Source organism: Streptomyces sp. NPDC101166 (genome assembly GCF_044768125.1).
Classification (GTDB): Bacteria; Actinomycetota; Actinomycetes; order Streptomycetales; family Streptomycetaceae; genus Streptomyces.
In genome coordinates this window covers 222,821-265,752 of the sequence record NZ_JBIWPF010000013.1, presented here as the reverse complement: position 1 = coordinate 265,752, position 42,932 = coordinate 222,821, and the positions used below count along the sequence as shown (strand labels likewise).

Genomic DNA, 42,932 nt, shown 5'->3' with positions numbered 1-42,932 from the left:
CGGTTACATTTCGAACCCGGAAGCTAAGCCTCACAGCGCCGATGGTACTGCAGGGGGGACCCTGTGGGAGAGTAGGACGCCGCCGAACAATCATTGGGAAAACCCCCGCACCTCACGGTGCGGGGGTTTTCTGCGTTTAGGGTCTGTATATGCCCTACGAATTGGTGATCTTCGACAATGACGGTGTCCTGGTGGACAGTGAGCCGATCTCCAACCGGCTGCTGGCCGCTTATCTCACGGAGCTCGGGCATCCCACCTCGTACGAGGACTCCGTTCGTGACTACATGGGCTCCGCGATGCACCGGATCCACGACCTGGTCCTGGAGCGCACCGGCGAGAGACTGCCGGCGGAGTTCGACGACGTGTTCCACCGGCGGGTGTTCGAGGCGTTCGCGCGGGAACTGCGGCCGGTGGAGGGCGTCGTGGGCGTGCTGGAGAAGCTGACCGCCGGCGAGGCGCCCTACTGTGTGGCGTCCTCGGGGAGCCATGAGCGGATCCGGGTGGGGCATCGGACGACGGGGCTCGACCGGTGGTTCGAGGAGTCGCGGATCTTCAGTGCGCAGGACGTGGGGAAGGGGAAGCCGGCGCCCGACCTGTTCCTGCACGCCGCAGAGAGGATGGGCGTCGCGCCCGCCCGCTGCGTGGTCGTGGAGGACTCCCCGCTGGGCGTGCGGGCGGCTGTCGCGGCCGGGATGGACGTGTACGGGTTCACCCGGATGACACCCGCCGCCGACCTGGCGGACGCCACCCGACTCTTCTCCGACATGAGCGAGTTGACGGCGCTGCTCGACTGACATCTGTCATACGGAGCTCCGGACGATCGTCTCTGGTGGCCGGCCCCCGCCGGCGGCGAAGCTGAGGGCATGACGACGAACTCGGTTTCCCAGGGCCGGAACACGAAGCAGAACACGAAGAAGAACTTCGCGCCGCTGATCGTGGACGTGGCGATGCCGATCGGTTCGTACTACCTGTTCAAGGACGGCTTCGGGATGAGCACCTTCGCGGCGCTCGCGTGGAGCAGCGTCGGGCCGGCTCTGCGGACCGCGTGGAGCGCGGTCAAGGAGCGCAGGACCAACGCGCTGGCGGGGCTGATCCTCGTCGTGAACGTGGTGTCGCTGCTGCTGAGCTTCGTCTCCGGCGACCCGCGGCTGATGCTCGCCAAGGACAGCGCGGTCAGCAGCACCATCGCGGTCGGCATCCTCCTCTCCGTGGCGCTCGGGAAGCCGATGATGACCGCGGGGATGAAGCCCTTCCTGGTGAAGGCGGACGCGGCCAGGGAGGCCGCCTGGGAGCGGCTGGCCTCGGGCGGCTCGGTCCGCTCGGCGGACTTCCTGCGCCGGGAGCGGATGTTCTCCGTGGTCTGGGGTGTGGTGCTGTTCGCCGAGTGCGTGGTGCGGGTGGTCGGGGCCTACACCGTCCCCGTGGACACCATGGTGTGGCTCGGCGGGGTCGTCATGGCGGTCTCGATGGTGGGCGGGTTCCTCGTCAGCGGTGCTCTCGGCGCCGGACCGATGGGGGCGATCCTCGCCGCCGAGCTGAAGCACGCCGAGCTGAAGCACGCCGAGCTGAAGGACGCCGAGCTGAAGGACGCCGAGCTGAAGGACGCGGTGCCGGCCACCGCCGAGCCGACGGACCCGGGAGTGAAGAACGCGCCGGAGAACGCGGCCGAGATCCGAGAGCCCGAGCTCGCTCTCCAGGCCGCCCGGTAAACCTGAGGGAAACTCACCTTTGGCTGGATCTACCCACGATCACCTCGGGGCCCTACGCTCGCCGCCATGACAGACGTACTGCGGCGGGGCAGGGCCTCGTTGGCGTTCAGCTTCTTCGCACAGGGAGTGGCCTTCGCTCTCCTCGTGACGAGGATTCCGGCCGTCCAGGACCGGTACGGCGTCTCCGACGCCCTGCTGCCCGCCTTCCTCGCCGCGGTGCCCGTCCTGGCCGGCGTCGGCAGCGTGACCACGGAGCGATTGGTGCGGCGGATACCGCCCAGCCGGGTGCTGCGTTGGTCCCAGCCGGTCGTGCTGCTGGCGTTGCTCGGGGTCGGGCTGGGGGAGCGGATGGCCGAGCTGGGCATCGCGCTCGCGGTGTTCGGTCTCGCCGTGGGCGCCCTGGACGCCTCGATGAACATGCTCGGGGTGAGTCTCCAGCGGGCGTACGCGCGCAGCATCATGCTGAGTTTCCATGCCGCGTACAGCCTGGGCGGGATCGTCGGGGCCTCGCTGGCGTGGGCGGGGGCGCACTGGCATCTCACGCTGTGGGTGTCGTATCTGCCGGTGGTGGCGGTGCTGTTGCCGGGCGTGCTGGTGGGGAGTCGGTGGTACGTCGACGGGGACTCCCACGCCGGCTCCGCATCGGCGCCGGCGGAGGCCGGGCGGGGCGGCGAGGGGGGACTCGTCTTCCGGACGCTGTTGCCGCTGTGCCTGGTGATGACCTTCGCCTACATCGGGGACTCGACCGTCTCCAACTGGAGTGCCAAGTACCTCCAGGACGTGCTGGGGAGTTCGGAGCAGCTCGCGACCGTCCCGTACAACGTCTACATGGTGACCACGCTGCTGGGGCGGGCCATCGGGGACTTCGGGGTGCGGCGGTTCGGGGCCGTGGTGGTGGTGCGGCTGGGGGCGACGGTGGCGGCGCTGGGGTTCGGCGTGGTGGCCCTCGCTCCGGGGGCGTGGGCGGGGATGGGCGGGTTCACGCTGGTGGGCCTCGGACTGTGCGTGCTGGTGCCGCAGACGTTCGCCGCGGCGGGGCGGCTGTTCCCCGGGGCGTCGGACGCGGCGGTCGCGCGGCTCAACGTCTTCAACTATGTGGGTTTCCTGGTCGGCTCGCCGTTGGTGGGGGCGTTGGGGGACGCGTGGAGCTATCGCGGTGCGATGGCGGTGCCGATGGTGTTGGTGCTGGTGACGTCGGTGTACGCCCGGTCGTTCGCGCCTTCGCCGGACCGATACGGTGGCGGGCATGAGCGGCCGCGCACAGCTGATGTGGGACGAGGCAGTAACGGGCTATGACTTCGGTCCGGACCATCCGATGGATCCGGTCCGGCTGGCTCTGACGCGACGACTGGTCGACGCCCTCGGTCTCGACCGTGAGATGCGGATCGTGTCGGCCAGGCCGGCGGGGGATTCGACGCTGCGGCTCGTCCACCGGGAGGACTACATCGCGGCGGTGAAGGCGGCCTCGCTGGATCCGGGAGCCGCGGACACCTCCTACGGGCTGGGGACGATGGACGATCCGGCCTTCGCCGGGATGCACGAGGTGTCCTCGCTGATCGCGGGACTGTCGGTGGGGGCGGCGGAGGCGGTGTGGCGGGGGGAGGCGCTGCACGCGGTGAACTTCGCGGGCGGGCTGCACCACGCGATGCCGGGCGGCGCTTCGGGGTTCTGTGTCTACAACGACGCGTCGCTGGCCGTCGCGCGGCTGCTGGAGCTGGGCGCGGAGCGGGTCGCGTACGTGGACGTGGACGTGCATCACGGGGACGGTGTGCAGGCGGCGTTCTGGGAGGACCCGCGGGTGCTGACGATCTCGTTGCACGAGCATCCCCGCACGTTGTTCCCGCAGACCGGGTGGCCGGAGGAGACGGGCGCGGACTGTGCGCAGGGGTCGGCGGTGAACGTGGCGCTGCCGGCCGGGACGGGGGACGCGGGGTGGCTGCGGGCGTTCCACGCGGTGGTGCCCGAGCTGATCGCCGACTTCCGGCCGGACGTGCTGGTCACTCAGCACGGGGCGGACACGCACTTCGAGGATCCGCTGGCGCATCTGGCGGTGTCGTTGGACGCGCAGCGGGCGGTGCAGGTCGCGTGCCACGACCTGGCCCATGAGCATGCCGGGGGGAAGTGGGTCGCGCTGGGCGGGGGCGGTTACGCGGTGGTGGACGTGGTGCCGCGGTCCTGGGCGCATCTGGTGGGCGTGGCGGCGGGGGCGCCGGTGCCGCCGGAGACGGTGATCCCGGAGGGGTGGCGGCAGGAGGTCTTCGCCCGGACCCGGCAGTTGGGGCCGATGCGGATGACCGACGGGCGGTGGCCGGTGGAGTGGGCGGACTGGGAGGCGGGGTACGACCCGGCGGACCGGCTGGACCAGGCGGTGCTGGCCACCCGGCGGGCCGCCTTCCCGCTGCGTGGCTTGCTGGCGTAGCCGCGCCGGGCCGACCGGCCCCTGGGCGATTCCTTAAGGGCGGTCCCGTAATCCCGGGCGGGCGGGCGACGACAGCTACGGCACTTCGCCGTGTTGTCGGAACGTCCGCATACATCCGGTATGCGGACGTCCCTCCGCCTTGCGATGCACCGCATCCGACGCCGCACGCTGATCCGCCAGGGATTACGGGACAGCCCTTAGGCCGACCGTGTCCACTTGCCCTGTTTCCCGCGCTCGGCGCGGCCGGGTCCGTCAGCATCGCTGGCGTGTCGAGTTCCGGGGGTCTTCGGGCGCATCTGCTGGCTGCTCGGTTGGCGGGGGTGGTGGCCACCTCCCGGGAGGAGAGTCTGCGGAGCTATCGGTTGTTCGCGGCGCGCGATCCCCGGGTATTGATCGGACTCGATCCCGAACGGGCGTGGAGTCAGCGGGATGTGATCGAGTTGATGGCGGCCAAGTGTGGGGTTTCGGCCGATCCTCGACTGACGTCGGGGCATGATGTGATCGACCCCGGGCGGACGATCGCCGCCCTGGGCGTCTTCGCGGAGCGGCTCGCCTCGGTCGCCCAGCGTGGCGCTCCGGTGCTGCTGGGGACCGGCCACCCGCACCGGCTGCTCGGTTTCTACGCCGGGCTCGCGGACGCTTTGTCGGCGGCGGGATGTGCTGTCCTCACCCCGGCGCAGGGTCGCTGTGTCGACATAACGACCCGGTTCGGTCTACGCACGTACAACCTCGACTACGTACGCGGTGTCGGGTTGGTGCGGGAACCGGAGAGCGAGCGCCCCGGTGGTGCGACCGGCGCGCACACCCATTCCCCCCTCCCGGTTCGACTGGCGCTGGCGGCGGCCGCGGAGGGCGGCGGGCCGCTGCCGGAGTTGGTGATCGGTGACCATGGATGGGTCTGCGGGGCAGGTCAGCTGGGGTTCGAGGCGATGGGGCCGGCGGACACGGACGATCCCGCGCTGTTCGTCGGAGAGGCCGAGGGGTCGGTGTCCGTGGCCGTTCCACTTGACGACGCCGTGCGGTCTGGTCACTACCGGCCGCTGATCCGCTACGTACTCGATCGGGCGTCTCTGTCACAGTAGTCCGGCGGCGGGTGCACCTCTTCCCCACTCGCATCACCCGCCCCTACATTGGGGAGTGAGCACGCAGCGACGAAGAGTCACCGGAAGGGGAAGCCGGTGGCCGTCGAGTCGAGTGCGGAAGGTTCAGGTGTGTCATGGCTGCTGACCAGAGGCCTCTGAGCGAGGTTCAGTTCCTTACCGTGGCGGAAGTCGCCTCGGTGATGCGAGTGTCGAAGATGACCGTGTACCGGCTGGTGCACAGCGGTCATCTGCCCGCGATCCGGGTGGGGCGGTCGTTCCGTGTCCCCGAGAACGCGGTTCACGAGTACCTCCGCGAGAGCTACGTGGGGGTGGAACCCGTCTGACCGACGCGGTGGGGGAGCCGGCCCAGGGCACTTCGCCGGCCCCTCACGCCCTCGATTACGAGCTCAGCGCTCGGGCGGGTAGGCTAGCCCCTCGTAGGTCGTATGGGCCCATGTCGCCCAGCACCGAGTGATGAGAAGTGAGCGAGGGTAGTCGTGGGCTCTGTAATCAAGAAGCGGCGCAAGCGGATGGCCAAGAAGAAGCACCGCAAGCTGCTCAAGCGCACGCGCGTTCAGCGTCGCAACAAGAAGTAAGTTCGCGACGCGAACCGCGAGAGCGTGTGTGGCCCCCCATCCTTGACCGGTGGGGGGCCACACGTATAGCGCGACGTCCGCGGGGCGAGCGCGCGCCGGGAGGCCTGGCCGGTCTCGTCACTTCGTGCGTCGGGCGGTCGTCACAGCGCGACATCGACCCGATAGGTTGGCCCGCGGGCGGGGAACGCGGCAGGGTACGAGCAGTGCAGCAGTTCAGGCCGGACCGAAACGGAAGGAAGGCGCTGATCTTGGGCAAGGTCGTGCTCGTGACCGGAGTGGCCCGGCAGTTGGGGGGCCGGTTCGTACGCCGGATCCTGCGGGACCCCGGGGTCGAGCGGGTGATCGCCGTGGACGCCGTGCGGCCCGAGCACCATCTCGGCGGGGCCGACTTCATCCAGGCCGACATCCGCCAGCCCACCATCGCGCGGGTGCTCGCCGAGACCGGCGCCGACACCGTCGTCCACCTCGACGTGACGGCGACCGCGCTGGGCAGCGGGAGCCGGACGGTGGTCAAGGAGACCAACGTCATCGGGACGATGCAGCTGCTCGGCGCGTGCCAGAAGTCGCCCAGTGTGAAGCGGCTGGTGGTGAAGTCCAGCACCAACGTCTACGGCTCCGCGCCGCGTGATCCTGCCGTGTTCACCGAGACCAACCCGGCCAAGGCCCTGCCCAGCGGCGGGTTCGCGAAGGACACCGTCGAGGTCGAGGGGTATGTGCGCGGGTTCGCCCGGCGGCGGCCCGACGTCGCCGTGTGCGTGCTGCGGTTCGCCAACATCCTCGGGCCGACGGCCGAGACGCCGCTCGCCTCGTACTTCAAGCTGCCGGTGCTGCCCACCGTGCTCGGCTACGACCCGCGGCTGCAGTTCGTGCACGAGGACGACGTGATCGAGGTGCTGCGGATCGGCTCGCACGAGCCGGCGCGGGGCACGCTGAACAGCGGCACGTTCAACATCGCCGGGGACGGCGTGCTGCTGCTGTCGCAGTGCTCGCGGCGACTCGGGCGGCCCACGGTGCCGCTGCTGCTCCCCGCCGTCACCTGGGCGGGATCGCTGGTGCGTACGCTGGGTATGACGGACTTCTCGCCCGAGCAGATCCGGCTGCTCACGCACGGCCGGGTGGTGGCCACGGACCAGATGCGCGAGACGCTGGGATTCACACCGAGATACACCACCGCGGAGGCCTTCGCGGACTTCGCACGCAGCCAGGGGCCGGGTCTCCTGCCCCCCGAGGCCCTTGCGGGGGCCGTCGACCGGATCGCCGCGCTGCCCCTCACGGGCGGCGGCCACCCCCCGACTCAGAGCGCCAACTGAGGAGCGCATCAACGATGGCGGACGCCAAGGTCATTCCGTTCGACGACGACCGGTCCCGCGCGGGCGCCGCGCAGCGGCCGTCGCGGCGCCGGAGCGCGGGGAGCCGGCGCACGACCGGCGAGCCGGCGCCGGTCCTCGAGATCGGCGAGGCCGCTGCGGGGAGCACGGCGGGACCGGTCCAGCCGCTGCCCGGGGCGGACGCACAGGACGGCAGCCGGGCGGCCGGTGAGCCCCGGGAGGACGGCGGCGGCCTGGAGCGGCGCATCGCGGGCGGGCTGTCGTTCCTGCGCCGCCGGCTGACGGGCGACTACGAGGTCGACGACTTCGGTTACGACGAGGAGCTCACCGACCAGGTCCTGATGTCGCTGCTGCGGCCGGTGTACGAGAAGTACTTCCGGGTCGAGGTGAAGGGCGTCGAGAACATCCCGGCCGAGGGCGGCGCGCTGATCGTTGCCAACCATTCCGGGACGCTGCCGCTGGACGGCCTGATGATGCAGGTCGCCGTGCACGACCACCATCCGGCGAATCGTCACCTCAGGCTGCTGGCCGCGGATCTCGTGTTCGTGCTGCCGGTCGTCAACGAGCTGGCGCGCAAGCTGGGGCACACGCTCGCGTGCGCGGAGGACGCCGAGCGGCTGCTCGGGCAGGGCGAGTTGGTCGGGGTGATGCCTGAGGGCTTCAAGGGCATCGGCAAGCCCTTCAGCGAGCGGTACAAGCTCCAGCGGTTCGGCCGGGGCGGATTCGTGTCCACGGCGCTGCGCAAGGGCGCTCCGATCATCCCCTGCTCGATCGTCGGGGCGGAGGAGATCTACCCGATGATCGGCAACGCCAAGACCCTCGCACGGCTGCTGGGGTTCCCGTACTTCCCGCTGACGCCGACCTTCCCCTGGCTGGGGCCGTTGGGGGCGGTGCCGTTGCCGACGAAGTGGACGATTCAGTTCGGTGAGCCGATTCCGACGGACGGCTATCCGCCGGAGGCGGCGGAGGATCCGATGCTGATGTTCAACCTGACGGACCAGGTGCGCGAGCAGATCCAGCACACGCTGTACAAGCTGCTGGTGCAGCGGAGGTCGGTGTTCTTCTAGGGCCTGTCTGACAAATCCCCGTCGTCCGCCCGCAGAGCAGGCGGGGATTTGTCAGACAGGCCCTAGGGCGCTGACGGCTGTGGGGGCGCTCTTTCGGGAAGGGCGCCCCCACAGCCGTACAACGAGCTCGGGCCGGTCAGTCCGTGTCGTCGCCGTTGATGCCCAGGCCCGGGAGGAGGCCCGGGAGGAGGGGCGGGACGGTGACGTCGGGCTGGGTGGGCAGGCCGGCGGACGGCGGGCTGATGTCGGCGCTCTGGGGCGGGTCGAGCAGGCCGCCGGTGTTGCCGCCGAGCAGTCCGTCGTCCTCGGTGCCACTGGCGGACGGGTCGCCGGAACTGCCGCTGCCGCCGCTGGGGCGGTCCGCGCCGGGGGTGGTGTCGCCGGTGCTGGGGGCGGAGGAACGGTCGGCGCCCGAGGCGCCGGGGGACGCCGTGTCCGTACCCGTGCCGGTACCCGTGCGCTGCCGTCGGCCGTCCTGGGCGCCCCCCTGGGCGGGTGGCTGGGGGAGCAGGGACTGCAGCGGGGCGACCTCCTGGTCTATGGCGTCGAAGACCGACGACACCTGCTGACTGACGTCCCCGAGCTGCACGGGCAGCTTCTCGCGCAGGTCGCCCCAGACGTCGCGGTGCGAGCGCGAGAAGGCGGACAGGGCCTGGATGGGGCCCAGGGAGTCCGGGTCGCGCTGGTACGCCTCGTGCAGCAGCCGGTGGCCCTCGGAGGCGTCGTGCTGCATGCCGGACAGGGCACGCCGGATCTCGCCGAGGGACTCGTGGTCGAGCGGCGCGCCGCCGCGGCCGCGCTCCATCAGCCGGCGGGCCTCGCCGAGCCGGGTGGAGGCCTGGTCGAGGTAGGCCCGGCCGCGCTCGCCGTCGCCCTCGGCGAGATAGTTGAGCTTGAAGTCCTCGATGCCGCGCTTGAGCCCGTACAGGGAGTCGCCGGGCAGGGCGTCGGAGCTCGCGGCGGCGACGCCGCCGAACGCTCCGGCGGCCACGCCGACGCTGAGCCCGCCCGCGGTGAGGCCCTTGGCGAGCCGTGAACGCGGTCGGAGCTTGCTCAACGGGGTCGCCCGGTGCGATCCCCGCGCGCGGGACCGCTGTTCGGGTACCGATGCGTCCTCGCCCGCGGCGCCCGCCTTCAGCATGGCCTCCATCGCGGCGACCAACTGGGCGCGCTGGACGACCTTGACCTCGGGGTCGAACTCCGGCTGGGGCAGCTCGGCGAGACTCGTCGCAAGGGCCAGGAGGCGGCCCTGCTCGGTCTGGTCCGCAGCGGCCGGGGCCGGTGCCGATCCTTCGGACTGCTCGGCCGCCGTGCCCTGGTCGGACTGCTCCTCCAGGGCCTGGGCGAAGGCGTTCGCCCGCCGGTGCGCCGATACGTTCGCGATCACTGGCGGCACCTCCTCTCGTCATGACGGTCGGCTCCCCGGGGGTTCGGGGGGTTGCACGCCCGCGACCGCTTCCACACGATCAGGTGATCGGGGAGGGCCGGGACGTGACCACAGGGAGCCTGTATCCCGCACAACGACTGGCGTGGCACTTGGGTTACGGACTGCGGATGATCGGATGGGGAAGTCAACGGACTTTCACCGAACGTGAGTTGAGGTGGCCGACAGTAGGCGGAGGCGGCGGGGTCAGCGGACGTCGTCGGGGAGGAGCCGGGCGAGCGTACGCACGGCCCGGTACTGGAGCGTCTTGATGGCGCCCTCGTTCTTGCCCATCACACGGGCGGTCTCGGCGACGGACAGCCCCTGCAGGAAGCGCAGCGTGACGCATTCCTGCTGCTGGGGGTTGAGCCGGCGTACGGCGTCCAGCAGCGCGGCGTTGGAGAGGGACTCCAGCACGGAGTCCTCGGGGGAGCGCTCGACCTCGTTGGCGTCGAGCATCTCGCCGGTGGTCACCTCCAGCCGGAAGCGGCTGGACTTGAAGTGGTCGGCGACGAGGTTGCGGGCGATGGTGACGAGCCAGGCCCCAAAGTCGCGGCCCTGCCAGGTGAAGGTCCCGATCCGGCGCAGGGCGCGCAGGAACGTCTCACTGGTGAGGTCCTCGGCGGTCGCCTTGCCGCCCACCCGGTAGTAGATGTACCGGTACACGGTGTCGCTGTACTGGTCGTACAGCCTCCCGAAGGCTTCGGCCTCGCCGGCCTGGGCGCGCTCGACGAGGTCCATCATCCGGGCGCTGTCGCTGTCTGCGGCCGGCCGGCGGGCGGTGGCCGCGCCGGTCGCGCGTCCCCGGCGGCCGGCCGTGCGTCCGTCGCCCGACCGCCGCCCCTCGACGACGCTGCGCGCCGGCGCCTGCTCCAGGCCGTCGGCCAGTGCGTAGCACGGCCCGTTCGGAGCGGCGGCGAAGGCGGGGACGGCGTACGCGGTGGGGACGAAGCCGCGCAACAGGTCCTGGACCGTAGCGACCTTTGCGCGCAGCGTAGCCAGGCCCGAGGTGTCAACCCCGACGTGTGGGTACACGGGACTCCCAGAGGCAGAGCTTCCATCACGTGCAGTGCGGGACCTTTCACCCGTCGTAGCGACGGAGGGGTACCGGTTTGCGTCTGAGGAGAATAACGCTTCGTACAGGCGCTGCTACACCGAGTTGCTCAAAGTGTCGATTACATCGCCTCTGTAGCCGATTGTCGCTCGATCAAGTTGCGCGAAGTGACCGACTGTTGATCGGAACGGTTCGAGTTTCCGGTCGCTCCGGGGCGTGTTGTGGCGGTGCGCGGACAACGGCCGTCGTCCGCGCGCGCTTCGGGGCGGCACCGGCCGGACCGACGGCCTCCGGTCAGGGTGTGCTGGTCAGGGCCCTCCGGTCAGCGGGGCGGCTGGTTGACGCGCCGGTCGACCGCGCGTCAGCGGCGTCGGCGGTGCAGGGCGATCGCCGCCGCGGTGCCGCCCGCCACCGCTCCCACCCCGGCGGCCGCCGGGATGCCGACCTTGGCCGCCTTGCGGCCCGTGCGGTAGTCGCGCAGGCGCCAGTCCAGGTCCCGGGCGTGCCTGCGGAGCTTGGCGTCGGGGTTGATGGCGTAGGGGTGGCCGACGAGGGAGAGCATCGGGATGTCGTTGTGGGAGTCGCTGTAGGCGGCGCAGCGGGAGAGGTCGAGGCCCTCCGCCGAGGCCAGGGCGCGCACCGCCTCCGCCTTGGCCGGGCCGTGCAGCGGCTCGCCCACCAGCTTGCCCGTGTAGACGCCGTCCACCGACTCCGCGACCGTGCCCAGCGCGCCGGTCAGGCCGAGGCGGCGGGCGATCACCTGGGCGATCTCCACGGGCGCCGCCGTGACCAGCCACACCTTCTGTCCGGCGTCCAGGTGCGCCTGGGCCAGCGCCCGGGTGCCGGGCCAGATGCGCTCGGCCATGTACTCGTCGTAGATCTCCTCGCCGATCGACTGGAGTTCGCTGACGCGGTGGCCCTTGACGATGGAGAGCGCCGAGTCGCGGGCCTCCTGCATGTGTTCCGGGTCCTCGACGCCGGCCAGCCGGAACCACGCCTGCTGCCAGGCGAACCGGGCGAGCTCGCGGGTTTCGAAGAACTTCCGTTTGTACAGGCCACGGCCGAAGTGGAAGAGGGCGGCGCCCTGCATCACGGTGTTGTCCAGGTCGAAGAAGGCCGCGGCCTTCTCGTCGCCGTGGACGGGGAACGGTGTTTCGTCCTGGGTGTCCTGACTGGACTTGCGGGCGGCCTCCGCCGAGGCCTCGCCTGCCAACACGCTCCGCGCCGTGGCGGAGCGCCTACGGGGAGTGAGCCATCCGAGAGCGGCCATGGCGTGAGCATAGCCAGTTCATCCGGTGGTTCCGGAGTCACGAGGTTTGAACGCTGTGAACTCTCCACGACCGTGTCGTTAAAGAAGTGGGGTGGGGCCCGGGGAAAGCGGAATCGACAGCTACGGCGGCCGCCCGCGCGTCGCCGGGCGAGAATGGCTGACATGAGTCCCCTCTTCCGACGTAAGGGCCCCGCCCCGCAGGACCGGCTGGTGACGTTGATCGGCAAGCCGGGCTGTCATCTGTGCGATGACGCACAGCTCGTGATCGAGAAGGTGTGCGCCGAGCTCGGCGTGCCGTGGGAGAAGCGGGACATCACCGAGGACGCGCGGCTGCACGACCAGTACTGGGAGCAGATCCCGGTGGTCCTGGTCGACGGTGAGCAGCACACCTTCTGGCGGGTGAACGAGGAGCGGCTGCGCAGGGAGTTGACGGGCGGGTGACGGGCGGGCGACCGTCGAGGGGCCGGTGAGCGGCCGGTGGGCCGGCGCCTCCGCGTCGGCGGGCGGATGCCGGCGGTTCGGCGGGCCGGGCGGTCGATGATCGACAACTGACCGACCAGTCCAAGTGGTCGGCAAAGTCGCTTAGGATCGACGGTGACCAGGTCTCGGGGGCGGGATTCGTGAGGAGAGTGTGCGGTTTTGCCCCCGGTAGTAAAGGAGCGCGAGCGCGTCAGCGCCGCTTCTCCGTGCATACGCCGGGGGCGCGTGACCCCGGTCACGTTGGCCGGGCAAATCGGACACCATCTTTGTGCACGCGTTCACAAAGACATAGCCTGCTTTCGACGGGGCGGTCTGGGGACGTATGACCGCCTGCAGCCCCGCTCTACCCGCAGGAGCACCGTGGCAACTGGCCGAACTCACCGACCGGCGACCCGTAGCCGAGGGATTCCCGAGGCCACCGTCGCCCGGCTTCCGCTGTACCTCCGCGCGCTGACCGCGCTGTCGGAGCGCTCGGTCCCCACCGTCTCCTCCGAGGAGCTCGCGGCCGCGGCGGGGGTCAACTCCGCGAAGCTGCGCAAGGACTTCTCCTACCTGGGCTCCTACGGGACGCGCGGGGTGGGCTACGACGTCGAGTATCTCGTCTACCAGATCTCCCGTGAGCTCGGCCTCACCCAGGACTGGCCGGTAGTGATCGTCGGCATCGGCAACCTCGGCGCGGCGCTGGCCAACTACGGCGGGTTCGCCTCCCGCGGCTTCCGGGTCGCGGCCCTCATCGACGCCGACCCCGCGATGGCCGGGAAGCCGGTCGCCGGGATCCCGGTGCAGCACAGCGACGAGCTCGAGAAGATCATCAGCGACAACGGCGTGTCGATCGGCGTCATCGCGACCCCGGCGGGCGCCGCCCAGCAGGTGTGCGACCGGCTCGTGGCCGCCGGCGTCACCTCCATCCTGAACTTCGCGCCGACCGTGCTGTCCGTCCCCGACGGGGTCGACGTGCGCAAGGTCGACCTCTCCATCGAGCTGCAGATCCTCGCCTTCCACGAGCAGCGCAAGGCCGGCGAGGAGGCCGCGTCCGGCGACGGCGCGGGCCCCGCGCCCACGCCCCGGCGCGCGTCCGCCGACCAGGGCCCTGACGGGGACGTCCCCGCCGTGATGCCGGCATGAGTCTCCTCGTCGTGGGACTGAGCCACCGCACCGCTCCGGTCAGCGTGCTGGAGCGCGCCTCGCTCTGCGCGGACGCCCAGTCGAAGCTGCTCCAGGACACGCTCGCCGCGGAGCCGGCCGCCGAGGCCGCGGTGCTCGCCACCTGCAACCGCATCGAGCTCTACGCCGACGTGGACAAGTTCCACGCCGGTGTCGCCGAGCTGTCCACGCTGCTCGCCCAGCACAGCGGGGTCGGTCTGGAGGAGCTCACGCCGTACCTGTACGTGCACTACGAGGACCGCGCCGTCCACCACATGTTCTCGGTGGCCTGCGGTCTGGACTCGATGGTCGTCGGCGAGGGGCAGATCCTCGGCCAGATCAAGGACTCGCTGGCCCGAGCGCAGGAGCTGCACACCGCCGGACGGCTGCTGAACGACCTGTTCCAGCAGGCGCTCAGGGTCGGCAAGCGTGCCCACTCCGAGACCGGCATCGACCGCGCCGGCCAGTCCCTGGTCACCTTCGGCCTGGAACAGCTGGCCGCGGGCGGGGACGTGAGCGCGTGGGCCCGCGGCAAGCGCGCCCTCGTCATCGGCGCCGGCTCCATGTCCTCGCTGGCGGCGGCCACGCTCGCGCGGGTCGGCGTCACCGAGGTCGTCGTCGCCAACCGCACCTTCGACCGCGCCGAGCGCCTCGCGCACCTGCTCGAAGAGCAGTACGGGCCCAGCCTCGCCGAGGCGGGGGAGCCGGGCCTGACGGCCCGCGCCGTCCCGATGGAGGCGGTGCGGCATGAGCTGACACGTGCCGACGTCGCCGTCTCCTGCACGGGGGCGACGGGGCTCGTCCTCACGGCGGACACCGTCGCGTCGGCGGTCGAGGGCCGCACCGGAGCGCCCGTCGCCTTCACCGAGGACGTGCCCGCGCAGGATTCTGCGCGGGCCGGTGTGCGTCCGCTGCCGAGCGCGCCCGTGGGCGCCGCCGGCGCCGACGACAACTGCCCGCTCGACCTGCAGGCCGTGCAGCAGTCCGGCTTCTCCGTGATGGGGGAGGCCGCCGTGGCCGGCATGGACGCGGCGACGCTGGAGCAGCACGCCGCCTGGGTCGCCGGCGCGGGCGTGGACCGCAGGGAGGCCGCCCGCCGGCCCGAGGCCGACGCCGAGCTGATCGCCGCGCTCGCCGCGACCGCCGCCACGCTGGGCCGGGTCCCCGAGCGCCGCAGGCCCGAGCCGGCCGCCGCGCCCGTACGGCCGGAGCCGGTGCTGTTCGTGCTGGACCTCGCCATGCCGCGGGACGTCGACGCGGCCGCGCACCGGCTCGCCGGGGTGCGGCTGGTGGACATCGAGTCGCTCGCCGAGGTGTCCGCGGACGCTCCGATGGCCTCCGACGTCGACCAGGTCCGACGGATCGTCGCCGACGAGGTCGCCGCGTTCGGCGCGGCGCAGCGGGCCGCGCACATCACGCCGACCGTGGTCGCCCTGCGTACCATGGCCGCCGACGTCGTGGCCGGCGAGATCGCCCGGCTCGAGGGGCGGCTGCCCGGCCTGGACGACAAGCACCGCGCCGAGATCACGCAGACCGTGCGGCGGGTCGTCGACAAACTGCTGCACGCGCCGACCGTGCGGGTCAAGCAGCTCGCGGCCGAGCCCGGCGGCGCCGGGTACGCGGACGCGCTGCGGACCCTGTTCGACCTCGACCAGGAGGCGGTGGCCGCCGTCTCGCGGGCGCGGGAGGACACGGGGACGGACGGCGACCCCAGCAACGAGATCACCGAGAACCACGCCAAGAACCGAGGGCCGGCATGAGTACGAAGGCACTGAGGCTCGGGACCAGACGGAGCAAGCTCGCCATGGCCCAGTCAGGGCAGGTGGCGGACGCCGTACGCCGGGTGACCGGGCGGCCCGTCGAGCTCGTCGAGATCACCACCTACGGCGACACCTCCCGCGAGCACCTCGCGCAGATCGGCGGGACCGGAGTGTTCGTCACCGCGCTGCGCGACGCGCTGGCGCGGGGCGAGGTCGACTTCGCGGTCCACTCGCTGAAGGACCTGCCGACCACGCAGCCCGAGGAGCTGGTCCTGGCCGCCGTACCGGTGCGCGAGGACCCGCGCGACGTGATCGTCGCCCGGGACGCGCTGAAGTTCACCGACCTGCCGCGCGGGGCGCGCATAGGCACGGGTTCGCCGCGCCGGATGGCGCAGCTGAACGCGTACGCGCGCGCCCACGGGCTGGACATAGAGACGGTCCCGATCCGGGGCAACGTCGACACGCGGATCGGTTTCGTCCGGGACGGTGAGCTGGATGCCGTCGTCCTGGCCGCCGCCGGACTGAACCGGATCGGGCGTAGTGACGAAGTGACCGATTTCCTGTCGGTCGACACGGTTCTGCCCGCCCCCGGCCAGGGGGCACTGGCGATCGAGTGCAGGGCGGGCAACTCCGCCCAGGACGCAGCTCTGATCGCAGCGCTCGGCGAGCTCGACGACCCGCTCACCCGGGCCGCCGTGACCGCCGAACGGTCACTGCTCGCCGCCCTGGAGGCCGGTTGCAGCGCCCCAGTGGGTGCGCTGGCCGACAACCTGGCCGACGGGCAGATTGTCAAGGAAATGCGCCTGCGCGGCGTCGTCGGCACGACCGACGGTTCGCGCACGGTGCAGCTGTCCACCACCGGTCCCGTGCCCGACACGCACGACCGGGCAATGGCGCTCGGTCGCGAACTCGCCGCCGAGATGCTTGCCCAGGGCGCGGCCGGTCTGATGGGGGAGCGAGCACAGTGAGCCCCACCGCCCTTCCTGCCGCCGCCGTTCCTGAGCACGGGCACGTCACCTTCCTCGGTGCCGGACCCGGGGATCCGGGACTGCTGACCCTGCGCGCCGTGGAGGCCCTGGCCCACGCGGACGTCCTCGTCGCCGAGCACGAGGTGCTCGACGTCGTCCGGACGCACGCCCGGCCGGGTGTCACCGTCGTGAACGCGGAGACCGGCCCTTCGCCGGATCCGCTTCCGGGCACGGTCGCGCCACTCGCCGCGGTCGTTGACGGCGCGTCAACAACCGTTGCTGATCCCGCGGTGCGGGATGCCGCACATCTTGTCATGGAGGCCGCGCGCGGCGGCAGGCGGGTGGTGCGTGCGGTGTCCGGGGACCCCGGACTCGACACGTACGCGGCGGAGGAGATGCTCGCCTGCGCCGCGGCCGGCGTGCCCTTCGAGGTCGTTCCCGGCGTCGCCGCCGCGGTCGGCGTGCCCGCGTACGCGGGTGTGCCGCTGCGGGACGCGCAGGGCGCGGACGTCCGGTTCGTGGATGCCCGTACCGCCTCCGACCGGTGCTGGACCGAGGTCGGCGCGTCGGACGGCACGGTCGTGGTGTCGACGACCCTCGACTCGGTCGCCGCGGCGGCCGGCGAGCTGGTGTCCGCCGGCCGCAAGCCCGACACCCCGCTGACGGTCACCGTCGCCGGTACGACGACCCGGCAGCGCACCTGGTCGGCCACGCTCGGCACGATCGCGCAGACGCTGAAGCAGGCCAAGGTGCTGCCCTCGCCCGAGGGCGGCCGGCCGGTGATAGCCGTGGTCGGCGAGCGTTCCGCCCCCGCCCAGCGCGACCAGCTGGCGTGGTTCGAGTCCAAGCCGCTGTTCGGCTGGAAGGTGCTCGTGCCGCGCACGAAGGAGCAGGCGGCGTCGCTCTCCGACCAGCTGCGGTCCTACGGCGCCGTGCCGCACGAGGTGCCGACGATCGCCGTCGAGCCGCCGCGCACGCCCCAGCAGATGGAGCGGGCGGTGAAGGGCCTGGTCACGGGCCGCTACGAGTGGATCGCCTTCACCTCGGTGAACGCCGTCAAGGCGGTCCGGGAGAAGTTCGAGGAGTACGGCCTCGACGCGCGGGCCTTCGCCGGGATCAAGGTCGCCGCGGTGGGTGAGCAGACCGCCAAGGCGCTCATCGCCTTCGGCGTGAAGCCGGATCTGGTGCCCAGCGGTGAGCAGAGCGCCGCCGGTCTGCTGGAGGACTGGCCGCCGTACGACCCGGTGTTCGACCCGATCGACCGTGTGTTCCTGCCGCGGGCCGACATCGCCACCGAGACGCTGGTCGCCGGTCTCATCGAGCTCGGCTGGGAGGTCGACGACGTCACGGCCTACCGGACCGTTCGGGCCTCGCCGCCGCCGGCGGAGACGCGGGAGGCGATCAAGGGCGGTGGCTTCGACGCCGTGCTCTTCACGTCGTCCTCCACGGTCCGCAACCTGGTGGGCATCGCCGGCAAGCCGCACAACGTGACGGTGATCGCCTGCATCGGCCCGGCGACCGCGAAGACCGCCGAGGAACACGGTCTGCGCGTCGACGTCATGGCACCCGAGCCGTCCGCGCTGAAGCTGGCGGAGGCCTTGGCCGACTTCGGCGTCCGCCGCCGGACCGCGGCTCTGGAGGCGGGCGACCCGGTCACCCGCCCGAGCGAGCGCCGTCCGGGCGCCCGGCGCCGCCGGGCCACCTGAGGACAGGCCGTACGGCCCCGCCCCGAGTCGTCGGGTGCGGGGCCGTCCGCGTCTCCCGTGCGGTGGGCGGCGAAGCCGACCCGGCGTCGGTAAAGGGGCTGCCGGGGCGGGCGTAGCGTAGTGCGCATGACGAAGTACGGATCCTTTCCCGGTACGCGTCCCCGGCGGCTGCGCACCTCCTCCGTGATGCGGCGCATGGTCGCCGAGACCCGGTTGCATCCGGCCGACTTCATCCTGCCCGCGTTCGTGCGGGAGGGCGTGAGCGAGCCGGTGCCGATCCAGGCGATGCCCGGGGTCGTGCAGCACACCCGGGACAGTCTGAAGAAGGCGGCCGCCGAGGCGGTGGCGGCCGGGGTCTCCGGGATCATGCTGTTCGGGGTGCCGGAGGAGTCGAAGAAGGACGCGCTCGGGACGCCGGGGACCGATCCGGACGGGATCCTCCAGGTGGCGATCCGGGACGTGCGGGCCGAGGTCGGGGACGACCTGCTCGTCATGTCCGACCTGTGCCTGGACGAGACGACCGACCACGGGCACTGCGGCGTGCTGGACGCGGAAGGGCGCGTCGACAACGACGCCACCCTGGAGCGGTACGCCGAGATGGCCCAGGTCCAGGCCGACGCGGGCGCCCACGTGGTCGGCCCCAGCGGGATGATGGACGGGCAGATCGGCGTGGTCCGGGACGCCCTGGACCAGATCGGGCGGGAGGACGTCGCGATCCTCGCCTACACCGCCAAGTACTCCTCCGCCTTCTACGGGCCCTTCCGGGAGGCGGTCGGGTCCTCGCTCAAGGGGGACCGCAAGACCTACCAGCAGGACCCGGCCAACCTGCGGGAGTCGCTGCGCGAGCTCGCGCTGGACCTGGAGGAGGGGGCCGACATGGTGATGGTCAAGCCGGCCGGCCCCTACCTGGACATCCTCGCGCGCGTCGCCGACGCCGTGGACGTGCCCGTCGCCGCCTACCAGATCTCGGGCGAGTACTCGATGATCGAGGCCGCCGCCGAGAAGGGCTGGCTCGACCGCGACCGGGCCATTCTGGAGACGCTGACCGGCATCAAGCGGGCCGGGGCGCGGAACATCCTCACCTACTGGGCCACCGAGGCGGCCCAGAAGATCCGGTGAGGCGGGCGCTGCCTGCCGAGGGTCACCACTCGAGGGCGTCGGCCATGTCCTGCTGCCAGTACGTCACCTGCAGCGAGCTGTCGTAGTACACGCCGCCGGCAGGCAGGGAGGGCTTCGCCACCGCGCCGCCGTCGCTGTTCGGCGTGCGTCCCTGGAAGCCCACCGTCAGCTTCTTCGCCGTCATGCCGCCCTCGCCGCTGCCGTCGGCCGCCGCCAGCAGGACGCCCGCGTAACCCGACTCACCGGGGGAGAGGGTCGTCACCGCCTGCGGCCGGGTCTCCTCCGCGGCCTGCGGCGCCCACTGCATCTCCTCGAAGCGCAGCACGGGGTGGTAGGTGAGGTCGCAGACCTTGCTGCCGGTGTTGGTGACCGTGATCAGCATGTGGTTCAGGGGGCGCGGGACCGGCTTGGCGGTCACCTTGGTGTTCGAGCCGTTGCACAGGACGCGGTTCTCCGGGGCGTTCGGGTCCGTGTCCTTGCCCTTGCCCTGCGGGGCGGTGACGGAGGTCTGCTTTCCGGACGTGCCGCCGGCGGGCTTCGCGTGCGAACCGGTGCCGGAGCCCGTGTCGGTGACCGTGCTCGTGCCGGAGTCCGTCGTCGTGCCCGTGGCCGCAGCCCCCGTGTTCCCGGGCTGCGGGGTGACCGCCGACGACACCGGCGTCGACGCGCCCTCGGTCTTCGTGTCCGTGCCGTCCTGGCACGCCGTGAGGGACAGGGCCGCGACGGCGGCGATCGCAGGGGCGAAGAGGGGGTTGGTGCGGCGGATGCGCATGGTGAAGACCCGTTCTTGGAAAGGTGGTTGGCGCAGGCTGCTCGACCGGCCGGCGGGAGCTGCGTGCTTGGATGACCTCAGCATGTGGGGTGATCCGTCCCGGCCGCCACGTCCGGCGGGCGATCAGGGACGCTGGAACGGACACAACGCATCTGAGCTGGGAAAACAAACCATCCCTGGAACGCAGGGGTGGGACATGGGGGGTGGACGAACGGTGTCTGCGGCGGACTTCGCTGAGCTGTTGCGGGAGTTGAAGGACCGGTCCGGGCTCAGCTACGGAACGCTCGCGAGACGGCTCCACATGAGTACGTCGACCCTCCACCGCTACTGCAACGGGGACGCCGTCCCCACCGACTACGCTCCGGTGGAACGGCTCGCCCGGCTCTGCAAGGCGACGCCCGCGCAACTGGTCGAGCTGCACCGGCAGTGGGTGCTGGCCGACGCGGGGCGCGGCAGGAAGGGGAGCGAGGCGTCGGGCGGCGCGGGCGGTGCCGCCGCGCCGGCCGCCGGCGGTGGCGCGGTGAGCGGGACCACCGTGACCGCGGACGCGGTCGACGGGCACGGCGACGACGGGGCGGACGCGGCGACCGAGGTGCTCGACAGGCCGATGCGGGACCCGGGCGGTCCCGAGGGCGACGGCGGGGCGCACGACACCGGCGTACGGCGTCGCACACGCCTCCTCGCCGTCGTCGGCGCCGCCACCGCCCTCGGGGCCGTTGCCCTCGCCCTCTCCCTGAGCCTGCCGGGCGGCGACCGGGACGCCGGTGACGCGCGTCCGGCCGGCGCAGCGTCCGCGCCAGAGGCGGTGAGCGGCTCGCCGTCGGCCTCCGCCCCGTCCCTCTCCCCTTCCCCTTCCTCCGTCTCGCCCTCGCCCTCGGCTTCGACCGCGTCGCCGTCCGGCTCCCTGACGCCGTCGCGCCACGCCCGTGGAGGCGCCGCGGGGGCGGCCCCCGACCCCGGCGCGGCCGCGCCGCCCTTCACCGTCGACGTCCGTTCGCACGCCTGGATCGATCCCTGCTCCCAGCGGTACCTGATCGACAGGGAGCCGGACCGGGTCGCGCCGCCGCCGCTCGAACAGCATGCGCCCGCCTGGGTCGCCGCGCACGGTGCCGTGCCCTCGGGGCAGCAGATGGTGGCGGTGACCGTGCAGGGGGCGGGGGACGAGACCGTCGTCGTGAACAGCCTGAGGGTCCGCACGGTGGAGAAGCGTTCACCGCTCGCCTGGAACGACTACGCCATGGGGTACCCGGGTGTCGGCTGCGGCGGCGGCATGCCGAAGCGTCACTTCTCCGTCGCCCTCGACGCGGCGCGGCCGAGTCCGGTGCCGGACGCGGGGTCGGAGGACTTCCCGTTCACGGTGAGCGAGTCCGACCCGGAGATCTACTACATCAGCGCCGACGCCTCCGCGTACGACGTGAGCTGGGTGCTGGAGCTGTCCTGGTCCAGCGGGCCGCGGCGGGGGACGCTGATCGTCGACGACCACGGCAAGCCGTTCCGCACCAGCGGCAACAACGGGCGGCCCGCCTACGAGTTTCCGGTCGGCGGTTCCGCGTGGGGCCGGGCAGGGGCTTCCCCGACGCCGTAGGAGTCGCACGGCACGGGCCTTCGTCGCGCCGCCCTTCCAGGACCGTGAGGACGTCCCACGGCTCGCCTCACGTCCGGATCGTGGAAAGCAACGTGTAGACGGCATGCACTTCCCTAGGCTGCGGGACGCGAGGCGTGCGCCCCCGCAGCCGAAGGAGCCGTGCCATGACCGTCGTCCCAGCCGACACCCCAGCCCCCGCCGAGGCGGCGTCGACTGCCGGTCCCGCCGCGCCCGTTCCAGCTCTCGCCGCGCGCACCCTCGCCGTCGGCGGGTCGCCCGTGCGGGACATCCTGGCCGTCACCGCCCGGCCCGAGGTGATCAACTTCGCGGGCGGGCTGCCCGCGCCGGAACTGTTCGACCGGCAGGGCGTCGCCGACGCCTTCCGGCACGTGCTGGAGGAGACGCCCGGGAGGGCACTGCAGTACTCCACCACCGAGGGCGAACCGGCGCTGCGTGAACCGCTGGCGGCGCGCATGTCCGCGCGGGGGCTGCCGACCGATGCCGACGACCTCCTCGTCACCGCCGGTTCGCAGCAGGCGCTGTCCCTCCTGGCCGCCGCGCTCCTCGACCCGGGTGACACCGTCCTCGTCGAGGACCCCTGCTACCTCGCCGCCCTCCAGGTCTTCGGCCTCGCGGGCGCCCGGATCGTCCCGGTGCCCGGCGACGCGGACGGCCCCGACCCCGAGGCGCTGGCCGACCTGGTGGTCCGTGAACGCCCCAAACTGCTCTACACCGTCCCCACCTTCCAGAACCCCACCGGCCGCACCCTCCCCGCCGAGCGCCGTGCCGCCCTCGCGGCGGTCGCCGCCCGCCACGGCCTGTGGATCGTCGAGGACGACCCCTACGGCGAACTCCGCTACGAGGGCGAGCGCGTCCCCTGGATCGCCGCCCACCCCGACGCCCGCGACCGGACCGTGCTGCTCGGCTCCTTCTCCAAGGTCATGGCCCCCGGTCTGCGGCTGGGCTGGCTGCGCGCCCCGGCGCGGCTGCGGCGGGCCTGCGCGGTCGCCAAGCAGGCGGCAGACCTGCACACCCCGACCGTCAACCAGCTCGCCGCCGCCCGCTACCTGGCCGTCGCCGACCTCGACGCGCATGTGGCCCGCGTCGCCGGCGTCTACCGCGAGCGCCGGGACGCCATGCTCGCCGGACTGCCCGAGGCCCTCCCCGAGGGCTCGGTCTGGAACCGGCCCGAGGGCGGCATGTTCCTGTGGGCCCGGCTCCCCGACGGCCACGACACGGCCGCCCTGCTGCCCGCGGTGGTCGCGCACCACGTGGCCTACGTCCCCGGCGCGCCCTTCCACGCCGGTGAGCCCGACCCGTCGACGCTGCGGCTGTGCTTCGTGACGCAGACCCCCGAGGAGATCGCGGAGGGGCTCAGCCGGCTGGGCCGGGCGCTCGGCGCGTAGTGCCGGTCAGTCCCACCAGAACGTCCAGGAGCGTTCCCCCACGAGGTCCTTCGCGTACTCCCGCAGACTCCGGTCGGCGAAGTTGTCGGGGCAGAAGGCGTAGTGCTCCGCCGCCAGCGCCTCGGCGTCGTCGGGCGTGGTGGGCGGCGCGGCCACGGAGACGGTCAGCACGGCGAAGCCGAGGGCGACGACGCGTATCCGGAAGCGGTCCTCCCAGGACCGCAGGACCGCGCAGAGCCGGGCCACGTCGTTGTCATGGTTGAGCGGCCCGCACCAGCCGACGGCCGCCGGCACATCGGCGGAACGGCGGGCCGGGACGAGGGCCAGCCGGGGCTCCTCGATCCCGGGGCGGGAGCCGTCGCAGAGGGCGTCCGCGAGCCGCGCGGCGGCGACGGCCGGGTCGACGATGAGGGAGGGGGCGGGCGCGAGGCCGGGCCAGTCGGCGCCGTCGCCGTCGGTGACGTCGCCGGGCTCGCATTCCTCCCAGTACTCGGCTAGGACCTCCTCCGCGTCGTGATCACCGGGGTAGGAGGCCAGCCGCGGAGCCAACTCCCAGCCCTCGGGCCCGCCTTGAGGGCCGCCCACCTCGACGAGCACGGGCAGCAGTCCCGCGCGGGCCGCCGGCCCGCCCAGCGCCGCCCAGTTCCCGGCGGACGCCGGCTGCTGCGCGCACCACAGCAGCGGCTCGTGCCACGCCCCCGCGTCCGTCGTGTCGATCAGCCGGCCCGGCGGCAGCCGGAGACCGAGGGTGCGACCGCTCGGGTCGGAGGCCAGCCGGGGCAGCGGGTTGGGAAGAGTCGCCATGACGGGGACTGTAGGGGCCGCCACTGACAACCGGTCACCGGCCCGGCGGCGCCGTCAGAGCTTGTCCGGGGTGCGGATGCCCAGGAGGGCCATGCCCCGGTGGAGGGTGCGGGCCGTCAGGTCGACGAGGAACAGACGGTTCTCCTTCTGCTCCCCGGTCTCGGCCTTCAGCACCGGGCACTGGTCGTAGAACGTCGTCAGGTGCGAGGCCAGCTGGTAGAGGTACGAGGCGAGCTTGTGGGGCTCGTGCGCGGCCGCGACCTCCAGGACCGTCTCCCCGAACTGGTCCAGGTGCAGACCCAGCGCCCGCTCGGCGGCCGCGAGTTCCAGCTCCGGGTGGGGAGTGGGGGTCGCGCCCTCGGACTTGCGCAGGATCGACTGGATACGGGCGTACGCGTACTGGAGGTACACCGAGGTGTCGCCGTTGAGCGAGACCATCTGGTCCAGGTCGAACTTGTAGTCCCGGACCGCCGACGTCGACAGGTCGGCGTACTTCACCGCGCCGATCCCGACGTGCCGGCCGTTCTCCTCGATCTCCTGCTCGGTCAGGCCGACCTTCTCCGCCTTCTCCCGCACGACGGCCGTGGCCCGCTCCACCGCCTCGTCGAGGAGGTCGACCAGCTTCACCGTCTCGCCCTCACGGGTCTTGAACGGCTTGCCGTCCATGCCCAGCACCGTGCCGAAGGCCAGCTGGAAGGCCTTCACGTCGTCGTTGAGCCAGCCCGCCCTGCGCGCCGTCTCGAAGACCATCCTGAAGTGGAGGGACTGGCGGGCGTCCACGACGTAGAGGAGCGAGTCCGCCTTGAGGTTGAAGACGCGGTCGCGGATCGCGGAGAGGTCGGTCGCCGCGTAGCCGTAGCCGCCGTCCGACTTCTGCACGATCAGCGGGACCGGGTTGCCGTCCGGGCCCTTGACGTCCTCGAAGAAGACGCACAGCGCGCCCTCGGAGCGGACCGCCACGCCGGACTCCTCCAGGAGGCGGCAGGTCTCGGCCAGCATGTCGTTGTACCCGGACTCGCCGACGATGTCCGCGTCCCGGATCTCCATGTCCAGCTTCTCGAACACGGAGAAGAAGTAGATCTTCGACTCGTCGACGAACTTCTGCCACGCGGCGAGCGTGCGCGGCTCGCCGGCCTGGAGGTCGACCACCCGGCGACGCGCCCGCGTCTTGAACTCCTCGTCGGAGTCGAAGACCTTGCGCGCGGCCTTGTAGAGGCGGTCGAGGTTGGACATCGCCTCCTCGCCGCTCACCTCGGCGTCCTTGTGGTCCAACTCGTGCGGGTGCTCGTCCAGGTACTGGATGAGCATGCCGAACTGGGTTCCCCAGTCGCCGATGTGGTGCCGGCGCACCACCGTCTCGCCGGTGAACTCCAGGAGTTGGACCGCCGCGTCCCCGATGACGGCCGAACGCAGGTGGCCGACGTGCATCTCCTTGGCCACGTTCGGCTGGGCGTAGTCGATCACCGTCGTGCCCGGGTGCTCGGCGTACGGGACGCCGAGCCGGCCGGTGTCGTCGGCGTAGCGCGCGGCGAGGATCTCCGTGATCGCCCTGTCCGTCACGGTGATGTTCAGGAAGCCGGGGCCCGAGACCTCGACGTCCTTGATCACCTCACCGGTGACGATCTCGGAGACCACCTTCGTCGCCAGTTCCCGCGGGTTCGCCTTCGCCTTCTTGGCCAGCGCGAGGATGCCGTTGGCCTGGAAGTCGGCCCGGTCGCTTCGTCGCAGCAGCGGGTCCGCGCCGGCGGCCTCCGGCAGGGTGGCCGAGAGGGCGGACGCGAGGTGCTGCTGGACGGAGTCGCTGAGGGACGTGACCGAGGCCATAGGAGGGGTGCCGTTCTCCTCGTGGAATGGGTGGACCCCGTCAGTATCCCATGGGGGGCAAACCGGTTTTCTGGCTCACATGTGCCTGCCCCGCTCCCTGCGCCGGCCGCGGCTCAGCAGCACGACGGCGCCCCCCGTCAGGACCAGTGCCGTGGCGGTGGCGGCGGTCGCGGCGACCGGACCGCCGCCGGTCCGGGCGAGTTGCCCGCCGCCGCCCTGCGGGGAGGCCTGCGAACCGCCCGCCGGGGCGGTGGACGAGGGGGCGGACGACGCCGAGGGCGTCGGCGTGGCCGCGGGGGAGGACGCCGGCGGCTTGGACGGGGTGGGCTTCACCGTCGGTTTCGGGGAGGCGGGGGACCCCTTGGCGATGTCGAAGACGAGGACGGCCTTGTCGTTCGACGGATTCGAGTCGAGCGGGCTCAAGGCGTAGAAGGAGGCCGGCACCTCGTACCTCGTGCCTGCGGCCTTCTTCGGGAATTTCCAGGTGAAGGGGAAGGTGACGGTCTCGGCCGGGGCGAGCTCGCGGAAGACGTCGCAGATCAGCTCGCCCGGATCGGCCCAGCAGTTCTTGTCGTAGTCGGTCGCGGGCCAGTAGTCCCAGCCCAGGGAGAAGCGCACGGCCTCGAGCCGGACGGAGCCGGGACCGTGGTTGGTCACCACGAGCTCGGTCTTCACGCGCTCGCCGACCGGCGTCCTGCCCGAGGGCGCCTTCCACTTCATTCCGAGATCGGCGGGCTTGCAGACGGTGACCTTGCCCGTCGCGGTGTTGTTCTCCGGCTTGGCGTCGACCGTGTCGCCGAGGTCGGCGGTGGTGGTGAACCTGAGCTCCGTCCCCGGCGCGACGTCCGCGCCGACCTTGACGACCACCTGCGCCGAGACGTCCGACTTCCCGTCCTTCGCCGCGCACTTCACGCTCCGGCCGTCGGCGGAGGGCGTGCAGACGGCGTCGGCGGCGTCATGGCCGGTCCGGACGTAGGTGACGCCCTGAGGGAGCGTCAGGGTGAGCCCGAGCCGGGTCACCCGACCCGTCATGAGGTCGGCGATCGCCCGTACGTCGAAGGTCCCGCCGGGCGTGGTGACCTCGTGGTCGAAGTACTGCCTGGCCTCCACGTCGACCGGATCGGCGCCCGGCGCCGCGTGCGCCCCCGTCGACGTGGCGGTCAGCAGTGACAGCGTCGCCGCCGCCGCTCTGGCGGACAGGCGTCCCCATCGTGCGCGCGTGTGCAATGTTCCCCCTGATCGGTGTGGTTCGTGGTCGTCGGCGTCCGGCACGGACGCCCTGTTCAGTGCGAGTCGTCCTGCCGGCGGCGCATCCGCGCCCGTACCGCGAGCAGCGCGCCGCCCGCGAGGACGAGCACCGCCGCGCCGGCGGCGAGGGCGGGCATCGGCCCGGCGCCGGTGGCGGCGAGGTGCCCGCCGCCGCTCTGCGGGGTGACACCCGAGCCGCCCCCGGTGGCCGGCGCCGGCGAGGCGGTCGCCCCGGGGCCCGTCGGGGACGCCGTCGGCGTGGGTGTCGGCTTCGGGCCGGCCGTCGACGTCGGCGTCGGAGTGGGTTTCGGGGGCTTCGGGCCGGGCGGGGGCGTCTTGGCGACGTCCAGGACCAGTTCGGCGCGGTCGTTGTCCACGCACGGGTCGAGCGCGTCGGAGAACAAGGTCGTCAGCACCCGGTGCTTCCTGCCGCCCGACTCCTTCGGGAAGGTCCACCGCAGCTCGAACGTGTGGCTCTCGCCGGCCGCCAGCTCCGAGGGGGTCTCGCAGACCAGGACGTCCGGGTCCGCCCAGCAGCTCCTGGGCGCGGACGGCCAGGTCCGGAACGCCGTCGAGTCGATGTGCAGCTTCACGGCCTGGCCCGCGGCGACGGAGCCCGGCCCGTGGTTGGTGACGACCAGCTTCGTCACGACCGGCCGGCCGGGCCGCGCCGGCACGGTCGGCGGCTGCCAGGAGACGCCGACGTCGGTGCCGGTCACCGCCCTGACGGTCGCCGTCGCCGTGTTGTCCTCCGGCTTGCTGTCGACGACGTCGCCGATGTCGGTCGTCGCCGTGACCGTGAAGGCGGCGCCCGGGTTCACGCCCTTGTCGACGCGGATGCCGAGCTGCTCCCAGACGTGTTCGTGCGGGGCGTCCAGTGACCGGCAGGTGACGGTGCGGCCGTCGGCGGAGGGCACGCAGCGCTGGTACTCCAGGTCGTCGGGGTCGGTGGGGCGCGCGTAGGTCAGCCCGGCCGGCAGGGCGACGGTCACGGCCAGCTTCGGGACGGAGCCGGTGACGAGGTCGGTGACCAGATTCAGCTGGAACTCGCGGCCCGGGGCCACGGACGTGGGCTCCGGACGCAGGGTCGTCCTGACGTCGGCTTGTGCGGGCGCCGCGGGTGCGGCCTGGGCGGCCTGGGCGGCCGTCGGCGTGAGGGAGCCGAGCAGCAGCGCGGCCGTCGCCGTGGTGCCCGCCGCTGTCATCGCCGTCGTGCGTCTCGGTCCGGACCGCATGTCCCCACCACACCCTTCACCCGGCTGGTTCGACGAACAGTTGGACAACCCGGGGACGCCGACGGTTGTACACGACTTGTGTGCGACGGTCGGAAGTCGTTTTCGTGCTCGGGGGTGGGGCTGGGACAATGGGTGCGCCGGACGTGCGACCGTGACGGCCGCCGTCGGGGAAGTTCCAGACGCATCCCTGATCGATCCAGACGCATTCCTGATCGATCACTGACAAAGAGGACGTGCCGAACGTGGCTCAGAGCACCGAGACCACCGACTGGGTCTCCCGTTTCGCGGATGAGGTCATCGAGGAGTCGGAGCGTCGGGCCCCCGGCAAACCCGTCGTGGTCGCGTCCGGTCTCTCCCCCTCCGGCCCCATCCACCTGGGGAACCTGCGCGAGGTCATGACCCCGCACCTCGTCGCCGACGAGGTCCGCCGACGGGGACACGAGGTCCGGCACCTCATCTCCTGGGACGACTACGACCGCTACCGCAAGGTGCCGGCCGGCATCCCCGGCGTGGACGCCTCCTTCGCCGAGCACATCGGCAAGCCCCTGACCTCCGTGCCGGCCCCGGCCGGGTCGCCCCACCCGAACTGGGCCGAGCACTTCAAGGCCGCGATGGCCGAGTCGCTGGCCGAGCTGGGCGTGGAGTTCGACGGGATCAGCCAGACCGCGCAGTACACCTCGGGCGTCTACCGGGAGCAGATCCTGCACGCCATCCGGCACCGGGGCGAGATCGACGCGATCCTCGACCAGTACCGGACCAAGAAGGCCCCGGCGAAGAAGCAGCAGCAGAAGCCGGTCGACGCGGCCGAGCTGGAGGCCGCCGAGGGCTCGGGCGCGGCCGCCGAGGACGACGGCAGCTCCGGCTCCGCCGGCTACTTCCCGTACAAGCCGTACTGCGGCAACTGCGAGAAGGACCTCACCACGGTCACCTCCTACGACGACGACAGCACCGAGCTGACGTACGCCTGCGAGGCCTGCGGCTTCTCCGAGACCGTGCGGCTCAACGAGTTCAACCGGGGCAAGCTGGTCTGGAAGGTCGACTGGCCGATGCGCTGGGCGTACGAGGGCGTCGTGTTCGAGCCCAGCGGCGTCGACCACTCCTCCCCCGGGTCCAGCTTCCAGGTGGGCGGCCAGATCGTCGGCATCTTCGGCGGGAAGCAGCCGATCGGCCCGATGTACGCGTTCGTCGGCATCAGCGGCATGGCGAAGATGTCCTCGTCGAAGGGCGGTGTGCCCACCCCCGGCGACGCGCTGAAGATCATGGAGCCGCAGATCCTGCGCTGGCTGTACGCCCGCCGCCGGCCCAACCAGTCCTTCAAGATCGCCTTCGACCAGGAGATCCAGCGGCTCTACGACGAGTGGGACAAGCTGGACGGCAAGGTCGCCGACGGCTCCGCGCTGCCGGCCGACGTCGCCGCGCACTCGCGCGCGGTGCGCACCGCCGCCGGTGAGCTGCCCCGCACGGCCCGGCCGCTGCCGTACCGGACGCTGGCCTCCGTCGCCGACATCACCGCCGGTCACCAGGACCAGGCGCTGCGGATCCTCTCCGAGCTCGACCCGGAGAACCCGCTCGGCTCCCTGGAGGAGGCCCGGCCGCGCTACGACCGCGCCGAGGCCTGGATCAACACGCAGGTCCCCGCCGACCAGCGGACCATCGTGCGCGAGGAGCCGGACGCGGAGCTGCTGAAGTCCCTCGACGAGACGTCCCGGCAGTCGCTGCGGCTGCTGCTCGACGGGCTGGAGTCGCACTGGTCGCTGGACGGGCTGACGCACCTCGTGTACGGCGTGCCGAAGGTGCAGGCCGGGTTCGCGGCGGACGCCACGCCCAAGGAGCTGCCGGCCGAGATCAAGACCGCGCAGCGGTCGTTCTTCGCGCTGCTCTACCACCTGCTGGTCGGCCGGGACACGGGCCCGCGCCTGCCCACGCTGCTGCTGGCGGTGGGACAGGAGCGGGTGCGGGCCCTGCTCGGGGAGTAGGCCGCTCGACGACGAGGAGGGGGCGCCCGGTGTTCGCCGGGCGCCCCCTCCGCGCTGTGCGTCACGCGATGTGGTCCTCTTCCAGTTCCACCGAGTGGCGCTTCTGGAAGCGTTCCGCCAGGGTCTTCAGATCGTTCGGGCTCAGGGTCGTCCCGTAGGTCGCCTGGATGTTGTCGCCGAGGACGCGAGGGGTGGGGTAGCTGCCGTCTATCGACTGGCGGAACACCTGGTAGTAGGCGTCCTCGTCCGGCTCCGGGGAGCCGCCGCCGTCACCCAGCTCCCGGGTACGGCCGGGGGCCACGGGGATGGGGAAGCTGCCGGTCTCCTCGGGGGAGGGTTCCTGCGGCGGGGGCTCCTGCGTGTACTGCTCCTCGTACTGCTCGGCCTGGAGCTGCTCCTCGTACCACTGCTGGTACTGGGCCTCGGGGTCGTAGTCGGGGTTGTAACCGCCGTGGTACTCGACCTGCTGCGGGTGCCGGGCGTGCAGCCACTGGTTCACGTCGGGCTCGGCCTTGCCGCCCTGCCGAGGAGCGTTCTGGCCGCCGCCCAGCGCGGGGCGCTGCTCGCCGGGAGCCGCCGCCCCGCCCACCTGTGCCGCCGCCTCGGTCCGGGGCTCGGGCACGGTCTCGGGCTCCGGGGCCGGGGGCAGCAGGGCCGGCTTGATGCCTGCCGCCGCGAGGCCCGCCGGGGCCGTCTTGGCCAGGGGCACGCCGTAGCGGGCCAGGCGCAGGGGCATCAGGGACTCGACCGGGGCCCTGCGCCGCCAGGCACGGCCGAAGCGGGAGCGCAGCCGGGCCTGGTAGACGAGACGTTCCTGCTCCAGCTTGATGACCTGCTCGTAGGAGCGCAGCTCCCACAGTTTCATCCGCCGCCAGAGCAGGAACGTCGGGACCGGGGAGAGCAGCCAGCGGGTGAGGCGGACGCCTTCCATGTGCTTGTCGGCGGTGATGTCGGCGATCCGGCCGATGGCGTGCCGGGCGGCCTCGACCGACACCACGAACAGGATCGGGATCACCGCGTGCATGCCGACGCCGAGCGGGTCCGGCCAGGCGGCGGCGCCGTTGAACGCGATCGTCGCCGCCGTCAGCAGCCACGCCGTCTGGCGCAGCAGGGGGAACGGGATCCGGATCCAGGTCAGGAGCAGGTCCAGGGCGAGCAGGACGCAGATGCCCGCGTCGATGCCGATCGGGAACACATAACTGAAGTTCCCGAAGCCCTTCTTGAGGGCCAGTTCGCGTACGGCGGCGTAGGACCCGGCGAAGCCGATGCCCGCGATGACGACGGCGCCGAACACGACCACACCGATGAGAATGCGGTGTGTGCGAGTCAGCTCAATAGGCGCGGCCACCCGCACCCCCTCCCCTTGCGTGTTGTTGCGCGCAACAGGGTGGCACACGTGTGCGGCGAACGTGCTGCCGGACTGTCAGCTCTTCGGTGCGGCGGAGGCCGACGCCGACGGCGACCCGGCCGACGCGGACGGGGCCGGGGAGGAGGCCGGCGGCTTGGACGGCGACGAGGTGGAGGGCTTGGACGGCGAGGTGCTCGCGCCCGAACCGCCTTCCGTGGAACCGCCGTTGGCCGAGCGGACCGCCGAAACGACTTCCTTGGCGGCCTTCTCCGCGGACTTCGTCAGCGTGTCCGCGCTGGGGGCCTTCTCGCCGGCCAGACCCGCGCCGTTGTAGTCGAGGGTGACGACGACGTTCTCCACGCGCGCGACGACCGTCTGCTGCTTGAAGGCGCCCTCGCTCTTCTTCAGGTCGTACCGCACGATCGTCGCCTGGTCGCCGGTGCCCGTGAGCGCCTGCGTCTTCGCGTTCGCCGCGCCGGAGACCGCCTGGGCGCCCTTGATCTGCTTGGCGTAGTAGGCCTGCGCCTGCTGTTCGCCGGAGGTCGACGTGTTGGAGTCGAAGCGCAGCAGGGAGACGTTCAGCCAGCGGAACTGCGAGCCCTTCACCCCGTTGTTCTGGAGGCTGGACCAGGAGCACGAGGCGCGGGCGTCGGTGTCGCTCGACGCGCCCTCCTTGCCGGCCGCCGACGCCTTCGGCACCAGGTCGGTCAGCGTCTGCTTCGGCAGCGACTTGCAGGCCTCCGGCAGCTTCGCGTAAGCGGCCGCCGGCACGCTCGGCTGCGCGCTGACCGTCGCGCCGGCGCCCGCGGCGACGTCGGAGCCGGCCTTCTGCGCGGAGTCGTCCGAACCGGAGTCGGAGGAGCAGCCGACGGCGAGCAGCATCACGGGCAGCGCGGCCGCTGCGGCGAGGGCGCGGTTCAGGCCTCCGACGCGCCGCGTCCGGCGCTCGTGCGGGGCGCGCCCGTCACGGTCCGCGCGCTGGTCGTGCTGGTCGTCTCGCTGGGCTCGTCGCTGCATGGTTCCTTCACTCATGACGCTCGTGGTTCCTGCGGTCTGATCGGGTCCAAGGGGCCACGGTACGCGGTGAAGGAGGTGTGCGGTTCCGCTTCCGGGGGGCGGCGGGCGGAGCGCGGACGGAGGTGAAGTCGCCTCAGCCGCGCAGGGAGTCGGCGAGCTGGGCGGCCAGATTCCGGGCCCTGTCCTGCATTTCCTCGCTGTCGGGGACCGTGCCGATCGTCGTCGGCTGCTCCTCGTACCGGACGGTCACAATGACGTTCGACGTGCGGAACGCCACAGTCACCGTCCGCTGCTTGGCCGTCGAGGCGGAGCTGTCGAGGGCGTCGTCGACGAACGCCTCGTCGCCCAGGCCTTCGAGCAGGCGGGGCTGGAGCTCGGCGGAGGTGGAGACCGACGGGGACGGGCCGGTGGACGAACCCGCCGAGGAGCTCGCGGGGGCGCTCGCCCGGGGAGCGGCCGAGGCGGAGCCCGCCCCGCCGGCCGCGGGGCCGACGCCCGAGGAGGGGCCCGTGCCCGTCGGCGAGGGGGCCGCGGAGGAGGAGGGCGAGGCGGACGGGGAGCCGGTCGCCGAGACGGCGGGCGCGGGCAGGTCGGCCGCCGTCACCTTGCCCGCGAACAGGTCCTCGGCCTCGGTGTCGTCGCTGACCGCGGTGTCGTACGACACCACGCGCTCGAAGTCGACCAGGAGGTGGTCGGTGGCGTCCGCCGACTCCACCTTCCAACGGCAGCCCGTCTTGCGGTCGGTGTCGAACGTCTGGGTCGCCTCGCCTCCGTAGGCGGCCTCGCGCCGGATCGGGTCGGCGATCTCGCGCGCGCCGGGCAGCAGCGCGTCGAGCGTGCCGCGGCTGACGGCGCGACAGGCCTCCGGGAGGGTGGCGTACCGGCCGGGCTCCGCGACGGCGCTGGCGGTGCCGGCCTTGCCCGGGTTGGCGTCGTCCGTCGGGCCCCGGTCGTCCGAGCCGCCGGTGCAGCCGGCCAACAGCGCCGCGATGAGGGCGGCGACGCCGGGTACGTACGCCTTCCGCTGCACGGTCGGCTCCTCTCGACGGTCACATCCTGGACGGTTATTCGCTTGCCGGGCGGGGGCGGCCGCTGCAGACAATGTGTATCGCACGCAACGCCGTGGATGCCGGTCCGCCGTCCGGTACGTCGACCTTGGCACCGGTTTTGCGATTCGATACTTCTGTTGGTTTTCCGGGGGAATGAGGCGATATGTCGTACGTGGAGATGCCGGGCGCGAAGGTCCCCATCCGTATGTGGGCCGACCCGGCGACGGTCGAGGAGGGGGCGCTCCAGCAGCTGCGCAACGTCGCCACCCTGCCCTGGATCAAGGGGCTCGCCGTGATGCCGGACGTGCACTACGGAAAGGGCGCGACGGTCGGTTCCGTCATCGCGATGCGGGGCGCGGTCTGTCCGGCGGCGGTCGGCGTCGACATCGGCTGCGGGATGTCCGCGGTGAAGACCTCCCTCACGGCGAACGACCTTCCCGGCGACCTGTCCCGGCTGCGCTCCAAGATCGAGCAGGCCATCCCGGTGGGGCGGGGGATGCATCAGGACGCCGTCGACCCGAGCGGGATGCACGGCTTCGCGACCGCGGGCTGGGACGACTTCTGGGGACGGTTCGACGGGATCGCGGACGCGGTCAAGTTCCGCCAGGAACGCGCCACGAAGCAGATGGGAACGCTCGGCAGCGGAAACCACTTTGTCGAAGTGTGCACGGACACGACCGGTGCTGTCTGGCTGATGCTGCACTCCGGTTCCCGCAACATCGGCAAGGAGCTCGCCGAGTTCCACATCGGCGTGGCCCAGAAGCTGCCGCACAACCAGGGGCTGGTCGACCGCGACCTCGCCGTCTTCGTCGCGGACACCCCGCAGATGGCGGCGTACCGCAACGACCTGTTCTGGGCACAGGAGTACGCGAAGTACAACCGCACGCTCATGATGGCGCTCCTGAAGGACGTGGTCCGCAAGGAGTTCCGGAAGGCGAAGCCGACGTTCGAGCCGGAGATCAGCGCGCACCACAACTACGTCGCGGAGGAGCGTTACGACGGGATGGACCTGCTCGTGACCCGCAAGGGCGCGATCCGGGCCGGTTCCGGCGAGTACGGGATCATCCCGGGCTCCATGGGCACGGGTTCGTACATCGTGAAGGGCCTCGGCAACGAGAAGGCGTTCAACTCGGCCTCGCACGGCGCGGGCCGGCGCATGAGCCGCAACGCGGCGAAGCGGCGCTTCTCCACGAGGGACCTGGAGGAGCAGACACGGGGCGTGGAGTGCCGCAAGGACTCCGGCGTCGTGGACGAGATCCCGAGTGCGTACAAGCCGATCGAGCAGGTCATCGAGCAGCAGCGCGACCTCGTGGAGGTCGTGGCGAAGCTGAAGCAGGTCGTCTGCGTGAAGGGCTGACGACGGCGAGGGGCCCGGCCCGGCGGCTCGGGCCCCTTCGACGCGCGTCACCCGAGCCGTTTCTCCAGCAGTGTCACCGCGTACGGGCTTCCGCCGCCGCCGGGGCTGCCCGGGGCGGGCGGCTTGGCGCGTTGTTCGCCCACGACCTTGTAGCCCGCCGCCTCGTAGTAGGCGCGCAGGCGGGGGTTGGAGGCGAGGCAGTCCAGGCGGGCCCAGGTGCGGCCGGTCGCGGCGATGACGGACTCGGCGTGCGCCAGCATGCGGCGGCCGGTGCCGGGCGGGGACGTGTGCGGGGCCGTCATCAGACGGTGGACATAGCCGGCCTCGGGCGGCCGGGGGCCCCAGGCCGCCAGGTCGTCCCACCAGAGTTCCCAGGCGCCGGCGACCGCGCCCGCAGCCCGCGCCAGCCACACCTCGCCCTCGCGCATCCGGGTGCGGAAATGGGTCTCGGACTTGCCGCCCGGCGTCCACTGGTCGATGCCCCGGGCCGTCTGCCACAGGGCCGCCGTGTCGTGCAGACGGACCAGCGCGGGAGCGTCTTCGGGCGTCGCCCGGTGGAACGTCACCTCGGGCCAGGCGGTGGGGACCGGCTCCAGGAGCTTGTCGCGCAGGGCGGTGGCGAGGGCTCGCGGGTCCAGGCCCAGGGCCTGGGAGACGTACCGATCGGCGCTGCCGTAGCGGGAGTTCAGGGCGGCCAGGTACAGGCGCATCGCGTTCGCGGGGGCGCGGCCGAAGCCGGGCCAGGCGGGCGTGCGGCCGTCGTTGCGTGCGCGCCAGTCGGCGAGCAGGGCGTCCGTCGCCAGTTCCGTGAGGCTGAAGTCCTCGACGATCACCTGCTCCTCGACGCCCAGCAGCCCCAGGACCAGCGCCGCCAGCTGACCCGTGCGGTCCTTGCCCGAGGCGCAGTGGAAGACGAGCGGGGAGTCGGTCGCCGCGATCAGCTCCAGCGCCTCGCGGATCTCCTTCGCGCCGTCCTGCGCGACCTCCATGTACCGCTCGGCGAGATAGGGGCCCGGGTCCACCTCGGCGCCCTGGACGGCCTGGTCGTAGGGGCGGTGCTCGATGCTGAGGTTGCGGTAGGCGAAGGAGGGGTGCGCGGGGACGCGGCCCCGGCCCTCCGCCTCCCACGGGTGGCGCAGGTCGATCACCGTGCCGACGCCGAGGGACAGGAACCGCTCCCAGTCCGGCGTGCCCTCGGTCAGCTTGCCCAGGGAGTCCGCCCGGAACAGCCGGCCCGGACGGACCCGGTGACGGCCGTCCGGGGTGCGATAGCCGCCCAGGTCACGGAAGTTGTGCAGCGTCTCGAACGGTATGTGTCTGTCCACGGACGCGACTTTACGGGCAGGGTCGCGGACGCCCCGGCCGAGGCGTCCCGCCGTGAGGTGAGGTCGCCTCAGAGCTCCCTGTGCACCTTCGTGTTGGAGGCCTGGGCGCGGGGCCGCAGGACCAGGAGGTCGACGTTGACGTGGCTGGGGCGGGTCACCGCCCAGGCGATCGTCTCGGCCACGTCGTCGGCGGTGAGGGGCTCGGCCACGCCCTCGTAGACCTTCGCCGCCTTGTCCTGGTCGCCGCCGAAGCGGGTCAGGGCGAACTCGTCGGTCTTCACCATGCCGGGCGCGATCTCGATCACCCGGACCGGCTGTCCGACGATCTCCAGGCGCAGCGTCTCGGCCAGCACATGGGCGCCGTGCTTGGCGGCGACGTAGCCCGCGCCGCCCTCGTAGGTGCCGTGTCCGGCCGTGGAGGACACCACCACGACCGTGCCGTCGCCGCCGGCGACCAGCTTGGGCAGCAAGGCCTGGGTGAGGTTCAGGGTGCCGATGACGTTCGTCTCGTACATCGTGCGCCAGTCGGCCGGGTCACCGGTGGCCACCGGGTCGGCGCCGAGCGCGCCGCCCGCGTTGTTGACCAGGACGCCGATCGTCCGGAACGCCGTGGCGAACTCGTCCACGGCGGCGCGGTCGGTGACGTCCAGCTGGTACGCGGTCGCCGAGCCGCCCGCCGCGACCAGTTCCTCGGCCAGCGCCTCGATACGGTCCTTGCGGCGGGCGGTGAGGACCACGCGGTAGCCGGCCGCGGCGAGCCGGCGGGCGGTGGCGGCGCCGATTCCGCTGCTCGCACCGGTGACGACGGCGATGCGGGAGGCGGCGGACGGTACGGCGGTGGCCATGGGACTGACTCCTGGGTCGGCGTGGGCGATGCGCGGGACGCGACGGACGCGAGGGACGCAGCCAGGATAGGCATGCGGAGATCACCGGCGACCGGCGATCTTGCTTTTCGGACGGGCCGGTTCGCGGCGCCCCCGGTCAGCCGCCGTTGCGCGGCGCCCACATGATCACGGCCATGCCGGCGAGGCAGACCAGCGCGCCGGTCACGTCCCACCGGTCGGGGCGGTAGCCGTCGGCGACCATGCCCCAGGCCAGCGAACCGGCGACGAAGACCCCGCCGTACGCGGCCAGGACGCGGCCGAAGTCGGCGTCCGCCTGGAGCGTGGCGACGAACCCGTACGCGCCGAGGGCCATCACACCGGCGCCGGCCCACAGCCATCCGCGGTGCTCGCGCACCCCCTGCCAGACCAGCCAGGCGCCCCCGATCTCCAGCAGCGCGGCGACGGCGAAGAGGGCGGCGGAGCGGAGTACGGACATACGAGCAGCCTCGCACGCGCCGGGCGCCCTCTTCCGGTCGGGCCGGTTCCACGGCGTCGTACGATGCGCGGACGGCGCTGACGAAAGGGTGTGCGGGCGATGTCCGGGAACGTGCGGTCGCGGTTGCTGGACGAGCTGTCCACCGTCTCCCGCCGGTACGTGGCGGCGTTCGCGCTGTTCAACCAGGCCGTCGCCGACCGTCTCGGGCTGCACCCCACCGATCTGCAGTGTCTGAACCTGCTGTCCCTGGAGCGGGAGCCGGTGACGACGGGCCGGGTCGCGGAGCTGACGGGGCTGACCACCGGGTCGGCGACCCGGCTGGTGGACCGGCTGGAGAAGGCGGGCTACGTCGTGCGACGGCGGGACGCGGCCGACCGGCGGCGGGTGCTGGTGGCGGCCGTGCCTGAGCGGATCGCCGAGTTCGGGCGGACCTGCGAGCGGCTGGGCGGCGACTGGTCGCCGCTCTTCCAGGACCTGGACGACACCGAACTCGCCGCGATCGTCCGGCACATGAGGCGGACGGTGGAGTTCAGCGGCGAGCAGGTCGCACGACTGCGGGAAGGCGCGGTGTAGGGCATGGGAGCCGTCGGCGGCACCGGCATCGACGCGGACATGTCCGCGGAGGTGCGCACAGGCGTACGGGCGGACAGCGAGCGCGAGGGCGGCCGCGGGCCCGACGGCGGCCGACCGGCGCGGCCGGCCCCGGGGCCGCCCCGGCACTGGCTTCTGCTGCTGCTCGCGGCCGCCGTGGTGCCGGGCGCGCTGCTCGTGCTGGTCGGGCGGGGGCTGGAGGAGCCGGCCGTGCAGGCGTGGCGGACGGTGTGCCTCGCGGTGACCGTGCAGGCGGTGCCGTTCCTGCTGCTGGGGACGGCCCTGTCGGGGGCGATCAACGCGTTCGTGCCCGAGCGGGTGTTCAGCCGGCTGTTGCCGAAGCGGCCGGCGCTCGCGGTGCCGGTGGCGGGGGCCGCGGGGGTCGTGCTGCCGGGCTGCGAGTGCGCGTCGGTGCCGGTGGCGAGCAGTCTGATCGGCCGTGGGGTCACCCCGGCCGCCGCGTTCGCGTTTCTGCTCTCCGCGCCGGCCGTGAACCCGGTGGTGCTGACGGCCACCGCGATCGCGTTCCCCGGCAGCCCCGAGATGGTGCTCGCGCGGCTGCTCGCCTCGCTGGTCACCGCGGCCGTGATGGGCTGGCTGTGGCTCTGGCTCGGGCGGGCGGAGTGGCTGAAGCCGGCCGTGCGGCACACCGGGCACCGGCCCGGACACAGCCGGTGGACGGAGTTCCGGCGCGGTTTCCAGCACGACTTCCTGCACGCGGGCGGGTTCCTGGTGGTCGGCGCGATGGCCGCGGCGACCTTCAACGTGGCGGTGCCGCGTTCGGTCGTCGACACGTTCGCCGGCTCGCCCTGGCTGTCGGTGCTGTTCCTGGCGCTGCTGGCGATCCTGCTGGCGGTGTGCAGCGAGGCGGACGCGTTCGTGGCGGCCTCGCTGACCGGTTTCTCGCCGGTGGCGCGGCTGGCGTTCATGGTGGTCGGGCCGATGGTCGACCTGAAGCTGATCGCGTTGCAGGCGGGGACGTTCGGGCGGGCCTTCGCGATCCGCTTCTCGACGGCCACGGCCGTCGTCGCGGTGGTGTGCAGCGCGGTGGTGGGAGGGGTGCTCCTGTGAGGCGGTTCGCCCAGGCGGGGCTGCTGACGCTGAGCGGGCTGGGCCTGTTGCAGGCCTCCCTGCTGACCGACGGCTATCTCCGCTACGTGAAGGAGGGCATGCGCCCCCTGCTGATCGTGTCGGGGGCGGTGCTGGTGCTCCTGGGCGCGGCGGAGGCCTGGTCGGCGCTGCGCGCCGGGACCCGGGCCGCCGACGGCGACGGGCCGGCCGCCCGGGTGCACGACGGTCACGGGCAAGCGGGGGACGGGCGGGGCGGCCACGTGCACGCCCCGCACGGGCACGACGGCGGCGCCGACGACGCCTCCGGGCCCGCCGGTGAAGGTGACGGCGAGGGCGCTCACGGGCACGATCACTCCGGTGTCCCCCGGGTGGCCTGGCTGTTGTTCCTCCCCGCGCTGAGCCTGCTCTTCTACGCCCCGCCCGCGCTGGGCTCGTACACCGCCGCCCGTGAGGCGCCCAAGGCGGTCGCCGTGGTCGACGAGGACGGGTTCGACCCGCTGCCCGCGACCTCGCCGCTGCCGATCACGCTCACCGACTTCACCCAGCGGGTGCAGCAGGACGCCAAGCGGGCGATCAAGGGCCGTACGGTCCGGATGACGGGGTTCGTCACCCCGGCCGGCGACGGCCGCGAAGGCTGGTACCTGACCCGGATCCTGCTGTCGTGCTGTGCGGCGGACGCCCAGTCGGTGAAGGTGCGGGTCTACGGGGTCCGGGCGCCGAAGGCCGACGCCTGGGTGACGGTGACGGGCACTTGGCACGCCGAGGGCGCCCTCGGCACGCCGTCGGCGGCGGTCGCCCTGGACGCCCGGGGCGTCGAGAAGGTCGAGCGCCCGACGAACGGCTACACGGACGCGCTGCCGATCGGCTCATGACCCGCACCTTGTTTCCGGGCCGGTGAGTACGCCGTCGGCGGCACCCCCACGGTCGCCTTGAAGTCCCGTACGAGATGGGCCTGGTCCGCGTAGCCCAGGTCGGCGGCCAGGGCCGCCCAGTCGACGTTCGCCGAGGTCTCCGCGCGTTCCAGGGCCTCGTGGATGCGGTAGCGCAGGATCACCCACTTGGGGCCGACTCCCACCTGGGCGGCGAAGAGGCGCTGGAGGGCGCGGACCGAGACGCCCTCCGCGCTCGCCAGGTCCGCGACGCGGCGGATCGTGCGGTCGGCGCGGATGCGGTCGGCCAGGGCCATGGCCCGGTCGGCGTCCGGGTCGGGCCGGGGGCCCAGGGTGAGGAGGCAGGCGTCGAGGGCCGCCACGCGGGCGTCCTCGTCGTCTGGGCCGAGCACGGCGGCGGGGTCGACGCCGGCCAGGCGTACGCGGCGGCCCGTCCAGTCGCCGACCGGGTGGTCCGGGGCGAAGGGGCGGAAGCCGCCGGGCCGGAACTGGACGCCGCAGACCCGGCCCGTGCCCTCGAGTTTCTGGGTGAAGAGGCCGAGGCCGACGCCGGCGATCTCGGCGAAGGGCTCCTGGCCCTCGAACCGCTGGAAGACGATGTTCACCGAGGGGTGGGGGACCACATGGGAGGCGTACGGCTGGTCCAGGTCCCAGTCGATCAGCCAGTAGTGCTCCAGGTAGGGGCGCAGCGGCGGGGCCGGTTCGCGCCGCCGGAAGCGGACGCGCGCGAAGAGCTCCGCGGCGTCGACGATGCCTCGGGTGTCGCGGCGTGGGGCGGCCATGCGTCGATCGTAGGACGGGCCACTGACATCGATCCTGATACTCGGGTCCCGGTGATCGGGGTACCCGACGAGCGGTCGCCGGGACAGGGAATAGGGGCCGCGGCGCAGTCGTTCAGCGGTATAGTTGAACAGTAAACAACTTTGGAGGTTGAGCGGCCATGCAGTTCGGGATCTTCACCGTCGGCGACGTCACGCCGGACCCCACCACGGGGCGCACGCCGACCGAGCGTGAGCGGATCAAGGCCATGGTCGCCATCGCGCAGAAGGCCGAGGAGGTGGGCCTCGACGTCTTCGCGACCGGCGAGCACCACAACCCGCCGTTCGTGCCGTCGTCCCCGACCACGATGCTCGGCTGGATAGCGGCCCGCACGGAGAACCTGATCCTCTCCACCGCGACCACCCTCATCACCACGAACGACCCGGTGAAGATCGCCGAGGACTTCGCGATGCTCCAGCACCTGGCCGACGGCCGCGTGGACCTGATGATGGGCCGCGGCAACACCGGCCCGGTCTACCCCTGGTTCGGCAAGGACATCCGGGAGGGCATCGACCTCGCCCTGGAGAACTACAACCTGCTGCACCGGCTGTGGCGCGAGGACGTCGTCGACTGGGAGGGCAAGTTCCGCACGCCGCTCCAGGGCTTCACCTCGACGCCCCGCCCGATGGACGGTGTGCCGCCGTTCGTCTGGCACGGCTCCATCCGCTCGCCCGAGATCGCCGAGCAGGCCGCCTTCTACGGCGACGGCTTCTTCCACAACAACATCTTCTGGCCGGCCGACCACACCAAGCGGATGGTCGAGCTGTACCGGGCCCGCTACGCGCACTACGGGCACGGCACCGCCGAGCAGGCCGTCGTCGGCCTCGGCGGCCAGGTGTTCATGCGCCGCAACTCCCAGGACGCGGTGCGCGAGTTCCGCCCCTACTTCGACAACGCGCCGGTCTACGGGCACGGGCCATCCCTGGAGGACTTCACCGACCAGACCCCGCTGACCGTCGGCACCCCGGAGCAGGTCATCGAGAAGACCCTGACCTTCCGCGAGTACGCGGGCGACTACCAGCGCCAGCTGTTCCTCGTCGACCACGCCGGCCTGCCGCTGAAGACCGTGCTGGAGCAGATCGACCTGCTCGGCGAGGAGGTCGTGCCGGTGCTCCGCGAGGAGTTCGCCAAGGGCCGCCCGGCGAACGTGCCGGACGCGCCGACCCACGCCTCCCTCAAGGCCGCCCAGGAGGTGACCGTCGCATGAAGCTCGTCGTCGTCTCGGCGGGACTGAGCGTCCCGTCGTCCACCCGGCTGCTGGCCGACAGGCTGGCGACGGCCACCGCCGAGCGCGCCGCGGCGGAGGTGGAGGTCGTGGAGCTGCGTGACCTCGCCGTGGAGATCGCGCACAACCTGACCAACGGCTTCCCCGGGCGCAGGCTGGCGGCCGCGCTGGAGGCGGTGACCGCGGCGGACGGGCTGATCGTCGTCACGCCGGTCTTCTCGGCCTCGTACAGCGGCCTGTTCAAGTCGTTCTTCGACGTCCTGGAGCAGGACGCGCTGGCGGGCAAGCCGGTCCTGATCGCCGCCACCGGCGGCTCGGCCCGCCACTCCCTCGTCCTGGAGCACGCGCTGCGCCCCCTGTTCGCCCACCTGCGGGCCGTCGTCGTCCCGACCGCGGTCTACGCCGCCTCCGAGGACTGGGGCGCGCAGGGACTGCCCGAACGGGTGGACCGGGCGGCCGGGGAACTGTCGGCCCTGATGACGGGCCTGTCGGCGACGGGCCGGGAGAAGCGCGCGGAGCCCTTCGAGGTCGTCCCGTTCGCGGAGCGACTGGCGGCCCTTTCCGGCAGGGGAGAGTGACCTGCCGCGGGGTTGCGATCTCGGCGAGGGCCGGTCTCGTCAGCCCGTCCGGCGTCTGAGGACGAGGCCCGTCCAGGGCCGAAGCGGGGACCCGGGGGCGGCAGCCCCGGGCCCCCGCACCATGGGTGAGAGCCGAGTAAGAAGCCCCGCTGCACCCCGCCCGACACAGCCGAACCGCCGGAGGCCCTGGCAGAGTGGACGCCGTGCCCCAGACCGTGCTCCTGGCCGAAGACGACCGCGCCATCCGCCATGCCCTGGAACGGGCCCTGACCCTGGAGGGCTACGAGGTCACGGCGGTCGCCGACGGCGTCGAGGCGCTGGCGCACGCCCACAAGTCGCCGCCGGACGTCCTCGTCCTCGACGTGATG

At 72.3% G+C, this 42,932-nt stretch carries 40 protein-coding genes and 1 rRNA gene (1 of these 41 cut by a window edge); 26 read left to right on the top strand and 15 right to left on the bottom strand.

Going from position 1 to position 42,932, the window contains the following annotated elements:
- From rrf to ACIRS4_RS24160, 10 genes are all read left to right on the top strand, one after another.
- Positions 1–88 (top strand): 5S ribosomal RNA (gene rrf, locus ACIRS4_RS24205); the annotation flags it as partial.
- A gap of 61 nt (positions 89–149) precedes the next feature.
- Complete coding sequence (locus ACIRS4_RS24200) at positions 150–794, top strand: HAD family hydrolase (protein ID WP_404199486.1); 645 nt, start codon at positions 150–152, stop codon at positions 792–794.
- Between the two features lie 69 nt (positions 795–863).
- Complete coding sequence (locus ACIRS4_RS24195; protein WP_404199483.1) at positions 864–1,709, top strand: VC0807 family protein; 846 nt, start codon at positions 864–866, stop codon at positions 1,707–1,709.
- A gap of 66 nt (positions 1,710–1,775) precedes the next feature.
- Positions 1,776–3,005, top strand: coding sequence for an MFS transporter (locus ACIRS4_RS24190; RefSeq protein ID WP_404199481.1), 1,230 nt, complete (start codon positions 1,776–1,778; stop codon positions 3,003–3,005).
- Positions 2,956–4,128, top strand: a complete 1,173-nt coding sequence (locus ACIRS4_RS24185; RefSeq protein ID WP_404199478.1) for an acetoin utilization protein AcuC — start codon at positions 2,956–2,958, stop codon at positions 4,126–4,128. The genes ACIRS4_RS24190 and ACIRS4_RS24185 overlap by 50 nt, the downstream gene beginning before the upstream one ends.
- Positions 4,129–4,394: 266 nt before the next feature.
- Entirely contained in the window at positions 4,395–5,210 is an 816-nt protein-coding gene (locus tag ACIRS4_RS24180) for a phosphatase (RefSeq protein ID WP_404199476.1), read from the top strand.
- A gap of 134 nt (positions 5,211–5,344) precedes the next feature.
- The gene (locus ACIRS4_RS24175) at positions 5,345–5,554 is read left to right on the top strand and encodes a helix-turn-helix domain-containing protein (protein WP_404199473.1); all 210 of its coding nucleotides are present in this window, start codon (positions 5,345–5,347) and stop codon (positions 5,552–5,554) included.
- Positions 5,555–5,707: 153 nt separating this feature from the next.
- Positions 5,708–5,806, top strand: a complete 99-nt coding sequence (locus ACIRS4_RS24170) for a 30S ribosomal protein bS22 (protein ID WP_003948845.1) — start codon at positions 5,708–5,710, stop codon at positions 5,804–5,806.
- A gap of 248 nt (positions 5,807–6,054) precedes the next feature.
- Positions 6,055–7,116: an NAD-dependent epimerase/dehydratase family protein gene (locus ACIRS4_RS24165; RefSeq protein WP_404199470.1), complete on the top strand. Its 1,062-nt coding sequence runs from the start codon at positions 6,055–6,057 to the stop codon at positions 7,114–7,116.
- Positions 7,117–7,130: 14 nt separating this feature from the next.
- Complete coding sequence (locus ACIRS4_RS24160) at positions 7,131–8,201, top strand: lysophospholipid acyltransferase family protein (protein ID WP_404199467.1); 1,071 nt, start codon at positions 7,131–7,133, stop codon at positions 8,199–8,201.
- Positions 8,202–8,337: 136 nt separating this feature from the next.
- On the opposite strand, the gene ACIRS4_RS24155 is transcribed toward ACIRS4_RS24160, so the two are convergent.
- The 3 genes from ACIRS4_RS24155 to ACIRS4_RS24145 form a co-directional block, all read right to left on the bottom strand.
- Positions 8,338–9,588, bottom strand: coding sequence for a DUF5667 domain-containing protein (locus ACIRS4_RS24155; protein ID WP_404199464.1), 1,251 nt, complete (start codon positions 9,586–9,588; stop codon positions 8,338–8,340).
- Between the two features lie 243 nt (positions 9,589–9,831).
- Positions 9,832–10,659, bottom strand: coding sequence for an ECF subfamily RNA polymerase sigma factor, BldN family (locus ACIRS4_RS24150; protein WP_404199461.1), 828 nt, complete (start codon positions 10,657–10,659; stop codon positions 9,832–9,834).
- A 380-nt stretch (positions 10,660–11,039) separates the two neighbouring features.
- Complete coding sequence (locus ACIRS4_RS24145) at positions 11,040–11,948, bottom strand: HAD family hydrolase (protein ID WP_404199458.1); 909 nt, start codon at positions 11,946–11,948, stop codon at positions 11,040–11,042.
- Between the two features lie 162 nt (positions 11,949–12,110).
- Between ACIRS4_RS24145 and ACIRS4_RS24140 the strand changes: the two genes are divergently transcribed.
- The 6 genes from ACIRS4_RS24140 to hemB all read left to right on the top strand — a co-directional run bounded on the left by ACIRS4_RS24140 (position 12,111) and on the right by hemB (position 19,124).
- Complete coding sequence (locus ACIRS4_RS24140; RefSeq protein ID WP_404199455.1) at positions 12,111–12,389, top strand: glutaredoxin family protein; 279 nt, start codon at positions 12,111–12,113, stop codon at positions 12,387–12,389.
- Between the two features lie 399 nt (positions 12,390–12,788).
- Positions 12,789–13,553, top strand: a complete 765-nt coding sequence (locus ACIRS4_RS24135; RefSeq protein WP_130440740.1) for a redox-sensing transcriptional repressor Rex — start codon at positions 12,789–12,791, stop codon at positions 13,551–13,553.
- Positions 13,550–15,331 (top strand): glutamyl-tRNA reductase, encoded by a 1,782-nt coding sequence (locus tag ACIRS4_RS24130; protein ID WP_404199451.1) that lies wholly within the window; start codon positions 13,550–13,552, stop codon positions 15,329–15,331. The genes ACIRS4_RS24135 and ACIRS4_RS24130 overlap by 4 nt, the downstream gene beginning before the upstream one ends.
- Positions 15,328–16,299, top strand: a complete 972-nt coding sequence (hemC, locus tag ACIRS4_RS24125) for a hydroxymethylbilane synthase (protein WP_404199448.1) — start codon at positions 15,328–15,330, stop codon at positions 16,297–16,299. The genes ACIRS4_RS24130 and hemC overlap by 4 nt, the downstream gene beginning before the upstream one ends.
- The gene (locus ACIRS4_RS24120) at positions 16,296–18,005 is read left to right on the top strand and encodes a uroporphyrinogen-III synthase (RefSeq protein ID WP_352245154.1); all 1,710 of its coding nucleotides are present in this window, start codon (positions 16,296–16,298) and stop codon (positions 18,003–18,005) included. Before hemC ends, ACIRS4_RS24120 begins: the two co-directional genes overlap by 4 nt.
- Before the next feature lie 126 nt (positions 18,006–18,131).
- Positions 18,132–19,124 (top strand): porphobilinogen synthase, encoded by a 993-nt coding sequence (gene hemB, locus ACIRS4_RS24115; RefSeq protein ID WP_404199445.1) that lies wholly within the window; start codon positions 18,132–18,134, stop codon positions 19,122–19,124.
- 22 nt (positions 19,125–19,146) lie between these two features.
- Here hemB and ACIRS4_RS24110 read toward each other — a convergent pair whose 3' ends face one another.
- On the bottom strand, positions 19,147–19,896 hold the full coding sequence (locus tag ACIRS4_RS24110) for a DUF4232 domain-containing protein (RefSeq protein WP_404199442.1): 750 nt from the start codon (positions 19,894–19,896) through the stop codon (positions 19,147–19,149).
- A 196-nt stretch (positions 19,897–20,092) separates the two neighbouring features.
- On the opposite strand from ACIRS4_RS24110, the gene ACIRS4_RS24105 reads away from it, so the two are divergent.
- Together ACIRS4_RS24105 and ACIRS4_RS24100 are read left to right on the top strand one after the other, a co-directional pair.
- Positions 20,093–21,481 (top strand): helix-turn-helix domain-containing protein, encoded by a 1,389-nt coding sequence (locus ACIRS4_RS24105; RefSeq protein WP_404199439.1) that lies wholly within the window; start codon positions 20,093–20,095, stop codon positions 21,479–21,481.
- Positions 21,482–21,645: 164 nt separating this feature from the next.
- Complete coding sequence (locus ACIRS4_RS24100) at positions 21,646–22,887, top strand: PLP-dependent aminotransferase family protein (protein ID WP_404199436.1); 1,242 nt, start codon at positions 21,646–21,648, stop codon at positions 22,885–22,887.
- Positions 22,888–22,893: 6 nt separating this feature from the next.
- On the opposite strand, the gene ACIRS4_RS24095 is transcribed toward ACIRS4_RS24100, so the two are convergent.
- The 4 genes from ACIRS4_RS24095 to ACIRS4_RS24080 all read right to left on the bottom strand — a co-directional run bounded on the left by ACIRS4_RS24095 (position 22,894) and on the right by ACIRS4_RS24080 (position 27,998).
- Complete coding sequence (locus tag ACIRS4_RS24095; protein ID WP_404199434.1) at positions 22,894–23,691, bottom strand: DUF4253 domain-containing protein; 798 nt, start codon at positions 23,689–23,691, stop codon at positions 22,894–22,896.
- A 54-nt stretch (positions 23,692–23,745) separates the two neighbouring features.
- Entirely contained in the window at positions 23,746–25,515 is a 1,770-nt protein-coding gene (gene argS / locus ACIRS4_RS24090; RefSeq protein WP_404199431.1) for an arginine--tRNA ligase, read from the bottom strand.
- 75 nt (positions 25,516–25,590) lie between these two features.
- The gene (locus ACIRS4_RS24085; protein ID WP_404199428.1) at positions 25,591–26,742 is read right to left on the bottom strand and encodes a hypothetical protein; all 1,152 of its coding nucleotides are present in this window, start codon (positions 26,740–26,742) and stop codon (positions 25,591–25,593) included.
- A gap of 56 nt (positions 26,743–26,798) precedes the next feature.
- Positions 26,799–27,998, bottom strand: a complete 1,200-nt coding sequence (locus ACIRS4_RS24080; RefSeq protein ID WP_404199426.1) for a hypothetical protein — start codon at positions 27,996–27,998, stop codon at positions 26,799–26,801.
- 233 nt (positions 27,999–28,231) lie between these two features.
- Between ACIRS4_RS24080 and lysS the strand changes: the two genes are divergently transcribed.
- A complete protein-coding gene (gene lysS / locus ACIRS4_RS24075) occupies positions 28,232–29,974 on the top strand; it encodes a lysine--tRNA ligase (protein WP_404199423.1) in 1,743 nt (580 codons plus the stop codon).
- 61 nt (positions 29,975–30,035) lie between these two features.
- Here the strand turns inward: lysS and ACIRS4_RS24070 are convergent, their stop codons facing one another.
- The 3 genes from ACIRS4_RS24070 to ACIRS4_RS24060 form a co-directional block, all read right to left on the bottom strand.
- Positions 30,036–31,322 carry a DUF2637 domain-containing protein gene (locus ACIRS4_RS24070; RefSeq protein WP_404199421.1) on the bottom strand — a complete coding sequence of 429 codons (1,287 nt, stop codon included), beginning with the start codon at positions 31,320–31,322 and terminating at the stop codon, positions 30,036–30,038.
- A 75-nt stretch (positions 31,323–31,397) separates the two neighbouring features.
- A complete protein-coding gene (locus ACIRS4_RS24065) occupies positions 31,398–32,354 on the bottom strand; it encodes a DUF3558 domain-containing protein (RefSeq protein ID WP_404199417.1) in 957 nt (318 codons plus the stop codon).
- A 118-nt stretch (positions 32,355–32,472) separates the two neighbouring features.
- Positions 32,473–33,369 carry a DUF3558 domain-containing protein gene (locus ACIRS4_RS24060; protein WP_404199414.1) on the bottom strand — a complete coding sequence of 299 codons (897 nt, stop codon included), beginning with the start codon at positions 33,367–33,369 and terminating at the stop codon, positions 32,473–32,475.
- 182 nt (positions 33,370–33,551) lie between these two features.
- Here ACIRS4_RS24060 and ACIRS4_RS24055 point away from each other — a divergent pair, with 182 nt between their 5' ends.
- On the top strand, positions 33,552–34,745 hold the full coding sequence (locus ACIRS4_RS24055) for an RtcB family protein (protein ID WP_404199412.1): 1,194 nt from the start codon (positions 33,552–33,554) through the stop codon (positions 34,743–34,745).
- A gap of 47 nt (positions 34,746–34,792) precedes the next feature.
- Here ACIRS4_RS24055 and ACIRS4_RS24050 read toward each other — a convergent pair whose 3' ends face one another.
- The 3 genes from ACIRS4_RS24050 to ACIRS4_RS24040 all read right to left on the bottom strand — a co-directional run bounded on the left by ACIRS4_RS24050 (position 34,793) and on the right by ACIRS4_RS24040 (position 37,390).
- A complete protein-coding gene (locus ACIRS4_RS24050) occupies positions 34,793–36,070 on the bottom strand; it encodes a tyrosine-protein phosphatase (RefSeq protein ID WP_404199410.1) in 1,278 nt (425 codons plus the stop codon).
- A gap of 68 nt (positions 36,071–36,138) precedes the next feature.
- The gene (locus ACIRS4_RS24045) at positions 36,139–36,915 is read right to left on the bottom strand and encodes an SDR family NAD(P)-dependent oxidoreductase (RefSeq protein ID WP_404199407.1); all 777 of its coding nucleotides are present in this window, start codon (positions 36,913–36,915) and stop codon (positions 36,139–36,141) included.
- Between the two features lie 136 nt (positions 36,916–37,051).
- The gene (locus ACIRS4_RS24040; RefSeq protein WP_404199404.1) at positions 37,052–37,390 is read right to left on the bottom strand and encodes a YnfA family protein; all 339 of its coding nucleotides are present in this window, start codon (positions 37,388–37,390) and stop codon (positions 37,052–37,054) included.
- Between the two features lie 99 nt (positions 37,391–37,489).
- Here ACIRS4_RS24040 and ACIRS4_RS24035 point away from each other — a divergent pair, with 99 nt between their 5' ends.
- The 3 genes from ACIRS4_RS24035 to ACIRS4_RS24025 are packed head-to-tail and all read left to right on the top strand — an operon-like array spanning position 37,490 to position 39,924.
- Entirely contained in the window at positions 37,490–37,963 is a 474-nt protein-coding gene (locus tag ACIRS4_RS24035) for a MarR family winged helix-turn-helix transcriptional regulator (RefSeq protein WP_404199402.1), read from the top strand.
- Positions 37,964–37,966: 3 nt separating this feature from the next.
- Positions 37,967–39,052 (top strand): permease, encoded by a 1,086-nt coding sequence (locus tag ACIRS4_RS24030; protein WP_404199400.1) that lies wholly within the window; start codon positions 37,967–37,969, stop codon positions 39,050–39,052.
- Positions 39,049–39,924: a TIGR03943 family putative permease subunit gene (locus ACIRS4_RS24025; RefSeq protein WP_404199397.1), complete on the top strand. Its 876-nt coding sequence runs from the start codon at positions 39,049–39,051 to the stop codon at positions 39,922–39,924. The genes ACIRS4_RS24030 and ACIRS4_RS24025 overlap by 4 nt, the downstream gene beginning before the upstream one ends.
- Here ACIRS4_RS24025 and ACIRS4_RS24020 read toward each other — a convergent pair.
- Positions 39,894–40,724 carry a DUF6597 domain-containing transcriptional factor gene (locus ACIRS4_RS24020; protein ID WP_404199395.1) on the bottom strand — a complete coding sequence of 277 codons (831 nt, stop codon included), beginning with the start codon at positions 40,722–40,724 and terminating at the stop codon, positions 39,894–39,896. The two genes, ACIRS4_RS24025 and ACIRS4_RS24020, sit on opposite strands and share 31 nt — an antisense overlap.
- 158 nt (positions 40,725–40,882) lie before the next feature.
- Between ACIRS4_RS24020 and ACIRS4_RS24015 the strand changes: the two genes are divergently transcribed.
- From ACIRS4_RS24015 to ACIRS4_RS24005, 3 genes are all read left to right on the top strand, one after another.
- The gene (locus tag ACIRS4_RS24015) at positions 40,883–41,968 is read left to right on the top strand and encodes an LLM class flavin-dependent oxidoreductase (RefSeq protein ID WP_404199392.1); all 1,086 of its coding nucleotides are present in this window, start codon (positions 40,883–40,885) and stop codon (positions 41,966–41,968) included.
- A complete protein-coding gene (locus tag ACIRS4_RS24010; RefSeq protein ID WP_404199390.1) occupies positions 41,965–42,564 on the top strand; it encodes a CE1759 family FMN reductase in 600 nt (199 codons plus the stop codon). The genes ACIRS4_RS24015 and ACIRS4_RS24010 overlap by 4 nt, the downstream gene beginning before the upstream one ends.
- A gap of 203 nt (positions 42,565–42,767) precedes the next feature.
- Positions 42,768–42,932 carry the 5' portion of a response regulator transcription factor gene (locus ACIRS4_RS24005; protein WP_404199388.1) on the top strand. It continues 552 nt past the right edge of the window, so only the first 165 of its 717 coding nucleotides appear in the window; its start codon is at positions 42,768–42,770; its stop codon lies off the right edge, out of view.

Coding starts and splice junctions, on each gene's coding strand:
- ACIRS4_RS24160 (WP_404199467.1), top strand. CDS start 7,131: ATGGCGGACGCCAAGGTCATTCCGTTCGACGACGACCGGTCCCGCGCG.
- ACIRS4_RS24010 (WP_404199390.1), top strand. CDS start 41,965: ATGAAGCTCGTCGTCGTCTCGGCGGGACTGAGCGTCCCGTCGTCCACC.
- ACIRS4_RS24045 (WP_404199407.1), bottom strand. CDS start 36,915: ATGGCCACCGCCGTACCGTCCGCCGCCTCCCGCATCGCCGTCGTCACC.
- ACIRS4_RS24140 (WP_404199455.1), top strand. CDS start 12,111: ATGAGTCCCCTCTTCCGACGTAAGGGCCCCGCCCCGCAGGACCGGCTG.
- ACIRS4_RS24095 (WP_404199434.1), bottom strand. CDS start 23,691: ATGGCGACTCTTCCCAACCCGCTGCCCCGGCTGGCCTCCGACCCGAGC.
- ACIRS4_RS24080 (WP_404199426.1), bottom strand. CDS start 27,998: ATGCGGTCCGGACCGAGACGCACGACGGCGATGACAGCGGCGGGCACC.
- ACIRS4_RS24065 (WP_404199417.1), bottom strand. CDS start 32,354: ATGAGTGAAGGAACCATGCAGCGACGAGCCCAGCGAGACGACCAGCAC.
- ACIRS4_RS24030 (WP_404199400.1), top strand. CDS start 37,967: ATGGGAGCCGTCGGCGGCACCGGCATCGACGCGGACATGTCCGCGGAG.
- ACIRS4_RS24130 (WP_404199451.1), top strand. CDS start 13,550: ATGAGTCTCCTCGTCGTGGGACTGAGCCACCGCACCGCTCCGGTCAGC.
- ACIRS4_RS24190 (WP_404199481.1), top strand. CDS start 1,776: ATGACAGACGTACTGCGGCGGGGCAGGGCCTCGTTGGCGTTCAGCTTC.
- ACIRS4_RS24195 (WP_404199483.1), top strand. CDS start 864: ATGACGACGAACTCGGTTTCCCAGGGCCGGAACACGAAGCAGAACACG.
- ACIRS4_RS24105 (WP_404199439.1), top strand. CDS start 20,093: ATGGGGGGTGGACGAACGGTGTCTGCGGCGGACTTCGCTGAGCTGTTG.
- ACIRS4_RS24040 (WP_404199404.1), bottom strand. CDS start 37,390: ATGTCCGTACTCCGCTCCGCCGCCCTCTTCGCCGTCGCCGCGCTGCTG.
- ACIRS4_RS24200 (WP_404199486.1), top strand. CDS start 150: ATGCCCTACGAATTGGTGATCTTCGACAATGACGGTGTCCTGGTGGAC.
- ACIRS4_RS24020 (WP_404199395.1), bottom strand. CDS start 40,724: ATGGCCGCCCCACGCCGCGACACCCGAGGCATCGTCGACGCCGCGGAG.
- ACIRS4_RS24100 (WP_404199436.1), top strand. CDS start 21,646: ATGACCGTCGTCCCAGCCGACACCCCAGCCCCCGCCGAGGCGGCGTCG.
- ACIRS4_RS24110 (WP_404199442.1), bottom strand. CDS start 19,896: ATGCGCATCCGCCGCACCAACCCCCTCTTCGCCCCTGCGATCGCCGCC.
- hemC (WP_404199448.1), top strand. CDS start 15,328: ATGAGTACGAAGGCACTGAGGCTCGGGACCAGACGGAGCAAGCTCGCC.
- ACIRS4_RS24055 (WP_404199412.1), top strand. CDS start 33,552: ATGTCGTACGTGGAGATGCCGGGCGCGAAGGTCCCCATCCGTATGTGG.
- hemB (WP_404199445.1), top strand. CDS start 18,132: ATGACGAAGTACGGATCCTTTCCCGGTACGCGTCCCCGGCGGCTGCGC.
- ACIRS4_RS24175 (WP_404199473.1), top strand. CDS start 5,345: ATGGCTGCTGACCAGAGGCCTCTGAGCGAGGTTCAGTTCCTTACCGTG.
- ACIRS4_RS24145 (WP_404199458.1), bottom strand. CDS start 11,948: ATGGCCGCTCTCGGATGGCTCACTCCCCGTAGGCGCTCCGCCACGGCG.
- ACIRS4_RS24035 (WP_404199402.1), top strand. CDS start 37,490: ATGTCCGGGAACGTGCGGTCGCGGTTGCTGGACGAGCTGTCCACCGTC.
- argS (WP_404199431.1), bottom strand. CDS start 25,515: ATGGCCTCGGTCACGTCCCTCAGCGACTCCGTCCAGCAGCACCTCGCG.
- ACIRS4_RS24185 (WP_404199478.1), top strand. CDS start 2,956: ATGAGCGGCCGCGCACAGCTGATGTGGGACGAGGCAGTAACGGGCTAT.
- ACIRS4_RS24015 (WP_404199392.1), top strand. CDS start 40,883: ATGCAGTTCGGGATCTTCACCGTCGGCGACGTCACGCCGGACCCCACC.